The sequence below is a fragment of the Stappia sp. MMSF_3263 genome (assembly GCF_030733745.1).
GTDB lineage: Bacteria > Pseudomonadota > Alphaproteobacteria > Rhizobiales > Stappiaceae > Stappia.
In genome coordinates this window covers 56,438-114,108 of sequence record NZ_JASHIK010000006.1, presented here as the reverse complement: position 1 = coordinate 114,108, position 57,671 = coordinate 56,438, and the positions used below count along the sequence as shown (strand labels likewise).

General features: G+C 57.6%; 48 protein-coding genes, 2 tRNA genes and 2 pseudogenes (2 of these 52 running past the window's edge). 36 read left to right on the top strand and 16 right to left on the bottom strand.

What is annotated here, in order from left to right; genetic code table 11:
• From RBB46_RS09105 to RBB46_RS09085, 5 genes are all read left to right on the top strand, one after another.
• Positions 1–265: the end of a sugar ABC transporter substrate-binding protein gene (locus tag RBB46_RS09105; protein WP_152505180.1), read on the top strand. 761 nt of this gene lie to the left of the window's left edge; 265 of the gene's 1,026 nt are visible here — the last part of the coding sequence; the start codon falls outside the window, past its left edge; it ends in the stop codon at positions 263–265.
• Positions 266–333: 68 nt separating this feature from the next.
• Positions 334–2,463 (top strand): SMP-30/gluconolactonase/LRE family protein, encoded by a 2,130-nt coding sequence (locus RBB46_RS09100; RefSeq protein WP_152505181.1) that lies wholly within the window; start codon positions 334–336, stop codon positions 2,461–2,463.
• The gene (locus RBB46_RS09095; protein WP_306028662.1) at positions 2,456–3,535 is read left to right on the top strand and encodes a strictosidine synthase; all 1,080 of its coding nucleotides are present in this window, start codon (positions 2,456–2,458) and stop codon (positions 3,533–3,535) included. Before RBB46_RS09100 ends, RBB46_RS09095 begins: the two co-directional genes overlap by 8 nt.
• Positions 3,536–3,545: 10 nt before the next feature.
• The gene (locus tag RBB46_RS09090; RefSeq protein ID WP_152505183.1) at positions 3,546–5,048 is read left to right on the top strand and encodes a sugar ABC transporter ATP-binding protein; all 1,503 of its coding nucleotides are present in this window, start codon (positions 3,546–3,548) and stop codon (positions 5,046–5,048) included.
• Positions 5,048–6,028, top strand: coding sequence for a 3-hydroxyacyl-CoA dehydrogenase family protein (locus RBB46_RS09085; protein ID WP_306028661.1), 981 nt, complete (start codon positions 5,048–5,050; stop codon positions 6,026–6,028). Before RBB46_RS09090 ends, RBB46_RS09085 begins: the two co-directional genes overlap by 1 nt.
• Before the next feature lie 215 nt (positions 6,029–6,243).
• Here the strand turns inward: RBB46_RS09085 and RBB46_RS09080 are convergent, their stop codons facing one another.
• From RBB46_RS09080 to RBB46_RS09060, 5 genes are all read right to left on the bottom strand, one after another.
• Positions 6,244–7,734: an aldehyde dehydrogenase gene (locus RBB46_RS09080; RefSeq protein ID WP_306028660.1), complete on the bottom strand. Its 1,491-nt coding sequence runs from the start codon at positions 7,732–7,734 to the stop codon at positions 6,244–6,246.
• Between the two features lie 121 nt (positions 7,735–7,855).
• A complete protein-coding gene (locus tag RBB46_RS09075; protein ID WP_306028658.1) occupies positions 7,856–9,166 on the bottom strand; it encodes a TRAP transporter large permease in 1,311 nt (436 codons plus the stop codon).
• Positions 9,163–9,687 carry a TRAP transporter small permease gene (locus RBB46_RS09070; protein WP_306028657.1) on the bottom strand — a complete coding sequence of 175 codons (525 nt, stop codon included), beginning with the start codon at positions 9,685–9,687 and terminating at the stop codon, positions 9,163–9,165. The genes RBB46_RS09075 and RBB46_RS09070 overlap by 4 nt, the downstream gene beginning before the upstream one ends.
• Positions 9,688–9,751: 64 nt before the next feature.
• The gene (gene dctP / locus RBB46_RS09065; protein WP_306028656.1) at positions 9,752–10,729 is read right to left on the bottom strand and encodes a TRAP transporter substrate-binding protein DctP; all 978 of its coding nucleotides are present in this window, start codon (positions 10,727–10,729) and stop codon (positions 9,752–9,754) included.
• A 116-nt stretch (positions 10,730–10,845) separates the two neighbouring features.
• Positions 10,846–11,919, bottom strand: coding sequence for a zinc-binding dehydrogenase (locus tag RBB46_RS09060; RefSeq protein WP_306028655.1), 1,074 nt, complete (start codon positions 11,917–11,919; stop codon positions 10,846–10,848).
• A 513-nt stretch (positions 11,920–12,432) separates the two neighbouring features.
• On the opposite strand from RBB46_RS09060, the gene RBB46_RS09055 reads away from it, so the two are divergent.
• Complete coding sequence (locus RBB46_RS09055) at positions 12,433–13,443, top strand: LysR family transcriptional regulator (RefSeq protein WP_306028654.1); 1,011 nt, start codon at positions 12,433–12,435, stop codon at positions 13,441–13,443.
• A gap of 174 nt (positions 13,444–13,617) precedes the next feature.
• Here the strand turns inward: RBB46_RS09055 and RBB46_RS09050 are convergent, their stop codons facing one another.
• From RBB46_RS09050 to pcaD, 5 genes are all read right to left on the bottom strand, one after another.
• Positions 13,618–14,676, bottom strand: coding sequence for a 3-carboxy-cis,cis-muconate cycloisomerase (locus tag RBB46_RS09050; protein WP_306028653.1), 1,059 nt, complete (start codon positions 14,674–14,676; stop codon positions 13,618–13,620).
• Positions 14,677–14,747: 71 nt separating this feature from the next.
• Entirely contained in the window at positions 14,748–15,347 is a 600-nt protein-coding gene (gene pcaG / locus RBB46_RS09045) for a protocatechuate 3,4-dioxygenase subunit alpha (RefSeq protein WP_306028652.1), read from the bottom strand.
• Between the two features lie 2 nt (positions 15,348–15,349).
• Positions 15,350–16,093, bottom strand: coding sequence for a protocatechuate 3,4-dioxygenase subunit beta (gene pcaH, locus RBB46_RS09040; protein WP_306028651.1), 744 nt, complete (start codon positions 16,091–16,093; stop codon positions 15,350–15,352).
• A complete protein-coding gene (gene pcaC, locus RBB46_RS09035; protein ID WP_306028650.1) occupies positions 16,090–16,470 on the bottom strand; it encodes a 4-carboxymuconolactone decarboxylase in 381 nt (126 codons plus the stop codon). Before pcaC ends, pcaH begins: the two co-directional genes overlap by 4 nt.
• Positions 16,467–17,249 (bottom strand): 3-oxoadipate enol-lactonase, encoded by a 783-nt coding sequence (pcaD, locus tag RBB46_RS09030; protein WP_306028649.1) that lies wholly within the window; start codon positions 17,247–17,249, stop codon positions 16,467–16,469. Before pcaD ends, pcaC begins: the two co-directional genes overlap by 4 nt.
• A gap of 75 nt (positions 17,250–17,324) precedes the next feature.
• On the opposite strand from pcaD, the gene RBB46_RS09025 reads away from it, so the two are divergent.
• The 12 genes from RBB46_RS09025 to RBB46_RS08970 all read left to right on the top strand — a co-directional run bounded on the left by RBB46_RS09025 (position 17,325) and on the right by RBB46_RS08970 (position 32,794).
• Complete coding sequence (locus RBB46_RS09025; RefSeq protein ID WP_306028648.1) at positions 17,325–18,236, top strand: LysR substrate-binding domain-containing protein; 912 nt, start codon at positions 17,325–17,327, stop codon at positions 18,234–18,236.
• 394 nt (positions 18,237–18,630) lie between these two features.
• Positions 18,631–20,109 (top strand): aldehyde dehydrogenase family protein, encoded by a 1,479-nt coding sequence (locus RBB46_RS09020; RefSeq protein ID WP_306028647.1) that lies wholly within the window; start codon positions 18,631–18,633, stop codon positions 20,107–20,109.
• A gap of 163 nt (positions 20,110–20,272) precedes the next feature.
• The gene (nadC, locus tag RBB46_RS09015) at positions 20,273–21,124 is read left to right on the top strand and encodes a carboxylating nicotinate-nucleotide diphosphorylase (protein WP_306028646.1); all 852 of its coding nucleotides are present in this window, start codon (positions 20,273–20,275) and stop codon (positions 21,122–21,124) included.
• Between the two features lie 140 nt (positions 21,125–21,264).
• Positions 21,265–23,310, top strand: a complete 2,046-nt coding sequence (locus tag RBB46_RS09010; protein WP_306028645.1) for a hydantoinase/oxoprolinase family protein — start codon at positions 21,265–21,267, stop codon at positions 23,308–23,310.
• Positions 23,311–23,321: 11 nt separating this feature from the next.
• Complete coding sequence (locus tag RBB46_RS09005) at positions 23,322–25,385, top strand: hydantoinase B/oxoprolinase family protein (RefSeq protein ID WP_306028644.1); 2,064 nt, start codon at positions 23,322–23,324, stop codon at positions 25,383–25,385.
• A 71-nt stretch (positions 25,386–25,456) separates the two neighbouring features.
• A complete protein-coding gene (locus RBB46_RS09000) occupies positions 25,457–25,960 on the top strand; it encodes a TRAP transporter small permease (protein ID WP_152505202.1) in 504 nt (167 codons plus the stop codon).
• A 26-nt stretch (positions 25,961–25,986) separates the two neighbouring features.
• Entirely contained in the window at positions 25,987–27,267 is a 1,281-nt protein-coding gene (locus RBB46_RS08995) for a TRAP transporter large permease (RefSeq protein WP_286202302.1), read from the top strand.
• A gap of 39 nt (positions 27,268–27,306) precedes the next feature.
• Positions 27,307–28,413, top strand: coding sequence for a TRAP transporter substrate-binding protein DctP (gene dctP / locus RBB46_RS08990; protein ID WP_306028643.1), 1,107 nt, complete (start codon positions 27,307–27,309; stop codon positions 28,411–28,413).
• 163 nt (positions 28,414–28,576) lie between these two features.
• The gene (locus RBB46_RS08985) at positions 28,577–29,254 is read left to right on the top strand and encodes an arylmalonate decarboxylase (protein WP_306028642.1); all 678 of its coding nucleotides are present in this window, start codon (positions 28,577–28,579) and stop codon (positions 29,252–29,254) included.
• A gap of 25 nt (positions 29,255–29,279) precedes the next feature.
• A complete protein-coding gene (locus RBB46_RS08980) occupies positions 29,280–31,049 on the top strand; it encodes a thiamine pyrophosphate-binding protein (RefSeq protein WP_306028641.1) in 1,770 nt (589 codons plus the stop codon).
• A gap of 2 nt (positions 31,050–31,051) precedes the next feature.
• Positions 31,052–32,089 (top strand): 2-hydroxyacid dehydrogenase, encoded by a 1,038-nt coding sequence (locus tag RBB46_RS08975; protein ID WP_306028640.1) that lies wholly within the window; start codon positions 31,052–31,054, stop codon positions 32,087–32,089.
• Between the two features lie 186 nt (positions 32,090–32,275).
• Positions 32,276–32,794: a MarR family winged helix-turn-helix transcriptional regulator gene (locus RBB46_RS08970; protein ID WP_306028639.1), complete on the top strand. Its 519-nt coding sequence runs from the start codon at positions 32,276–32,278 to the stop codon at positions 32,792–32,794.
• 32 nt (positions 32,795–32,826) lie between these two features.
• On the opposite strand, the pseudogene RBB46_RS08965 reads toward RBB46_RS08970, so the two are convergent.
• Positions 32,827–33,165 (bottom strand): annotated as a pseudogene (locus tag RBB46_RS08965) (IS3 family transposase); the annotation flags it as partial.
• A 98-nt stretch (positions 33,166–33,263) separates the two neighbouring features.
• On the opposite strand from RBB46_RS08965, the gene RBB46_RS08960 reads away from it, so the two are divergent.
• From RBB46_RS08960 to RBB46_RS08915, 10 genes are all read left to right on the top strand, one after another.
• On the top strand, positions 33,264–34,253 hold the full coding sequence (locus RBB46_RS08960) for a TAXI family TRAP transporter solute-binding subunit (protein WP_306028638.1): 990 nt from the start codon (positions 33,264–33,266) through the stop codon (positions 34,251–34,253).
• 211 nt (positions 34,254–34,464) lie between these two features.
• The gene (locus RBB46_RS08955) at positions 34,465–36,294 is read left to right on the top strand and encodes a TRAP transporter fused permease subunit (protein WP_306028637.1); all 1,830 of its coding nucleotides are present in this window, start codon (positions 34,465–34,467) and stop codon (positions 36,292–36,294) included.
• A gap of 145 nt (positions 36,295–36,439) precedes the next feature.
• The gene (locus RBB46_RS08950; RefSeq protein ID WP_306028636.1) at positions 36,440–36,994 is read left to right on the top strand and encodes a hypothetical protein; all 555 of its coding nucleotides are present in this window, start codon (positions 36,440–36,442) and stop codon (positions 36,992–36,994) included.
• 347 nt (positions 36,995–37,341) lie between these two features.
• Positions 37,342–38,622 carry a Rieske 2Fe-2S domain-containing protein gene (locus RBB46_RS08945; protein ID WP_306028635.1) on the top strand — a complete coding sequence of 427 codons (1,281 nt, stop codon included), beginning with the start codon at positions 37,342–37,344 and terminating at the stop codon, positions 38,620–38,622.
• A gap of 149 nt (positions 38,623–38,771) precedes the next feature.
• Entirely contained in the window at positions 38,772–39,944 is a 1,173-nt protein-coding gene (locus RBB46_RS08940; protein WP_306028634.1) for an alpha-hydroxy acid oxidase, read from the top strand.
• 112 nt (positions 39,945–40,056) lie between these two features.
• On the top strand, positions 40,057–40,995 hold the full coding sequence (locus tag RBB46_RS08935) for a PDR/VanB family oxidoreductase (RefSeq protein ID WP_306028633.1): 939 nt from the start codon (positions 40,057–40,059) through the stop codon (positions 40,993–40,995).
• Positions 40,985–42,172, top strand: a complete 1,188-nt coding sequence (locus RBB46_RS08930; RefSeq protein WP_306028632.1) for a Gfo/Idh/MocA family protein — start codon at positions 40,985–40,987, stop codon at positions 42,170–42,172. Before RBB46_RS08935 ends, RBB46_RS08930 begins: the two co-directional genes overlap by 11 nt.
• On the top strand, positions 42,169–43,161 hold the full coding sequence (locus RBB46_RS08925) for an ABC transporter substrate-binding protein (RefSeq protein ID WP_173013797.1): 993 nt from the start codon (positions 42,169–42,171) through the stop codon (positions 43,159–43,161). The genes RBB46_RS08930 and RBB46_RS08925 overlap by 4 nt, the downstream gene beginning before the upstream one ends.
• Before the next feature lie 13 nt (positions 43,162–43,174).
• Positions 43,175–43,618, top strand: coding sequence for a hypothetical protein (locus RBB46_RS08920; RefSeq protein ID WP_152505213.1), 444 nt, complete (start codon positions 43,175–43,177; stop codon positions 43,616–43,618).
• 27 nt (positions 43,619–43,645) lie between these two features.
• Positions 43,646–44,572 carry a DMT family transporter gene (locus RBB46_RS08915; protein ID WP_306028631.1) on the top strand — a complete coding sequence of 309 codons (927 nt, stop codon included), beginning with the start codon at positions 43,646–43,648 and terminating at the stop codon, positions 44,570–44,572.
• Positions 44,573–44,617: 45 nt separating this feature from the next.
• Here the strand turns inward: RBB46_RS08915 and RBB46_RS08910 are convergent, their stop codons facing one another.
• Positions 44,618–45,004, bottom strand: coding sequence for a MarR family winged helix-turn-helix transcriptional regulator (locus RBB46_RS08910; protein ID WP_209009887.1), 387 nt, complete (start codon positions 45,002–45,004; stop codon positions 44,618–44,620).
• Between the two features lie 171 nt (positions 45,005–45,175).
• Here RBB46_RS08910 and RBB46_RS08905 point away from each other — a divergent pair, with 171 nt between their 5' ends.
• From RBB46_RS08905 to RBB46_RS08895, 3 genes are read left to right on the top strand one after another with little or no spacing between them, the layout of a single operon-like run.
• Positions 45,176–45,541: a Rieske (2Fe-2S) protein gene (locus RBB46_RS08905; protein ID WP_152505215.1), complete on the top strand. Its 366-nt coding sequence runs from the start codon at positions 45,176–45,178 to the stop codon at positions 45,539–45,541.
• Positions 45,528–45,827: a hypothetical protein gene (locus tag RBB46_RS08900; protein WP_152505216.1), complete on the top strand. Its 300-nt coding sequence runs from the start codon at positions 45,528–45,530 to the stop codon at positions 45,825–45,827. The genes RBB46_RS08905 and RBB46_RS08900 overlap by 14 nt, the downstream gene beginning before the upstream one ends.
• 42 nt (positions 45,828–45,869) lie before the next feature.
• Positions 45,870–47,075 (top strand): amidohydrolase family protein, encoded by a 1,206-nt coding sequence (locus RBB46_RS08895; protein ID WP_306028630.1) that lies wholly within the window; start codon positions 45,870–45,872, stop codon positions 47,073–47,075.
• Between the two features lie 291 nt (positions 47,076–47,366).
• Here the strand turns inward: RBB46_RS08895 and RBB46_RS08890 are convergent, their stop codons facing one another.
• Entirely contained in the window at positions 47,367–48,158 is a 792-nt protein-coding gene (locus tag RBB46_RS08890; RefSeq protein ID WP_306028752.1) for an IclR family transcriptional regulator, read from the bottom strand.
• A gap of 573 nt (positions 48,159–48,731) precedes the next feature.
• Positions 48,732–49,556, bottom strand: a complete 825-nt coding sequence (locus tag RBB46_RS08885; protein ID WP_306028629.1) for a universal stress protein — start codon at positions 49,554–49,556, stop codon at positions 48,732–48,734.
• A 352-nt stretch (positions 49,557–49,908) separates the two neighbouring features.
• Between RBB46_RS08885 and RBB46_RS08880 the strand changes: the two are divergent.
• Positions 49,909–50,443, top strand: a pseudogene (locus RBB46_RS08880) (methylase); the annotation flags it as partial.
• 655 nt (positions 50,444–51,098) lie between these two features.
• On the opposite strand, the gene RBB46_RS08875 reads toward RBB46_RS08880, so the two are convergent.
• Positions 51,099–51,175, bottom strand: a tRNA-Arg gene (locus tag RBB46_RS08875).
• A 489-nt stretch (positions 51,176–51,664) separates the two neighbouring features.
• On the opposite strand from RBB46_RS08875, the gene RBB46_RS08870 reads away from it, so the two are divergent.
• Positions 51,665–54,904, top strand: coding sequence for an EAL domain-containing protein (locus RBB46_RS08870; RefSeq protein WP_306028628.1), 3,240 nt, complete (start codon positions 51,665–51,667; stop codon positions 54,902–54,904).
• Between the two features lie 121 nt (positions 54,905–55,025).
• Here RBB46_RS08870 and RBB46_RS08865 read toward each other — a convergent pair.
• A tRNA-Gly gene (locus tag RBB46_RS08865) sits at positions 55,026–55,100 on the bottom strand.
• 263 nt (positions 55,101–55,363) lie between these two features.
• Here RBB46_RS08865 and RBB46_RS08860 point away from each other — a divergent pair.
• The 3 genes from RBB46_RS08860 to RBB46_RS08850 all read left to right on the top strand — a co-directional run.
• The gene (locus tag RBB46_RS08860; protein ID WP_306028627.1) at positions 55,364–55,867 is read left to right on the top strand and encodes a prolyl-tRNA synthetase associated domain-containing protein; all 504 of its coding nucleotides are present in this window, start codon (positions 55,364–55,366) and stop codon (positions 55,865–55,867) included.
• A gap of 198 nt (positions 55,868–56,065) precedes the next feature.
• Entirely contained in the window at positions 56,066–57,118 is a 1,053-nt protein-coding gene (trxA, locus tag RBB46_RS08855; RefSeq protein ID WP_306028626.1) for a thioredoxin, read from the top strand.
• 183 nt (positions 57,119–57,301) lie between these two features.
• Positions 57,302–57,671 carry the 5' portion of an LON peptidase substrate-binding domain-containing protein gene (locus RBB46_RS08850; protein ID WP_306028625.1) on the top strand. The gene runs 311 nt beyond the window's last position, so 370 of the gene's 681 nt are visible here — the first part of the coding sequence; it begins with the start codon at positions 57,302–57,304; its stop codon lies off the right edge, out of view.

Genomic DNA, 57,671 nt, shown 5'->3' with positions numbered 1-57,671 from the left:
CCAAATCAAACTTGTCTCGACTGGCGGCGGAAACAAGGATCTCGGCTGCACCAATGTCGAAAGCGGGGCGTTCTCGTCGTATGTGAAGGTCGATACGCGCGATCAGGCCAAGGTGCTTGCCTCCGCGATCCAGATGTTGTTGCAGACGCAGCCGGAACCCGGCACGCAGCCCTTTGCCGTCTATACGGAGAACCAGATCCTGACACCGGATACGGTAGCTCCGACGTCCTGCTGGACCGTTGACCAGATCAAACTCGGCAACTGATCTCCAGGCACGGGCGATCGACCTATCTGGCGACGATCGTCCGAAGCCAAAACCCCCGGAGTATACGTATGAGTGCGCGCGAAGCCTATTTGCGCTGGCGATATCGCTTGTTTCCCGACCACGTCATGGGCGAGATCCTGTCGAAGAACTGGATCGACAATGCGATCCCGTTCATGTTCCTTGCCATCGCCGTCGCCGTCTTTTCCTTCATCATCCCGAACTTCCTGGCGATAGGAAGCCTCGGCACGATGGGCGAACTCCTGGCGGAATATCTGTTCGTCGCCATCGGTATGACGCTGGTTCTGAAAGCCGGCGGCATCGATCTCAGCGTCGGATCGGTCTTCGCCCTGTGCAATTTCTGCGCGCTTTATCTGGTCAATGCCCTGGGAATGCCGCTGATCGTCGTCATCCCGGCCGTTCTGGCACTTGGCGGTCTCGTCGGGGCGTTGAACGGAGTCCTCGTCGGATTCCTCGGGCTTCGCGCGTTTCTGACCACCTTGGTCACGCTCATCCTCGTACGCGCCATAGTGGAGCTGCTGTCCCTGAACTACGGTGTCGATGCCTCTTACTCGGAAACGCCGGTGCCAATGTGGGACTATCTGGGCTCAGCCCGGATCCTGGGAATGCCGCTCTCGCTGTTCGTTGCCGTCATTGTGGCGATCCTGACCCATATATTGATGACTCGCATGCGGTTCGGCTGGCATCTGAGCGCTGTCGGCGGGTCGCGCCGTTCCGCCTACAATATCGGCCTGCCGGTCAAGTGGATCGTGGCCCAGACCTACATCCTGTCGGGGGTCTTCACAGCGGCAGCCGCCTTGTTCTATGCCTCGCGACTCGGCAGCATAGGCGGCTCCGTCGGCGTCGGGCTGGAGATTGTTATCCTGACTGCCGCGGTCCTCGGAGGTAACAGTCTGGGCGGCGGGCGCGGGTCGGTCGCGAAGGCGATTATCGGAACCGTCATAGTGGTCATGGTCACCAATGCCTTGGTGCGCATGGGCTTGCGCACCGGCGCCGGCGACCTCGTGTTGGGTCTCATTCTGCTCGTGGCCGTGGCCATAGACGTGAAGTGGATGAAGAACCGCCTCAAGATCCTCAATCGCGCTTATGTCTCACCCACCTATTTTGCCCTGCCGCCGTGCCCGCCCACCGCCGAAGGGTCCGGTTCGCCCTATGAGGTCAACAACAAGCTCGCCTCTGCGCAACCGATCGGCAAGGGGGAGCTCGACGGGCCCGAGGACATCATCCTCGACGAGGACGACAATCTTTACTGCGGCAGCCGGCATGGCGACATCATCCGGTTCTTTGCGCCCGACTACCAACGACATGAGGTCTACGTACATATCGGCGGCCATCCGTTGGGAATGGCGTTCAACCGGGACCGGGAACTTGTCGTCTGTGTCGGCGGGATGGGGCTCTACAAGGTTACGAAGGATCGCAAGCCCGTAAAGCTCTCGGACGAGACGAACCGGTCCATGTTTTCGATCATCGACGACTCGCGCATGCGGCTCGCCGACGATCTCGACATCGCGCCGGACGGCCGGATCTTCTTTTCGGAAGCCACGATCCGCTACGAGATTCACGACTGGGTGCTCGACGCACTGGAATCGCGGGGCAATGGCCGCATCATTTGCTACGACCCGCGTGACGGGTCATCGCGCACTATTTTGCCCAAGCTGCAGTTTCCAAACGGAATCACGATGGCGGGTGACGGCGAATCCTTCCTCTTCGCGGAGACCTGGGGCTGTCGGATCAGCCGATACTGGTTCGACGGCCCCCGCAAGGGACAAAGAGAAGTCGTGATACCGGATCTTCCAGGTTACCCCGACAATATCAACAAGGCCTCCGACGGCACCTTCTGGTGCGCCATCATCGGCATGAGATCGCCCACCTTCGACCTCGCCCAGCGAATGCCGCAGCTCCGCCGGCGCATGGTCTACCGCGTGGCAAGCGACGAATGGATGTATCCGAACATGAATTCAGGATGCGTCTTCAAATTCGATCTGACCGGTCAGGTGCTCGACGTGCTCTGGGATCGCGACGGCATCAAGCATCCTTCGATCACGTCGATCCGGGAGCACAAGGGACGTCTGTTCCTGGGAGGGCTCTTCAACGACCGGATCGGTGTCTACGACATTCCCGGAGCCGACATGGAATGGACAGGCATCAGCCATTACTGGGGAGGCAAGTCCGGTGAGTAACCTCTTTGCCCGTATGTTCGACCGCTTCCGCGGCAGCGGCAGCGCCGCCATCACCCTGCCACCGATGGACGGGGCATTGCGTCCCAACACCCGCATCGATGAAGCCGAGGAAATGGCCGCCGTGACGGCTCCGGACAATATCGCGTTAGGAGCGGATGGCATCCTGCTGTCGTCCGGCGCCCGGTTGCTGGGCCTGAGCCCATCGAAAACCATCGATACTCTCTGGACGGCGTCAAGCGACATCGTGTGTCTGGCGGCTCATCCGTCGGGCATGCTGGCCCTGGGGCTTGACGAGGGGCGTCTCGTCATCCGGGGCGGAGCGCATGAAGGACGCGAGTTCACCAAACTGGGAGATCTGCCCATCGTGTCCCCTTCCGCCCTTGCCTTTGCCGATGACAATACCCTGTTCGTCTGTCTGGGCAGCCAGGATCACGGAATGAGCGACTGGAAGGTCGATCTGATGACACACGGCGCCAGCGGGTCTGTCTGGAAAATCGACCTTGGCAGTGGCGCAGCGGCCTGTATGGCGCAAGAACTCGCTTTCCCATATGGCGTCCACGTGACCGAAAACGGCAATATCGTCGTTTCGGAAAGCTGGCGTCATCGCCTGCTGCGGATCTCTCCGGATGGGAAAATCGGGGTCGTTGTCGATGAACTGCCGGGGTATCCGGCACGCATGGCACACGAGCGCGAGGGCGGAGACTTTTGGCTTTCAATCTTTGCTCCGCGCACGCAACTTATCGAATTCGTCCTGCGCGAAGACGAATACCGTCGTCGCATGGTGGATACGATCGACCCTGAATACTGGATCGCGCCCTCCCTGCATCACCCGCAGTCCTATCTCGAGCCCATGCAGGGCGGCAGCCTCAAGCAGCTCGGGGAACTCAAGCCCTGGGCGCCATCGCGATCGCTGGGGATTGCGGTGCGTCTGGATGGCAACGGGCATCCCGTCGAGAGCCTGCACTCCCGAGCGGACGGAGTGCGTCACGGCGTCACCAGTTGCCTCCCCACCGGCGATGGCCTGCTGATGACGTGCAGGGGTGGCGATATCGTCGTGCGAGCGAAGATATAGGGAGAGGATCATGGAGACATCCAAACTGATCGAAATGCGGTCCGTGACCAAGGAGTATCGCGGGGTTGCAGCGGTCCGAAACGTCGATTTCACGCTCATGCCCGGTGAGGTTCACGCCCTCTTGGGCGAGAACGGGGCGGGCAAGTCCACATTGACGAAGATGATGGCGGGGGTCACCCAACTGACCGAGGGCATGATGCTGCTCGACGGCCGGCCGGTTACCTTTATGACGCCCGGCGAAGCCTTGTCGCATGGTGTGGCCATGGTGTTTCAGGAAACCAGCCTCGTTCCCAGCATGACGGTCGCCCAGAACCTCTTCCTGGGCGAGGAGAAACTCTTCAACCGTCTTCGCGGCATCTACATCAGCGCCCAGCAGTTCATGCAATCGCTGAACTTCCAGGTGAACCCCTGGGCCGATGTCGGGACGCTCGGCGCCGCCCAGAAGCAGATGGTGGAGATCGCAAGGGCGGTGCGGCAGAACGCCCGGGTGATCATTTTCGACGAGCCCACGGCCACGCTCACGCCCGAGGAAAAGCGGCATTTCTTTGCGCTGGTCAAGGACCTCAGGCAGCGGGGTGTCGCGGTGATCTTTATCAGTCACGCCCTCGAGGAGGCGCTGAGCATCGCCGATCGGATCACCGTTCTCAGGGATGGTGAACTGGTGGTGAGCGATACCGTCGACAAGTTCGACCGGGAAAAGATCGTTCAGGCCATGGTGGGCCGCACCTTGTCGGACGATCTTTATCACAGCCACGGGGAAGACAAGATCCGCCGGCCGGGCCGGAAAATCCTGTCGGTGCAGAACCTCTCCATGTCGCGGGTCGTCAAGAACACGTCGTTTTCGATCTATGGCGGCCAGGTGACCGGCATATTCGGCCTGATCGGCTCCGGGCGCACCGAAGCCGCCAAGGTGATCTCCGGCATCTACAAGCGCGACTTCTTTCATGGCGGCGAGGTCAGGCTCGAGAACAAGCCCATTCGCTACCGGACCCCGCGCCCGGCCGTACAGGATGGAATCGTCTATGTGACCGAAGATCGAAAGGTCGAGGGGTTCTATGAAAGCATGTCGATCGCCGACAACATTCATCGTGCTGCACAGGCTGCCAATGTCAGTTCGAGCCTCTTCCTCAACTATTCCGAGATCAAGGAGATGGCCGCCGAATGGACGCGGAAACTCAACATCAGGGCCATCAATTCCAATGCGCGCGTCATCGAGCTGTCTGGAGGTAATCAGCAGAAGGTCGTGATCGCGCGGTCGCTGGTTCAGAAGCCGAAGGTGATCTTCTTCGATGAGCCGACGCGCGGTGTCGACGTGGGGGCGATCTCGGAAATCCACCATCTGATCAATACGCTGGCAGAAGAAGGAATCGCCGTCGTGGTAATCTCGTCTTACCTACCTGAAATCATGAATATATCCGACCGCATCCTCGTTTGCCGGGCCGGGCGTATCGTCGAAGAATTCACACCCGAAGATGCCACAGAGGAACGCATCATGTATGCGGCGGTGCACTGATGGCCGGGAGGATTGCTTCTGCGCCGCCTTCGGGTGGTCGCGTCTGCGTTGTCGGTGCGGGTTTCATGGGGTGCGTGATCGCAACGCTTTATGCGCGCCACGGCTATGACGTGGTCATCTGCGACAGTCAGGCAGCCATGCTCGAAAGTTATGCCGAACGTGCGCGGCCCATCGCTGCGAGCTTTTCCGATGACAGCACCGAAGTCGAGGCGATGGTGAACCGCGTCGCCACCGTGTCTTCCCTGAAGGATGCGGTTGCCGGCGCCTTTATGGTGCATGAGGCGGTGCAGGAGGTGCTGGAGACGAAGCAGGCTGTCTTCGAGGAACTGGATCGGCTGTGTCCGCCGGATGTTGTCCTGGCCTCGAACACGTCCTCGTTTCTCATTTCCGACATCGCCGAACGTGTCTCCAGTCGTGAGCGTGTTCTCGGAATTCACTATATCACGCCAGGCCACATCATCCCGGTGATCGAGATCATCCACAGCAGCTTCACGCCGCCCGAGCTGATCGACTGGGCGCGCGCGTTTATCCATTCCATCGATCATGTGGGGGTGGCCTGTCCCGAACGGCCCGGCTTTCTGATCAACAAGATCCAGTTCGCGATGCTGACCGAAATCTACCGGCTAGTCGACGAGGGTCTTGCCAGCCGCGACGATATCGACGCTGCCGTGCGCCTGAGCCTCGGGCCCCGGCTTGCCCTTTGGGGGCCGCTGTTGACGGAGGATCTGATCGTTTCGAAGAAAACCGCTCTGGCGGTGACGGATTCTCTTTACGAGCAGACGGGTGACGAAAACTACAAGGGGCGAAAAGCGCTTCGGGACCTAGTGGAACGGGGCGATCTCGGCCTGATGACGGGGCGGGGTTGGTATGCATTCGAGGGTGATCGGAGCGAGACCATCATGGAACGAGACCGGCAGCTTACGGCACTTCTCGACTGGCTGCGCGAAGCCAACGCCGTCGACCGCCTCAAGGTAGAGTAGCGCCTGGTTTCCGGCTCCTCCCATGGGCTGGAGACGCCTAGAGCGTTTTCCGATCATATTGAACCATTTGATGGCTCCAAATGGTTCATTCGGCAAGGCGTGTCGCGAAGCGCGATGCGGTGCATCGTGCAAGCGGCACAACGCTACGCACGATCCAACTACGTCAGGGACCAATTTTGTCTCGGTCAAATGGCTCAATATGATCGGAAAACGACCTAACGCATGACGAATGGATTGCTAATCTCAGTACTATAGGAAAGCCAGACCGATTTGGTTTCAAGATAGGGATCGATGGCCTCAATCCCGTTCTCGCGGCCAAGACCCGACGTTTTTACGCCGCCAAACGGCATGAGGAAACTGGCGGCACGATATGTATTTACCCAAACAGTTCCCGCCTGCAGACGTTTGGGCGCGACGGTCGCGCGTTTAATACTGCTTGTCCAAACGCCGGCCGCCAGACCATAGGCGGTGTCATTCGCCAATTGATAAGCTTCTTCGTCATTCTTGAACGGGATGACCGACACCACAGGACCAAATACTTCCTCCTGTGCAATACGCATCTTGTTGTCCACATCGGCGAAAACCGTCGGCTCGACGAACCAACCGTTCCCGCATTCCGGACGCTCGGCTGGAGCGCCGCCCAAGACGCATCTCGCACCTTCGGATTTGGCAATATCGATGTAGGAGAGAATCCGTTCGTATTGTGGCTTTGTCGTCACCGGACCGACTTGGGTTGTCAGGTCCATTGGATCGCCCATCCTCGTTTTTTTTGCCAGCCCTACAAATCTTTCCAGATAATCGTCATAGATGCTTTCATGTACGAGCAGGCGAGAACCCGCGATGCAGGTTTGTCCCGTGGCCGCGAAAATTCCCGCGATTCCACCCGCGACAGCCGCCTCCAGATCCGCATCGGGAAAGACAATCTGCGCTGATTTTCCGCCCAGCTCCAACGTTAGTCTTTTGAAGGCCGGAGCGGCATTCTGCATTATCTTCTGGCCTGCCAGTTCGCCACCCGTGAACGCGACCTTGGAAATTTTCGGATGCGAGGTCAACGGATCTCCGACATCCTGCCCAAACCCCGTAACGATATTGATCACCCCCTCCGGGAAGCCCGCCTCTTTAACCAGGGCGGCGAATTCAAGTGCCGAAGCCGACGTGTGCTCTGATGGTTTGATCACTAGCGTGCAGCCTGCGGCCAAAGCCGGAGCCAGCTTCCACATCATCAGCATGAGCGGCGAATTCCACGGTACGATTGCCGCAACGACGCCCACCGGCTCGCGAAGCGTGTATGCAAACATATCCGGCTTATCGATCGGAACCACCGCTCCGTTGATCTTGTCGGCCAGCCCACCATAAAAATACAGCCACTGGGGAATATAGCGGATCTGACCGCCTACCTCGGCCAAAAGCTTTCCGTTGTCGCGCACTTCCACCGCTGAAAGACGATCGGCGTCGCGTTCGATGAGACCGGCGAGTTTTCTCATCAGTGCTCCGCGCTCGGTCGGTGACATTTTACCCCAAGCCCCGGCGTAGAGCGCACGATGCGCAGCTTCGATGGCATCGTTGACATCGCGTTCATCGCAGCGCGGAATTTCCGCCCACGGTTCTCCGGAATACGGATTATAGCTCAGAAATGTTTCTTTTGACGCGCTGTCACGCCAGCCATTACTAATAAATACTTGATATTTCTTAAGTTCGCTTTTCATTTTTCTCTCTCAGCATATCCGTCATGTTTTGCAAGAAAGCTAAACCGGCATGACGATTTCACCGTCGCCTCAACCGCTCAGCATGTCGCGGTTCAAATCCCGGCATTCATTCCGGAGCCGATCAGAGCATTGACGGCAAAAGTGTCGTCAACTCCGGAACCAGCGCAAGAAGCACCATGCCGATCACGAACAACCCGACAAAAGGCCAGGCCGCAGCGAACACCGATGACATGGATCCCTCGTTCCAGGCGCTCTTGAGGGCGAAAAGGGTGTAACCGAATGGCGGGGTTATGCCACCGACCGTGATGTTGACCAAAAACAGGAGCCAGAACCAGATCGGATCATATTCGAACCTGTCGATGATCGGCAGGTAGATCGGGATCACGATAAGCATCAGCGCGATCTGGTCGATAAACATGCACAGTATAAATGGCAGGAGCATCAGCATGAAGAGCATGACCCACGACGATACCTGCAATTCGACGATCCACTGCGTCAGGGCCGAAGCCCCTCCCGAAAATGCAAGCAGTTGGCTGAACAGCTTGGAACTTGCCATGATGATGAGGATCATGGCCGAGATCTTGGCTGACTCTCCTACCGCCTCCACGATCATTCGAATGCTGAGGTTCCGGTAAATGGCAGCGGTCATCAGCGAGCCCAACACCCCCATTGCTCCCGCTTCGGTCGGCGTGGCGACGCCCATCAGGATCAGCCCCATCACCAGTGCGATAATAATTGTAAACGGCAGAAGTTTTATCAGCGCCGTCGCCGCCTCAAGGAGACTGGGTCGGCTTTTAGCATCCTCATCCGCAGGGGCGAGGGTCGGATTGCGCCAAATTCTGATGAACACGTAGGCCGCAAATAGCGAAGAGAAAACCAGCCCCGGAATAATCCCGGCAATAAGGAGACCCGCGATGGACACGCCGGCCAGGGTGCCGATTATGATGACCAGCACACTGGGCGGTATCAGCGGCGCGAGGCTGGCTCCCGCGAGGATCGTGCCGATAGAAAGACGCGCGTCATACCCCCTGGAAACCATGCCCGGCAACAAAGAGCGACCGAGCATTGCCGCAACGCCCATGGCGGCCCCTGACAATGTGCTGAAGACTGTGGCGAGCACTATGGACAAAATAAACTGCCGGCCGCGGACGCGCCCAACCAGCGTATCGATCGACTGGAAAAGAACCTCGACGGCTCGGCTCCTGAAAAGCAACTCGCCCATAAGAATGAATAACGGGATTGTCACCAGGGAGGAACTGGTCGCCGTTTCGAAGAAACTACCCGAGAACATGCCGAAACCAGCCGGTCCCAGCAGCAGCATCGAAGCCCCGAGATTGACAACGAGAAAAGCCACGAAGACCGGCATGCCGCTGCCCATCGCCAGCAATAGCAGTCCCACGCCAACCAGAACAGCTGGAATTCCCTCGATCATTGGAACTGCCCCTTTGAGCCTTGAAAGCTTTGCCCGAACGCCATGCGCAGAAAACTCAGGCCGGTATTCAACATGCCCAGGAAAACAAATGAGAATAAGATCCATTTTGGAAACTGGATTGTTGTGAGCGTGACGGTCCCCCGCATGTACAATCGTTGGGTTTCACCAAAGAAAATATACGCTGTCCAAAGACAAACCCCGGCACCGACGAGAAAACCGAACCGTCGCAATATCCGGGCTTTGCGTTCGTCGAGCACGTCAAGAAAAATAGAAACCGAAACGTTCCCATGGATTCGGGTGACATGGGGAATGACAAGAAAAACGGAAATCAGCAGAAGAAAAGAGACTGAATCGCTTGCCCATTTTGTTGGTGCGCCTAGGAAATACCGCATCACGACTTCATAGGCAAAAATAGCAACGATAACAGCAAGTGCCATAGATCCGAGTTGGTAGCCGATACTGATAATAACGTCGTGAAGGCGCAAAAGCGTCCTGAACGAACGGTGGAACAAAGCCCTCATCCATGACTCCGTTGTTGGCGAGAAAGATGGTTGCCCCCGGAGGGGCAACCATCTGCATCTGCGGTCAGTCTGAGATATTGGCTTTGCTTGCCATGGTCCGAATTTCGGCAATCGCTTCGGGGTTGACGGTACTCGCCAACTCCGTCACGCCGTTGAACCAGGCGCTTTTGAGCGTGGCCGCAAATTCGGGCTGGAAATCGGTGGCTTCCATTCCTTCGGCGATCAGCGTCTCCATTTCGGTCGTCGCAAGACCATCGAAAATTGTCGAGCTTTCTTTCTCATAGGCCAGTGCTGCAGCCTCGATCTCAGCCTGGGTTGTTTCATCTAGGCTGTTCCATGTATCGAGATTCATCAAAAGCATATGGCTGACTTGGCCAAAGGTCGGCCGCACGAAATAATCGGCAACCTCGAACCAGCGATAGTTCACCGCACCGACGGTCGGCCATGCGGCGCCATCGACTACCCCACGTTCGAGCGCAGGGTAGATTTCCGGCCCAGGCAGAACAACCGGAGAGCCGCCGAGTTTCTCGATCACGGGATGATAAAGTGGAGTTCCCCGGATGCGACGGCCATTCAGTGCGTCTTCGCCCAGAGGCTCTTTCAGGAGCATGTGGAAGCCGTTGCGATCATAGAACACGGCGATCAGTTTCAGTCCGACTTTCTGGTATTCTTGGTCGGCGAAATCCCAAATGCCGGAGTCATGAAGTTCTTCGCTGGAACCGCTTAATGCGTCTAAAGACATACCAACGGCAATATCGTTGTAGTGATATCCTCCATTTGTATAGAGCAAATTGAATACACCTTGCGCGACCGGATTGAACTGTTCGAAAGGCGGTACCGTTTCGGGACCGAACCTGGATAAGTTCAGATTTTCGGTGGTCTCGTTCTCGAGATACTCCATAAATGGCATCAAAACCTCACCGACGGCGGCATAGCTCTGATCCCAGCTTGAAAGGATTTTCAGATCGGCCGCCATCGCATGGTTCGTCGCGACATGTGGCAGTACAATTGACGCGACAAGGCCGTATATTATGTTTTTCATCTGCTCTCCTCCTGTTTTATTTTCAGCACATGGCTGATGGATACTTTGTCCGTCCCCAAACCGACCGAATAGAATTCCTGAATTCGGTTGGTTCTCTTTCCGATCCATTCGGTTCCCTAGAAAACGATCACTCCTTTTCCAGACGCTTGTTTGTCCAAAAGCTCATAAGCTTTTCCGGCCTGATCGAGCGTCCAGCGATTGGAGAAAATTGCCTCGACGTCGACGCCGCGATCCACCGAGAACGTTCCGCATTCCTCCATGATGTTCGTTGAGAAGGTGAAAGACCCGACCACATTGATCTGCCTGAAAATCACGTCGGCGGAAAAATCGACTGACGCCGACCTGCCCAGCCCGACAAACACAGCGGTTCCCCACAGCCGAAGGCACTTTATTGCATCGGTTATCGCCTGCTGCGCCCCCGATGTTTCGACCGAGAAATGTGCGCCTTTGCCGTGTGTCAGATCCCTGATCGCCTCGACCGCATTTGTATCCGCAGGGTTAATCGTTTCGGCGGCGCCAAAGCGATTGGCCATCTCGAGACGTTCTGCGTTAACGTCGAGTGCGATAACCCGTGCGCCCATTGCGGCAGCGAACTGGGTGCCGGATAATCCGACCGGACCCTGGCCGAATATTGCAACCGTATGGCTCGAATTCGGCTGGACCTTGCGAAGAGCTGAATAAGAAGTGCCCGAGCCGCATGCGATCGCCGCACCGGCTTCGAACGAAAGGCTGTCCGGGAGCGTAACCAGCGTATGAGCTGCGCATTTCATGTATTTGGCATGCGCGCCATGTGCGGTCCAACCATAGATATCGGGAACCATGGTCTCGCAGATTTGAGGCCATCCCGTCCGGCATTGGTCGCATATGTGACAGCCGGAATAGTGATGTATCATGACGCGCTGGCCGAGGCGGGCGACACGCTCGCTCACTCCCGGACCGACCGCAACCACAACACCGGAAGGTTCATGGCCTCCGATCATCGGCCCGTTGTCGCGCATGGTCTCATAAGGTTTTCCCTTGGCCAGCTCACGAAATGCCTGATCGTCTGACGGTGCCCGATAGGCGTGCAGATCGCTCCCGCACAGACCTGACGCCTTAACTTCGATCACGACCTCTCCCGGCCCTGGAGTCGGATCATCGAATGTCATGATCTCGACCTTGCGATCTCCGGGAAACGTTACGCCTCGCATGTTATTCTCCCCTTTGCGCCATGCTTGAATTGGCAATTCCGCAGACGTGCGCATCCGCTTGGCGCGTCGTTTTCCTGCATTTTCTAGCGAGCATTCATTTGGCCGGCCGGCCTGGTCTCCGCGAGCCAGTCACACAGCCCTTGAAGTCAAGCCAGCTGCGCAACTGCTTCCGCCCGCCGGGAATTTTCTTCCAAAGCCATGCATGGTCACCTTGGGTCTCTCCTTCACGTCCAACCCCTGTAACTGGTAAGGCTCAGAGCCAGTCGCCTGAGCCGAACAGCGGGTTTCTTTGCTTTTTTCTCGATATGACGTGCCTGGCGGCGCGCCTTGATCTGCGAAATCGTGGTGTACCGCGACGATGATTGTCCAATATGAATTTGGCGATGATTTATATTGTTTAGGTTATGTATTGAGTGATAAGAATAAGCTGTTGTCCGGTGTCGCCCTGCTGTCAGATAAAGCGTTTTCGCAGCGTCGATTTCGATAGCGTGCAGGTTGAGGGGAAGAGCTGGTATGTCTAAGTCGCTTTTGCAAAACGTAGATTTGCAGTTGTCAAACAGCTTTCTGCGTTCAAGGAATTTGACACTCCACAAACTCAACGTTTTCTGCAAGGTCGCTCAACTCAACAGTGTAACGCGCGCGGCAGAGCAACTTAATATTGCTCAGCCTGCGGTGACGGCACATCTGCGCGGTCTGGAGGAAAGTGTTGGCGCTCAGTTGGTGCAGAAAGTCGGTCGTAACATAGAGCTGACCCAGGCCGGAAAGCGGATATATACCTGGGCATCCGAGATCTTGCATCGCAGCTCTGAGATGTTTCTCGATCTTGTGGACATCAACAATGGCGGTCTGGAGAGAACGAAGATCGCAGCGTCGATGGTCGCGGGGACTTATAAGCTACCGGATATAATACTCGAAAATCATAGATCAAACCCATCGCACAAGGTTTCTGTGTCGGTCCTGACACCCTATTTGGCGACTGAGGCGGTCTTGAACGGCGAATGCGATTTTGGGGTGACGCTGATCAATCCAAACAAGGACACGTCCAAGCTTGAAATTGAGTTGCTTTGGAGAGAGCCTCTCTACCTGGTCGCGGCTATCGAAAGCGACCTGGTCCAAGACGTGGCCGGGCTTCAAGAGCTTTCGTCCTTACCTCTCGTAACGCCTCCCCGAGGTCAGATTGCCCGAGAACTAATCGATGAAGCGCTTCGGACAGTGGGACTGTTCAGAACGAATAGCGTAATGGCATTCGGTCATCCGGAACCGATTCTGAAGGCTATTCGAGCTGACGTAGGAGTGGGTTTCGTTTTCGAGAGCGCGCTCCCGCTTGACATGAACCAATACGGGCTGCGCTTCGTGAAAACTCCCGAAATCAGTTTATCAATGCCACTCTATCTTGTTTACAACAGCCAGGCCGTATTCACTGAAGCGCAAATTCAATTGATGGAGCGGATCAGAGCTGCGTTTGCCAGGAACTCGAGCGCCGCGTTGCAAAATCCCGTTGAGGCAACCAGCCCGTCATCGTGATCGAAGTCGGAAAACGCCGGCTTCCAGCGCTCCAGACTTCGGTCTCAGCGCATCGACCAAAGGACTCCGCGCTGATGTGAGGGAAAAGGGACCTCAGGTCAACTCGTCTGACAGTCCCGATGCTGGCTGAGCTGTAAACGTCTCATTCAGTCGAGAAAACCCCGGAAACTCAGCTCAGCTTTGCACGGATCCGATATGATCAATACTTTCGCAGATGGTATGGGCGACAGCAATGGCCCTTGCGGTTGCCATCAGCATCTGCGGCAACACCATCCACTCAAGCGTCCAGGCCTTGCCCGATCGTTCCTGCTCATGCACCACCGAATGGTGCATGGCTGAGACCTGCACAGCGTTGAACTGAGCCAACGTCACCAGCAACTCTGCGCCGACAGGGTTTTTCTTATGCGGCATTGCTGAGGAGCCTCCTCCTCCAGACAGCGTTATTTCTTCGATGCCCTGCTGCGTCATCAATGCCACGTCCTGGCCGAATTTACCGAGCGTACCGGAGACAAGCGACAGGTAGCCTGCATATTCCGCCACCCCGTCGCGTGTCGCGTGCCATGCTTTATCAGTCGGGGCTAGCCTGAGTGCGGCGGCAATCTCCGCAACTACTCTATCGGCTTTTTGACCCAGTGCTTTCCGATCGCCGGAAGCGCCTCCGATCTGAACCTTCTCCACGCGGGGCCGCAGTTCGGACAGCCGCGCCAAGTGGTCGTTCAACGGCAATCTCCACGTTTGAACCCGATCGCGTACCTTGATCTTGGTGGCCGCCTGCATCCTGGTACGCCCCATAAGAGGCTCGTCGCCAAAACGTTTCTCCACGTCCTCGAAACTGCGATAAAGCGCTACCAGGCGCTGAGATAATAGGTCGGATGCTTCGCGCAGCGTCAGTGCCAGCGCGGTGTCCATCACATCTTGTGAGGTCGCGCCCTTGTGCACCACGTTATCCGGGGCGACGGCTTTCAGCTGATCTACAAGCCGCGGGACCGGAACCCCGTCTTGACTCATGCCCCTGGCAATGTCGTCCAGGTCAATTTCCGCTGTTTCGATTGCCTCCGCCGCCGTCTCGGCCGTATCCGCATCAAACAACCCGACCTTTGCGCAAGCGCGCGACCACGCTGCCTCGAATGCCAGCATATGTCTAATCTGGCGTTCCGGCGACAATATCCTGGCCATCTCCGCATCGCCAAAAAGACCGGAAAGCCAAGGGTGGTCGAAAACAGATAAGCTCACAAAAGAGGCCCTGAATAAAAGGGGCGATCCATGCCGCCCCCTCAAAACAAACGGAATTATCGCACGATGCTCTAGATATCGAGAAAGACGGTTTCTCCCTCGCCCTGGAGGCGAATGTCGAAGCGGTATTTGCCCTCGCCGGTTTTCTTTGCGACGAGCGTTTCCACGCGATGGCGCTGTTCGATCCGGTTTAGCAGCGGGTCTTTCGAATTGTCCTCATCCTCTAAGTAAAGCCGAGTGTTGAGGCCGATGTTGATCCCGCGGGACACCACCCAAAGAGAGATATGCGGCGCACTTTCGACACCGCCACGGCCTTTGTAACGACCGGGTTTGACCGTGCGCAGCGTGAACTCACCAGAGTCCGCATCCGCGGCAAAACGGCAATGGCCGGTAAAGGCGGGATCGGCTCCTTCGGTGCCCGGGAAAATACCTCCCGCGTCGCACTGCCAGCTTTCGATCAGTGCGTCCCGCATTGCCCAACCCGTGCCGTCGTAGACCGAGCCTACGATCTCAATGATATCGCCCTTGACGTCGCCCTGTATGGGGGTGGTGCCGATCTCTTCGTCATAATAGCCGGCATTGCCCGCATAGGTCGGCATCAAGCCGATATGAACATAAGGTCCAGCCGTTTGGGACGGAGTTTCGATCAAGATGTCGAGTTTCTGTACCATTATCACATGCCCTCCAGTCTATTCTCAAACATGGTTTGGCGGCGACCGCGCAACACGATGTCAAATTTATAGGCGAGGAAATCGAGCGGCCGGGATTTCGAGAAGTCGAGCGGTGCGACGAGACGGTCAAGCTGACTGCGATCCTTGATCGTAGCGGCAATCGGACAATGATTGATGAGCGGATCGCCCTCGAAATACATCTGGGTGATCAGGCGTTGGCCGAAGCTGTTGCCATAAATCGATATGTGGATATGCATCGGACGCCAGTCATTGCCGCCGTTCGGCCAAGGGTAAGCTCCCGGACGCACAGTAAGGAATTCGTAATAGCCGTTTTCGTCTGTGACGGTCCGGCCGCAGCCACCGAAATTTGGATCGAGCGGAGCAAAGTAAGTGTCTTTCTTGTGGCGGTAACGCCCGCCCGCGTTGGCCTGCCAGATCTCGATCAGCGTATTGCGTACGGGCCGGCCCATCTCGTCCAGCACGCGACCGTGCATCAGGATACGCTCCCCCACAGCCGGAGCTGCACCCTTGGTCCAGTTCAGAACCAGATTGTTGTCCAATGGACCCAGCTTGCTGTGACCGAAGGTCGGGCCCGTCTCTTCCGACGGCGAACTTTCCATCGACAGAAGCGGCAGGTTGGGCGAGCGTGTCACGCTCGTTTTGTAACCGACATCGTAAGGGTTGGGATGGATTGCACGATTGCGCGGGATCAATGGTCCTTGATCCCGGTTCGATAGGTCAGTCATTCTCTCTCCTCCATTTCCGCAAAGGTTTCCTTGGCAAGTTTCAGGGCATGGTTTGCTTTTGGAACTCCCGCATAGATAGCCACATGTTGCAGCGCTTCCGCGACATCGTCTTTCGACGCGCCCGTGCGCGCGGTGGCCCGGATATGCATCGGAATCTCTTCGAAATTGCCCGTCGCCGCCAGAAGTGCGATGGTCAGCATGGACCGCTCTCGGCGCGAGATTCTATCCGAGGACCACACTGCACCCCAGGCACCCTCGGTGATGAGGGTTTGAAACGGCAGGTCGAATTCAGTCTTCTTTGCCTCGGCGCGATCCACGTGGGCATCGCCCAAAACCTCGCGCCGGGTCTTCATGCCCTGATCGAATTTCTTGTTCATGCGCTAATCCTTTCCACAAACTTCGTCAGCGCCTCGGCAAAAGCGCCGGGCGCTTCAATCGCGGGCAAATGCCCGGTGTCCTCGAACATCTCCAAACGGGCGCAAGGAAGGTTGACGGCCAGCGCTTCGACCGCTTCAGGTGGGGTTGCCAGATCGTACTTGCCGCCGAGTACCAGCGTGGGCTGTGTGATTTCGCCCAGACGATCGGTAATGTCCGTGCCGGCAATCGCGGCACAGGTGGCGATGTACCCTTCTTGGCATGTGCGTGCCAGAAGCGTGCGCCACAAGAGCGCTTTGTTGTCCGCAAGCATTTTGGGTCCAAACCACCGCGGCAGAATTCCCTCGGCCATCGCTGCCATGCCGTGTTCGCGCACACCCGCGATGCGCGTGTGCCAGCCCTCGGCGGCACCCAGCATCGATGCGGTGTTGGACAAGACCAGGCCGTCCACGCGCTCGGGAGCCATTAACGCGATGTGTTGTGCGATCAGCCCCCCGACCGAGCAACCGACGATGACCGCGCGATCCATGGCCGCCTGATCCATCGCGGCCAAAACATCGCTGGCCAGTTCGGGAATGCCATAGCCGGGAGGGGCGGTTTCGGACAGCCCGTGACCGCGCTTGTCCATGCGCAAACAGGCCCAATCGGTCGGCAGGGCTGCTACCACCGCGTCCCACATCCGCAGATCCGTACCGAGCGAGTTGACGAAAACCAGCCGACTGCCCTCACCGGAACGGTGATCGGTGTGCATTGTTCCCCAGTCGCGCGTCAGTGCTTGCATCGGTCTCTCCCGAGCAATCCTTCACATAATTTTTAAGTTCCGAAAAATACAAAATCGTGCCAAAAGTATAACCAAATGAATATACCAGCCGGTTTGAAACTGCGCCATATCGAGGCGTTTCTAGCGGTCGCACGGAGCGGCACGATTTCAGCCGCTGCGCGGGTGCGCAATGTCTCGCAGCCCGCATTGTCCAAAACCGTCAACGAGCTCGAAACCATTTTGGGGACAGCGCTATTCGAACGGACCGGAAGGCGCGCGGTCCTGACGCCGTCGGGCGAGGGCTTTCGCGCGCATGCATTGGCCGCGCTGCAGAGTCTTGAGGCGGGGGTGCGCGATCTTTCGGGAAAAGTTCCGGTCGGATTGGTTAAAGTCGGGGTGTTGCCCACCGTTGCGGGGGGATTTTTCCCATCGGTTGCGCTGGATTATCATCGCACGCACCGGGATGCGCGGGTTGGAATCATCACCGGCCCCAACCGCTATTTGCTGGAGATGCTGCGATCGGGGGGGATTGACTTCATGGTTGGGCGAATGCCGTCAGCCAAGAACATGCCGGGCCTGACCTTCGAACATCTTTATGACGAGCCGGTACTCCTCGTGGCGCGGGCCGATCATCCCGCGCTGGCAATGCCCGCGCCAAAGGCGCTGACCACTTTTCCGCTGATAGCCCCGAACCCCGGAGCGATCATCCGACAGATCGTGGATCAGTATCTGGTCGCGCAGGGACTGAGCGGCCTTGTTCCGGCATTCGAGACGGTAGCCCTTCCCGTGGCGCTGTCTCTGGTCGAACAATCCGACATGCTGTGGTTTATCTCGCGCGGGGTCGTTGAGCGCGAATTGCGGCGAGGCACGCTAGCGGCAATCGAACTCAGGTCGGACTATATGGCTGGTTCGGTAGGGATTACGCGCAGGTTCACCTTCAACGAAGACAGCCCCGCCGATTTATTGGCGAGGCTGTTGCACAAGCGTGCCGAGGAAATGGTCGGCTGAGGGGTCTCGGGCCACTTTGGGAGCGATTTCGTTCCCTGGTCAAATCGGGTGCCATTTTCGAGGGGTCCTTCTCTCCGAGTTTCAGGTCGAACATGGTGCTGCTCGTGGCGCGCGCCGGACATTTCCGGCAAATGCCCCCGAGCGATGGCGCCGCCATGCCTGGCCCTTGGAAACAGAACTCGGCCAGGATCGGCTGCGTCCAGCTGATCGGTCGGTGCGGTACCGCCGGTGCGGCGTTCGGCATCGGATTGGCAGCGGTAGACGAGCCCCAGACGCAAAGGTCATTGAACATTTGTCCCATCTGCGGCGCCTCCGGTTGGCGACAGATGCGTTCTCCGATTGACAGTAATTAGAGCTCTAAGATAACAGGTGTGCATGCAGGAGGACAAATCTGATGGACACCTTGAACCTTGACGCGAACCTGAAGCTCTCGAAACAGGCCGATCTTTATTACGGTGGCGCATGGGTTCCACCGGTCGAAGGCAGCTACGAACAAACGCTGAATCCGGGAACCGGCCAGCCGATTGGCATGGTCGCCACCGCGAGTCGTGCCGATGTCGATAGAGCGGTGGCGGAAGCGCTCAAAGGGTTCCATGAATGGCGTGATGTTTTGCCCCTGGAGCGGGCACGGATACTGAAGGAAATTGCTGCCCTTCTCCGTAAGCATGGAGACGAACTCGCACTGATCGACGCCGCGAATTGCGGGAATCCCTATACGGAAATGCGCGGGGATGCCGCGATTGCGGCGGCTCAAATGGACTTTTTTGCAGGCCTCGTGACCGAGATGAAAGGCGACACGATTCCGATGGGGCCGGACCGCGTCAACATGACATCGCGCCAGCCGCTCGGCGTGGTCGCACGTATCCTTGCCTTCAATCATCCTTTCATGTTCTGCGGCGGTAAGATGGCTGCGCCCCTTGCGGCGGGCAATGCCGTAATCATCAAGCCGCCGGTGCAAGCGCCTCTCTCGGCTCTTCGCCTCGCCGAAATCGTTGAAGGGTTGTTGCCGAAGGGCACCTTCAGCGTTTTGCCTGGCGGTGTTGAAGCCGGTGCGGGTTTGGCCGAGCATCCAGGCGTGGCCAAGGTAACGCTGATTGGTTCGGTGCCGGCCGGGCGCGCGGTGATGCGCAGTGCGAGCGCCACAGTTAAACCTGTCCTGCTGGAATTGGGCGGCAAGAATGCCTTGATCGCCTATCCGGACAGCGATCCCAAGAAGATCGCCGATGCGATCGTTGCCGGAATGAACTTTGGCTGGTGCGGACAGTCATGCGGTTCGACCAGCAGAGCCTTTGTTCATGAAGACATTCACGACGAGGTCGTTTCTCTCCTGGCTAAAGCAGTCGAGCGTTACAAGCCGGGCGTCCCGACCGATCCGACGACAACCATGGGAGCTATTGTCAGCCGAACTCAATTCGATCGCGTGCTGAGCTTCATCGAGTCGGCCGTGAGCGAGGGCGCGCGTACGGTGACGGGCGGGCACGCGGTGACCGATGGCGCTTTGGCCGAGGGCTGTTTCATCGCGCCGACGATCTTCGCCGATGTGACACCGGACATGAGGATCGCTCGCGAAGAAATATTTGGTCCTGTACTGGCTATTCGGAAGTGGAGCGACGAAGACGAAATGCTGAGAGAGGTCAATGCGCTCGAGCTTGGCCTGACCTGCGCAATATGGACACGCGATCTCGCTACCGCGCATCGAACCGCTGCACGCGTCGAGGCAGGCTTTGTCTGGGTCAACGAGGTCGGCCGCCATTTCCTGGGGGCTCCCTTCGGTGGGGTGAAGCAATCCGGTATCGGACGGGAAGAAGGGATCGGAGAGCTGATTTCCTTCACTCACGAAAAGAACATCCACATCAATTTGCAGGGCCAATAAATTTGCGGCCGGGTGGCGTCCCGGCACGGCGCCACTCCATGGGTTTGCCGTCGATTGTATTCATTTGACAGCAGCCGGCGAGGGCATCCGCGATCCTGCAGGCAGGCGCCCCTCGTTGTGAGACCGGCGAGTGCGCGTTGACAACCGAGAAGGAGCAAACACAGTGAACAGCTTTGCTAGGGTCCCGGACATCATATTGGAGCCTATGGTCCGAAACGCCATCATGGAGGATCTAGGAGGCGCCGGCGACGTTACGACGCGTGCCGTTCTTCCGGAAACCACGCGTTATCGGGCCGAACTGAAAGCCAGGCAGGCCGCGGTTGTTTCCGGTATGCAAGTTGCAGCCCTGACGTTTCGTCTGATCGATCCCACCTTGAAGATTGAAACGGTCGTTGCGGACGGTTCCGCTTGCAAGGCCGGCGATACGCTTTTGAAAGTCGAGGGACTGGCGTCGTCGATTCTCGCTGCCGAGCGTGTGGCGCTGAACTTCGCGGGCCGACTTTCAGGGACGGCAACGCTTACAGCTGCATACGCGCAGGCTCTCGAAGGGACCGGAGCCAGAATAACGTGCACCCGAAAAACGACGCCAGGCATGAAGCTTGTCGAGAAGCTCGCTGTTCTTCACGGTGGAGGCCATAATCACCGGTTCTCATTATCGGACGCCATCCTGATCAAGGATAATCACATCGCCGCGGCCGGAGGAATCAGGCCGGTTCTGGAAGCGGTCAAGCGTTCTGCGGGGCATATGGTCGTTGTCGAGATCGAAATCGACGGGCTTGGGCAATTGGATGAAGTGTTAGAGGCAAGAGGCGCCGATGTCATTCTGTTTGACAACATGTCGACCCAGGACATGGCAGAGGCCGTGCGCCGGATAGACGGTCGGATGAAGACCGAAGCGAGCGGCAATGTACGCATCGACCGGCTGCAAGAGATCGCTGCAACGGGAGTTGATTACATATCATCGGGAGCGTTGACCCATTCGGCTGGCACGGTCGATTTCGGACTGGATTTCTGATCTCACAGACAAAAAAGCGCGTAGCGGCGAAAATTCGCCGCTTTTTTTTCGTCCAGCGCCCGGACCGTCAGTTGACTTGATTTACGTAATATGTGATTGAGTTATTTAATAAGTAATTCGCCTGAGTTTGGGAGGACGATGTGAGCGAAGACTGTTTCCAGCTCGGAATCGATATCGGTGGTACCTTTACGGACCTCAGCCTGTTGTCTCATGACGGCAGCGCATCGCACTCTCACAAGGTCGCAAGCACGCCGAGTTCTCCGTCGAAAGCCGTGGCACGCGGCATCAGCGAATTGATGGCTTCGATCGGCCGGCCGGCGGATGCGATCACCTATTTCGTGCACGGCCAGACGATCGCGCTGAACGCGGTCCTGGAGCGGCGCGGCGCGCGAGGTGCGCTGATCGTCAGCCAGGGAAATCGAGATATCCTGGAAATTGCCAGGCTGCGAAAGCCTGACATCTTTAATCTGAAGGCCACGCTGCCGGATGCCATAGTCGCGCGGCAGGACGTGTTTGAGATCCCGGCGCGTGGGGATGACGAGGACTTCTCGGTTGCCGATGACGCGATAGAGGCGACGATCTCGAGCCTGCCCGCCGAGATAGAAAGCGTCGCGATCTGCCTTTTGGGGTCTTACAGAGGTCCGGCGGTCGAAAAGAAGATCGCCGATCGGCTACGTGAGGTGCGGCCTGAGCTTTACATTTCGTGCTCATCCGACCTTTGGCCGGAAATCCGTGAATTCGAGCGGGCAAGTGTAGCCTCGCTGAATGCATACGTTCAGCCGATCATGAGCCGCTATGTTGATGACCTGTCTATCGACACGCAGCGGGTGGGGCTCGATACCGCCTTGCAGATCACTCAGTCGAATGGCGGCATTCTCAGCGCGTCCAGCGCCAAGGTAAAACCCGTGAACACCATGCTGTCCGGACCTGCGTCAGGCGTGGTCGGAGCAGCCTATGTCGCAGCGCTGAGCGGCATTTGCGACGCGGTGACGCTGGACATCGGCGGCACCAGCGCCGATTTTTCAATCATTCGAGACCGGGAGCCGGTCTACTCCACCGATGCGGCGGTCGGCGATTTTCCAATCGTCATGCCAACGGTCGATGTTTTCGCAGTGGGAGCCGGGGGCGGCTCCATCGCATGGTTCGATCCGTTTGGAATCCTTAAATTGGGTCCGCAAAGTGCAGGCGCCGATCCGGGGCCAGCCTGTTACGACCGTGGCGGCACCGAGACGACAGTCACCGACGCTTACTTGGTTGCCGGCTACATTGACCCCGACAAATTCGCTGCGGGGAACCTGCCATTGAAGCGTGAGAACGCTTTGGCGGCGGTGGGTCGCATTGCCAGCCGACTGGACTGCTCTGTCGAAGCTGCATCCGAGGCCATTCTGCGTCTGGCTACCGCCACGATGACCAGCGCAATTCTTCCGATGATGACCAAGCGGGGTTTGGATCCACGCGATTTCACGTTGATCTCTTTTGGCGGTGCCGGGCCGACGCATGCCTGCCTTTTGGCCGAAGAGGTCGGCATAAAACAAATTCTCGTGCCGCGATCGCCAGGCACCATGTGCGCTCTGGGAGCGACTATTGCTGACTATCAATATAACTTCATCCGAAGTTTGAGGCGTCCGCTGGCGGAACTGGATTCCGGGGTCTTGCGCGAGGTTTATCGCCAGCTAGAGCAGGAGGGACGCAACAGCCTCGCTTCGGAAAGCCCGATAATCGAACGTGTCGAAGTCTTGCGTTCTGCAAACATGCGGTATCGCGGCCAATCTTTCGATGTCGACGTCACGTTGCCGGCAACGCTGGAGGTGGACGCCCTGACGCCAGAGCTGCTGGCGCAGAATTTTCACGATACCTACGAGACGCTGTATCACAACAGCGATCCCGGGTCGGCGGTTGAACTTGTGTCATTGCGGGTCAAGGTCGTCGGGCGGAGGTGGAAACCCATGCTGCCACCGGCAAGAGAACGGACCAACTCCGCCAAACTGGAGCCCACCGGCCAAAGACCGATCTTTCATGGCGGGCGGCCTCATGTCGCTTCCGTTTTCAGTCGCGACGACATACGCGATGGAGACCGTGTCGAAGGACCTGCCGTAATCGAGCAGGCTGACACGACCACCATTGTCACGCCGGGTTTTGCGGCGCGTTGCGATGGCGCCGGCAACCTTCTCATCCATGCTACGTAGAGGATAACACAATGAAAGAAAAAACGTTTTCTCTGCGCACCGATTCAGCCCAACTTGATATCTTCGTCCAGCGGTTCCGATCAATCGCCGAAGAAATGGGATATTCGCTTCAACGGACCGGGCACACGGCGTTTGTAAATGAAACCGCTGATCTAGGTGTTGCTCTGGTAACCCGCGATGGCGAGATTTTCGGTTATCCTCACAGCATTGGCATCACGATGTTTGCCAATCTGAACTTCAAGAAGACGATCGACAGCATCGGCAGTTTCGAACCGGGCGATATCGTCGTCTGCAACGATCCATACGCGAGCGGCGGCCTGTCTTCACATCTGCCCGACATCAGCGTTTTGGCTCCAATCTATGCTGGCACAAAGCTGAAGTGCTTTGCCTATGCCTACGTCCATTCGACCGATGTGGGAGGGCGTGTTGCCGGGAGCCTTTCGCCGTCGAGTTACGAGATCTATCAGGAAGGGATCCGGATCCCTCCATCCCATCTCTACAAGGCAGGCAAGCTGAACGAAGAACTCTTGCACCTGATCCTGTGCAATTGCCGGGTTCCGAACGACAACTGGGGCGATCTGAAGGCGATGGTTACCGCGCTTCGTGTCGCCCAGCACCGGATGACTGAATGCTTCGAGAAATACAGCGTCGACGGCGTTGTGCTCGCGATGGAAGATGTGCTGAATTACAGCGAAATGCGAGCCCGTGCGGTAATTGAAGGTATTCCCGACGGTACGTACCGTTTTTCAGACTATCTGGATGACGATGTCATCTCAGAAATTCCGATCAAATTCTGTGTCGCGTTAACCGTAGCCGGCGACGAGATCACAATAGATTTTACCGGCAGCGATACCCAGTTAAGAACCGCCTTCAATATCTATTCGGACGGGAAGGCGCATCCTTGGTTGGTGTATACGATAATGTTCGTATTGCTGACGATCGATCGCGACATTCCCGTCAACGCAGGTCTGATGCGATCGGTGAACGTGATTGCTCAGCCCGGGTCGGTTGTGAACTGTCAGGCACCTGCAGCGGTCGGGCTGCGAACGACTACCGGGGTGCGGGTGCAGGACGCCATTCGCGGCGCGCTGGCGCAGGCCTTGCCGAAAGTCATTCCGGCGGCGGGTGCGGGCTACATCGCGCCGATCGTCTTCACCGAGCCGAATTTGGCCGAAGGCGGCCTGAAGGTGAATGTGCTGGAGCCGCTGGTTGGTGGCACAGGCGCACACGAGGATGGCGATGGGTTGAACGCGCGCGATGTGGTGGACATCGCAAATTTGCGCAACAGTCCCCTCGAGGTGGTCGAAAGCACTTCGGGCGTTCGTATTCTGAACTATGCGCTGCGGCCGGATTCAGGCGGCGCGGGCAAATATCGCGGCGGCATGGGCATCATCTTTGATTTCGAGGTTCTCCAGCATGACTGTCTCGTAACCGCTCGCGGGCAGGAGCGGCATCGGTTCAGCCCATGGGGTTTATTGGGCGGCTGCTGCGGCGAAATGGCCGGCGTATTCATCCGGCGAGCTGGAACAAAGGATTTCCAGCCTCTTGCCAAGATCGACTCGCTCAACGTGAATTGCGGTGACGTTATTCGGGTCCTTACGCCTGGCGGCGGCGGGTACGGGTCTCCGCAAGACCGCGATCCGGCCAAGGTTTTACATGACGTACGGAACGGGCTGGTCTCCGAGAAGGCGGCCAGGGAAACATACAAGGTCGTCATCGAGGACGGGGCGCTCGACCTGGCTGGGACTGAACGGCTGAGGAACGAGCCGGGTTCTCGGGAGGCTCCAGCCATTTTCAGTTTCGGGCCGGAACGCGAGGCGTATGAAGCTGTCTGGAGCGAAGAAGCATGGTCGCGCCTGATAACCAACATCTTCACCCTTCCGATCCCTCTGCGCGCTTCTATTCGTGGCCGTGTCTGGGCAGCCGCGCGTCGGCGTGCGGAAGAGACCGGCAAATCGCTGAGCGCAGCCGATATCGACGATTGCTGGTTGGAAACCGTCCCGGCAGGTCTGCTCAACGAGCGCGCCGCAGCTACCGGTTTCAGCAATTGTGAAGTAAAGGTGCCGGCAGAGTGACTGGGACAAATTCTCAATCGTTGTTCGGACGCGCCCTGCAATGTGTGAGCTGGCTTAGCGAGCTCGCAGTCATGATTTCCGGTGTCGTAATGGCGCTGATGGTGGCGCATGTCGTTCTAGACGTAAGCTTGCGCTATGTAATCGGCGTTCCGCTGGCGGGCACGACCGAGATCGTGTCGCGCTATTACATGGTTACGCTGATCTTTTTGCCGATCGCTTTTGTTCAGATCACTGACCAGCACATCAGCGCAAGCCTGATCAGCGATATGTTGTCAACAAGATCGCGCTTTTTGCTCGACTGTCTGACTTCGCTATTGATGGCGGTCTTCGCGATGTTGCTTGCTTGGTGCGCGGGGGCCGAAGCATTGCGCGCAACCGAAATCACCGAACAGATCCAGACACCATCCTATTTTTTGCCGACTTGGCCCGCGCGCTGGATTCCGGTTCTGGCGTTATCGCTGGTCGTTATCGTCTCGGTCCTGAACCTTGTGATGCAGATGGTTCGGTTCATCACCTACGGATCCGCGAAGGCGACCGTTTCTGGGGCCGACAAAGCGAAAGTACTGTCCCAATGACTCCACTGGCCATCGGATTTTGGGGTATGGGGATCGCGCTTGTGCTTGTTGCGCTGCGGGTGCCGATCGGGCTGGCTTTGGGGATTGTGGCATTCGTCGGGATAGCCGCTGTGTCGAGCTGGAGCGCGGCTTTCAGCATTCTCAGCCTGATACCTTACGAAACGGCCGCCAGTTGGGAACTTTCGGCAATCCCGATGTTTCTTCTCATGGGAGCGCTTGCCTTCCGGTCGGGGCTGACAAGCGCTCTTTTCGACGCGGCCAGACTTTGGCTGGGCTGGTTACCCGGCGGGCTTGCCGTGGCCACGAACTTCGCCTGTGCAGGGTTCGCCGCCGCCTCGGGCTCCAGCCTGGCGACGACCCTTACCATGGGCCGAATTGCCTTACCCGAGATGAAGAAAGCCGGATATGACATGGGTCTTGCGACCGGCGTTGTCGCCTCTGCAGGGACCTTAGGATCATTGATCCCGCCCAGCGTCATGATGATCCTGATTGGGGTTTTTGCGCAGACTTCGATACTCAAGCTCTTTGCAGCCGGTATTGCGCCGGGTCTTCTGTCCGCGCTCGCCTTTGCCCTGATGGTTATTCTGCGGGCCAAGCTTCAACCTGATACCGCGCCGCGTATGGTCGAAAAACCGACTCTGCGCGAGAAACTAACCGTCACCGCAGCGATTTGGCCGCTTCCGGTACTGGTCCTCGGCGTGATCGGTGGCATCTACAGCGGCGTCGTCACGGCGACCGAAGCGGGAGCGTTCGGCGCCGCACTGACATTTGTCATTGCGCTACTGAACGGCGCGCTGTCTTGGCCGGTTGTTAAATCCAGTTTCTGGGATGCGCTGGTTGGGACCGCCACCCTGTTCTTCATTGTGCTTGGAGCCGTGCTTCTAACCCGGTTTTTGGCATTTTCCGGGTTGCCGATGTTTCTGGCGCAAATCATGACCGACGCGAATGTCTCGCCGCTCGGGATCATTCTGATCGCCGGCGCCTGTTATCTCGTGCTCGGCATGTTCCTGGACCCACTGGGCCTGCTGTTTCTCACGCTCCCGATAATGCTGCCGATGTTCAAGTCTGTTGGTCTCGACATGACCTTGATGGGCATCTTGATCGTTAAATTTGTAGAGATCGGGCTGATGTCGCCACCGGTCGGGTTGAACGTCTTTGCGGTCAAATCGCTGGTGGGGCCGGATGTGCCGCTGAGTATGATTTATCGCGGAGTTCTGTGGTTCTTGGTCGTTGACCTTCTGGTCATAGGCCTGCTGATCGCATTTCCGGACATAACGCTTTTGTTGCCGAGGCTGATGGGGCTTTGAAAACAGTCGAACAGTAAGTCCAAAATGGGAGGAGGAAGTATGAAGAATAGAGTGATAAAAACTGCCGCAGTCGCAGCTTTTCTCGGGTTGACCTGCAGCGCAAATGCAGATGAACTCAGGTACAACACATTCATGCCGCCGCTGGCCATTGAAGCCGTGCAGGCGCAAGAATTCTTCGATGAACTCGCGGCTGCCACGGACGGTGCCCTCGAAACGCAGGTTTTCGTCGGAGGCCAGATGTTGGGTGGCCAAGCCAGCCTGGGCGGAATTCGCGCCGGCGTCATGGACGCCGGATTTATCGTGCCTACGCTGAATTCCAGCGAAATCCCACATGTTGCAATGCTGCCGGAGCTTCTGCCGTTTGCGGCCAACTTCTGGGCTGCCGCAGGCGCGACCAACGAAACGATGTTGCTGAACTGCGACGAATGCATCGCCGATCTTGAAAAGCAAAACGCGGTCTGGTTGGGAGGGCATGCAGCTTCGCCATGGTATCTGATGTGCGCGCAACCGATTTCTAGCTCGGACGATATTGCCGGGAAGAAAATTCGTGTGACGGGTGGATTTGCTGTGCGCCTCATAAATGCCCTGGGAGCTGTACCTGTGTCGCTGCCGGCGAGTGAAGTCGGGCCTGCTTTGCAGCAGGGCCAGGTCGACTGCGCGGTAGGTAATCTCGCCTGGCTTCAAACGCTGGGTTTGATCGACTCCGTGCGCGGTATCGTCGATCAACCGATCGGAAGCTATCACGGCCTGGGTGAATTCATCTTCAACCGTGATGCTGTTGCAAATCTGGACGAAGCGAACCGCTCGGCGCTGATTTCGGCAATCCCCGGACGGATTGCGAAGATCAGCAAGACCTACGCCGACCAGGAGGCTGCTGCGCGCATGGAGGCCGACGAAAAGGGCGTGGTCTTCTGGAAACCTGATGACGCGTTCAACGAAGCGATGGAAGATTTTCGCGCCAGCGAGCTTGAGGCGGTAGCGAACGACATCGTCAAATTGGGTGGGTCGTCTGACGCCAAGGCGATTGTTCAGCAACATATCGAGACATTGCAGCGCTGGGACGGCCTCGTTCAGGGCGTCGAGGGCGATGTCGATGCATTCACCGCACTGCTGGAAAGAGAAGTCTTCTCCAAGGTCAAGCAATAAATGGCATTGGGTTCGGTGACATCCGTCGTGTCACCGAGCCCGGACAACCCTTGAACCATCTGTACAAATGATGAGCGATAATCGCGATCTCGTAGCGCCGCCCCGGTTGAACAGTCTTGCGTGTGGGTTCCGTTTTGGCGGGCGCGCGCGTTTCGGAGTGATCTTGCCGTCCGGCAACATTGTGGCTGAGGGAGATTTGGCCGCATTGTTACCGCGGGATATCTCTTTGCATGTGACGCGCCTGCGACTGACCGGCAGTTCGCGCGAACAACTAAACGCCATGGCAGAAGATGTCGAAACTGCGGCTTCGCTTGTGGGCGATGTCGATCCTGCGGTCGTCGGATTTCATTGTACTGCTGTTTCCACGCTGAGCGAGCAACTGGAGAGAGATATTCTGGCGCGCGCGTGTTCAGCCTCCGGCAGACGGGTCGTCGCTACGTCTGAAGCGATCGTAAGCGCTCTAAATGCACTGACGGCGCGAACGCTGGTCTTGATTACCCCCTATGTCGACCACATCGTCAAAAGCGAAGTCGCATTTCTCAATCGGCATGGATTTGACGTCATCGATGCCCATGGTCTCGGAATAGACCATCCAAGGGATATGGCCGCCTTGCCGCCGGAAGACTGGCTTGCGTTAACGAAAGAACATTACGCCCAAAAAACCGATGCATATTTTGTCAGCTGCACGGCGATCCGTTCGCTCGAGGTCGTCAGCCTCCTCGAGGAGCAGCTTGGCAAACCCGTGATCACAAGCAATCAGGTTATGGCTTGGCATCTGCTGAGAACAGCCGGGTTCAACGATCAACCACATGGTTTCGGCCATCTGCTGAGCCACCACTGAAACCTCAATAACATGGACTTATCGCATGACTGATCAAAGACCTTCGGGAGTTGAACGGCCGGTTGCCTCTGACAGCGACGGAGTTTGGGGGAGCGACGTTTTTGCGGAGATGCTTAGGGGTCTTCGCGTTAAATACGTCACCCTTAATCCAGGATCGAGCTTTCGTGGGCTACATGACAGCCTGGTGAACCACCTGGGCAACGAAGACCCACAGATGTTGCTTTGCCTGCATGAGGAACATGCAGTGGCAATCGCGCACGGATATGCCAAGGTTACAGGTGAACCTCTTGCTGTGATCCTGCACAGCAATGTCGGGCTGATGCATGGAACGATGGCAATTTTCAACGCCTGGTGCGACCGCGTGCCTGTGTTGATCTACGGTGCGACCGGACCTGTGGATGCGGCGTTGCGCCGTCCATGGATCGACTGGTTGCATACCTGCCGCGACCAAGCTTCAATGATACGCAACTATGTGAAATGGGATGACCAGCCTGCTTCGATGGAGGCAGCGATCGAATCCATGCTGAGGGCAAATCTGATTGCCCGGGCGGAACCGCACGGCCCGACTTATGTAAATTTTGATGTGTCGATCCAGGAAAAACAGCATGCCGAAGCGCCGGCATTGCCCGACTTTTCGCGTTACCGGTCGCCACTGCCGGCGGACCCTTCCGCTGAGGGGGTGGCGCGTGCCGCCGAGTTGCTGAAAAACGCCAAAAATCCGGTTGTCCTGGCGGGGCGGGTGTCGCGCGATCCGGCTGACTGGGCACGGCGTGTGGCATTGGTCGAAGCTTTGGGAGCGAAGGTTCTGACCGACATCCGGATCGGCGCTTCTTTCCCGACGAACCATCCTCTGCACCGTGGCAAACCTGCATTCTTTATCGACGATGCGGCGGGCGAAGTTCTGCGGGAAGCCGATGTGATCCTCAGCCTCGACTGGCTTGACGTTGCCGGAACGCTCAAGCTGGCAGGCAAGGTTGAAGCCAAGATTATCCAGGCCTCTCTCGATTATCAGTTGCACAATGGCTGGGGCATGGAGCATCAGGGGCTGTCGGCACTCGATCTCCACCTGGCCAGTTCGCCGGATCGCGCGATGCATGCCATTGCGGATTTGCTGGGTGTTGGCGCTGGCGACGAGCCCGAAAACCTGCCGGTGAAACCCGCCCTGAATGCTCCCGCTCCGGAAGCGCAGCTGGATATCATGACGCTGGCCGGGGCACTTGGCGAAGGGCTGGACGGAATTTGCGCCAGCATGGTGCGCTTGCCGCTCGGTTGGGCGGGCGAGGCGTGGCATTTCCGCCACCCACTCGATTTCCTTGGCTCCGATGGCGGTGCCGGGATCGGCTCCGGTCCGGGTATGCTGATCGGTGCCGCGCTGGCATTGAAAGGCAGCGAGCGTATACCGGTCGCGGTTCTCGGGGATGGCGACTTCATGATGGCGGCCTCGGCGTTCTGGACCGCGGCGCACTATGGAGCACCGTTTCTGGCGGTGGTGTCGAACAACCGCTCTTTCTACAATGACGAGGTTCACCAGGAGCGTGTTGCCGTCGCTCGCAACCGTCCGGTGGAGAACAAGTGGATCGGTCAGCGTATCGGCGATCCGGACATCGACATCGCAGGCGTTGCTCGTGCACAGGGATGCGAGGGGATCGGGCCTGTCTTTACCGCGGGCGAACTGGTCGAAGCGGTCAAGAAAGGCATCGAGTTGGTTCGTGAAGGTAAGAGCGTTGTGATCGATGCGCGCGTTCAGCCTGGTTACAACCCCAACATGGTTGCTGGCCTGACCCGGAGCGAATGAAGATGAAACCCAAGATCTATATAGCACAGGATCCTGTGCTCGCGGACGTACTCGAAAGCGCTTCGACCAAGCTTTCCGATCTTGGCTGGGATGTGGTGCGGGGGCCGGCAATAGTTCCAGGTGTGCCTTTACGCCTGTCTGCAGAGCAGCGGCAGACACTATTGTCGGACGTGGATATCATCGTGGCCAGCTCCCGCTCTCGGCTCAGCGAAGAAGATCTCGATGCGTCTTCGCGCTTGCGGGCGCTGGTGTTTCCCACGATCGGGGTCGACGCGGTCGATCTCGAGGCCTGCGGAATGCGCGGGCTAATCGTGGGGAACGGAGCGACCCCCGAGAATTTTCTCGCGATGTCCGAGGCAACCGTGATGCTGATGCTCGTGCTTCTCTACAAGCTGCACACATCTGAGCGTCTCTTGCATGAAAACGCCAAACGTCCGCAGCAGATGTATGCCCGTATGCTGCGCGGCAGGACTGTCGGGTTAGTTGGTTCGGGCCGGATCGGCGGCGGGGTGATCGACCGCCTCCGGGCATTCGAACCGGCTGAGATCTTGGTTCACGATCCCTTCCTGACGCCGGAGACCGCACCTGAAGGCGTATGTCTGGTCGATCGCGACGCGTTACTGGTGCAGTCCGACGTGATCAGCCTGCATGTGCCTCTCAATGCACAAACTCGCGGAATGATCGGGGAGGCCGAACTGCGGAAAATGAAACGTGACGCGATCCTGGTGAACACATCCCGTGGCGGACTGATCGACGAAGACGCTTTGGTCGAGGTCATGTCCGAAGGCCATCTTTCGGGAGTTGGCCTCGATGTGACTGAGACCGAACCGCTACCGGCGGATCACCCGCTGCGCGGGCTTGATCGTGTCGTCCTTACGCCGCACATCCTGGGTCATACGATCGATCTTTATTCGATCATGCCGGAGGTTCTGGTGGAAAACGCCACCCGCCTCATGGATGGCGATCTGCCGAAATACACCCGCAATCTCGAAGTCGAACCTGTTTGGAGAGAGCGGTTGGCGAACATGCAGGAGGGTTGACGTGAACTGGCCGGACTTCGCTTGATGCTTAATGAGAGTCCGCTCCATGTAAACTGCAAACCCCGAGGCGATCTCCCTGCGAAAAAGAGCACCCGGCTGTGCAGCGATGCAGTTTGTTGTGCTGTAAGTGGCTGCGGTGCTTTTCAGGGACTTGGCAATAGCTCGTCGTGCTGATCTTATGAGGCCATGAGCGAACAAATTGAGTATAGCGCGGCAGATGAGGCGGGCGTTGAACGTATAGCGAGGCTGGTGCGCCTGGCTGCGCGCGGTTTCAACCGTTCTCTACAGATCCGCCTTCAAACCCAAAATGTTACCTTTGGACAGTGGATATTCCTCCGCATTCTCTGGCAAGAGGATGGGCTGTCTCAACGCGAACTGAGCGATAGAGCGCATCTCACGGAACCGACCGCACATACCGCACTTATTCGCATGGAGGAATTGGGCTACATTGTTCGGCGCAATGTCGAGGGCAATAAGCGTCGTCTGCATGCGTTCCTGACCGCGAAAGGTTGGGAACTTCGTGAACTGCTTGAACCGCTCGCGCTCGAAGCCAATGATATCGCCCTTTCCAGCCTCACCAAGGACGAGCAAACCACGTTGCGAAAAGCGCTGACTGTCATGATCCGAAATCTTGAGGAAGATGAACGACGTGCCGCATCGCGTGGGGTTCGGATGCCGCCAACCAAGGGCCACGCTTCCTCTTAGCTATCGTAGGCCAGTGAGCCGACAGCATTGTCGAACGGGCGGTTCATACGGTCGAGCGGGTTTGGCGCGGATTTGTCCGGAAACGTCGTTTTGAGCCGCTTGCCCCGAATTTTCCCCTGAAGCCCAATGGCCTTCATAAGCCTGGCCACGTGCAACGGGCGATATTGAAGCCCTCCCGCTGCAATTGCCGCCGGATCTTACGCCTACCATAGACGCGGAAGTTTTCCTCGAAGACACGGCGCCTCGATCTTCAGAGCGATACCGCGGCGGGGGTGGACCGAAAGCCGCTCCGCGCCCTGTCGCTTGGCGACATTCTCGTGACGAGCCGATGGGGCAATCGGCAGAACTCTGCAAATCAGCTCCACCCAAAAACCCTGATCTTAGTTGACTAAGAAGCGGCAATCCATTATTCCTATATAACATAGATATCTAACATTAGATGTCTATGAGGATGGAGAGGGAGGAACCTGTGAAAAAGAGTTTTAAAGCCGTTATTGCTGCCATCGGAATGTGTGCAATTGCAGGCAGCGCAGTTGCGGAAAGCGTCACCGTCACACTTTCGGGAGGAAACCCGTCCGGTCTTTGGTCTCTGCTTGGTGCTGGCATTGACCGAGCAGTTAAGGCTGACGATCCCAGTGGTGTCGTTACATACCAAGCAACCGGAGGCGGGTTTGCAAACATTGCTTTGCTGGGCGCAGGTCGGACGGACTTAGGTTTGGCCCACGACGCCGAGATCAAGTTGGCGCTCGCCGGAGAAGAACCGTTCAAGGCACCCATCAACAATCTTCAGGCCATCGGGTATATGTACAATTGGGCGCCGATGCATTTTTTCCTTAGAAAATCCATTGCCGATGAATACGGGATCGACAGTATTGACGATCTCGCGAAATCAGGTGCGGCTATACGCGTTGCGAACAACAATGCGGGCAACATCGTGGCCAATATCACGACGTTCATGCTCGAAGAAGCCGGCTATGATGAGGCTACTATCGAAGCGAACGGCGGGGTTCTGGTTCGGGGCGGCTCTGCTCAGCAAGCGGACCTGATAACCGACGGTCGGACCGACATGGTTATTAACGGTATCTTTGTAGGACATTCGTCGTTCCGAAAAGTTGACAAAAGTAATGAAGTCGTACTTCTGAGTGTTCCTCAGGAAATCATTGAGAAGACGAACGAAAAATTTGGAACGGGAATCTATACAATTCCCGGCGAAAGTTACGCCAACCAATCTGATGACGTTGTTACGGTCGCACTGGGTGCAATGGTGATCACGACCGAGAGCCTGCCCGAAGAAACCGGCTATATGCTCGCAAAAGATATCGCAGAAAATATCGATGAAATTCGCGGCGTGCACAACGCGATGAAGCAGTTGACGCCAGAACTGCTTGTTTCTCAGACCACACTTCCGTTCCATGCCGGTGCAAAGCGCGCTTACATGGAATTGGGTCTTATTAAGTAACACCTTTCAGATAATGCAGCCGGCCCGCAAAAACAGCGCGCCGGCTGCATACTGCTGCCAAGTGCACTGCTGCGGACTTTGCATGTGTAAACACAGGCAAGGCACGTTCAGTATGGGCAATTTACTTTCAAACAAACAATCGTGAAACGGTATAGGCATGGACTTCCCTTCGCTGACTGAAACTGGCCGCCGTAGAAAACTCGCACCTACCATGAGTACCGTTGTCAAGGTACTGTCGGCGGCCTTCGCCATATGGGTGGTTCATTCAAATCTGTTCATTATCGCTGACCCGCTTATTCAGGGTATTCTCTTTATTTCGGGGATATTCACCATTCTTTTTCTGGCGATTGGAGCGACCTCCAGAGCGCCGGATCGGATTCCTTTCTACGACTGGATTCTGGCGGCTCTCAGTCTTGCTTGCGGCGTCTATTTCTTCATGAATTCGGGAGCGATAGCGAACCGAATAAGTATTCTGGATGAGTTCACGATCGATCAGTTGTTCTTCGGTTCCTCGCTCCTGTTTCTGACGCTCGAAGCGACCCGGCGTACTACCGGCTTGGGGCTCACCGGGGTTGTCTTGCTCTTTCTGTTCTACAATCTTTTTGGCTATCTGCTGCCACCTCCCTTCGGTCATCGGGTTAGCGAGTTTACGTATCTGCTCGATATCCTCGTTTTCACGACCGACGGCTTGTTTGGCGTCCCGATTCAGGTGGTGGCCAGCTACGTTTTCCTTTTCGTGATGTTCGGAACATTTCTTTCAAAGGCAGGAGGCGGCGATTTCTTCTTTAACCTTGCGGCTCTGGTCACCGGGCGCGCAAGAGGAGGGCCTGCCAAGATCGCGATCATCTCGTCTGGATTATATGGAACGATGTCCGGCAGCCCCACTTCCGATGTCGTCGCAACCGGTTCGATCACTATCCCTGTGATGAAACGGCTTGGATATCGCGCCCGATTTGCAGGAGCGGTGGAGGTTGCGGCATCCACCGGTGGTAGCGCGATGCCCCCGATCATGGGGTCGGCGGCCTTCATCATGGCCGAGTACTCGGGTATTTCCTATAACTCGATCGTGCTCGCGGCCCTGGTACCAGCTCTGCTTTATTATACCGGCGTTTTCGCCCAGGTGCACTTGCGCTCGGTCAAATACGACCTGCGCCCGTCGGAAGACGAGGTTCCAACCGCTGCGGAAACGTTCAAAACCGGCTGGGTCTTTTTGCTGCCTATCATCGGTATTATCGTTGCGCTGATACTCGGTTATTCGCCGACGCTTACGGCTGGTGTCGGCGTCCTTGTCACGATTGTCGCTTCATTTATCCTGAAAGAAACGCGGCTTTCGCCTTGGCAAATCGTGGAAGGTCTTGGAACAACCACTCTGCAGATTTTGCCGGTTGCCGGTGCATGTGCTGCTGCGGGCCTGGTGATTGGCGGATTGTCCATGACCGGCCTTGGGATGAAATCAGCGAATGTGATTCTAACCGTTAGCGATGCGCAGCCAATACTGACGCTCGTGATTGCCGCAGCCGTCACGATCGTTCTCGGTCTGGGGATGCCGACCCCGAGCGCCTATATTCTGGCGGCCGTGCTCGTGGGACCGGCGCTATCCAAGCTCGGTTTCCCGATCCTTCCGAGCCAAATGTTCTTGCTCTACTATGCGATCTTGTCTGCGCTAACTCCTCCGATCGCCGTTGCAGCCATTGCCGCGTCTGCGATCGCCGACGAGGATCCTTTCAAGATTGCTTTCTCGGCCGTAAGGCTTGCAATCGTTGGATTTTTGTTACCTTTCGCCTTCGTCTGGAATCCGGGAATACTTCTGGAGCTCGGGCCTTTGGCAAACACTCTCGCAGTGGTCGGTGCGTTCTTTGGCGCGCTCGCCGTCGCAGCCTCGATAGAGGGATTGATCAAGACCGAACTGCTCACCTGGGAAAGAGTCCTCCTAACGGTTGCGGCGGTGGGGGCTGTAAGCCCTTATCCTGTCGTATCCGGCTTGTGCATCTTGCTGATTGCCGGGTTGATCGTGCGACAGTTCGTGTTTCTGCGAGGGTGAGAAACGTCGAAAATCCTTAGTCCCGGTCGACGTGCGAATGGAATATGGAAAACATTCACTCGACCGGACGGCACCTGCGTTTTGAAGAATTACGATCAGTTCGACCGCTTGATTGGACTTGCTGATACCAACGGGTAGTCTACACATGTCAAAAATTCAGGCAGGTCAACCGGCACCGGTAGGCAACGGGTCGGGCTTGATACTTACAATTACAGCTCTGCCGGAAGATCTGGCGCGCGTAACGCAAGCTATTCATGATTTAACCGTCGATATCGTTTCTGCGGACAGGAACGCGGAAAGCAGCGGGCAAATGCGAAGCGCCCATGGTGGCGAAGTTTTATTTTCCTTGAGATTCGACGTCGCCCAGCTCAAATCAGATGGTCGGGATTTGCCCGGCTACATCGGTCGAGAACTCCGACACCAACTGAGCAATTCTTCCGCAAAGATTCGCTGCGACGCTGTCGTCAGCGAGCCGATTGAGGATGTGCAAAAGCAACCGCTTTTTTGGAAACGCTGGGTGGTCAGTATGCTGGGTGTCTATCCGTTGCTGATCATAATATACCACGCGTTAAAGCCGCTAACCGAAAACGTATCTGCACCGATTTCTTTGTTTTTGGTGGCATTCGTTCTGACAGGTTTGAATACGCGTTACGTAATGCCGTTTCTCATGAGAAAAATGCATTCGTGGTTGGAACTCTAGCAAGATTTTTCTCAAAAGGCGCAAATAGATCGTGCATCGGCCATGAACCTTTCACGCTTAGGTCAGTTGCCGGAACCTCCCATAAAAGCATCGCACGATGCTCTGAATTCATAGAGTTTTCATCTCCAACAACAGCCGTTGTGCGGCCTTCGCGTTGGACGAGGGGAGGCCGGATTTCACGGCAGCGGGACACTCCGAAGTCAGGGTTTCGGGATCCTGCAATAGCAGGCGAAAAAATTCTGCCCTCCAGTTGACAGCTTAAACTTAGAAAGCTAAGAATACTGGAGAAGCCATAAGCCGCCCGATGGTGTTTTTTGACGTGGCGGTCCGTGGAGGAGGGAGATCAAATGCTTACACCCGAAGAGAATGAACTGCTGACCCGTGTGACCGGCGACGCCCCGATGGCGCGGCTGATGCGTCAGCATTGGACTCCTGTTTGCCTGATCGAAGAGGTGGAAGAGCCGGACGGCAAGCCGCTTCGCGTTGAAGTTCTCGGCGAAAGCTATGTGGCATTTCGCGATTCAAAGGGGCGCCTGGGCCTGTTGGATGAGCTTTGCCCGCACCGCAAGGCTTCGCTGGTCTTTGGCCGAAATGAGGAATGCGGGCTTCGCTGCCTCTATCATGGCTGGAAAATGGACGTTGACGGCAACGTTGTCGCTATGTCGTCGGAGCCGGAAGGCAGTCCTCTGATGGACAAGGTGAAGCACCGTTCCTACCCCGTTCGCGAGTGGGGCGGTTTCGTCTGGGCTTGGCTTGGCGACAAAGACGAAATGCCGGAGTTCCAACCGCCGGCATTTGCGCCGCGCGCGGATTCTCCGATCGCAATCCTAAAGATCCGAATCCCCGCGAATTGGGCGCAGATCCACGAAGGCCAGATCGACAGCGCGCACTCGTCTTCGCTGCATTCATCTGACATGGTTCCAGCCAAAGTCGAAGGCGCGGCGGCGGACGAAAAGTCATGGTATCGGCCCTCGACCGACAAATCGCCTCGCATGCAAACGGAAACGACAAGTTATGGGTTTCACTATGCCGCGATCCGTACTCCCATCAAGAACGCGGCTACGCACAATTACATTCGGGTTACCGAATTCGTTGCGCCCTACTACTCGCTGATACCGCCCAACAACAATTACAGGGTGGCCGCGGTGATCGTGCCAATCAATGATGAGGAAACCGCTTTCCACTTCATTGCTTGGGATGGGCCGAACGTCCCGACAACGGAAGAGTGGCGCCGGTTCACGCATGCGGTGCCGGGTGTGGATGTCGATGACAAATGGCGTTGCCTGCGCACCTTGGACAACGATTTCCTTCAGGATCGTGATGCGATGAAGGAAGGCAATTTTACTGGTATCAAGGGCATTCCCAACCAGGATATTGCGATGTGGGTGTCGATGGGCGCGCGCGTCCAGCGCCACACCGATGTCCTCGGTGCGTCGGACCTGGCCATTGTCGAATTCCGCCGCCTGATGGCGGATGCGGCTAAAAAAGTAGCCGAAGGTGGCCAGGCAATCGGAACGGATTCCGAGATCCCGCAGGTTTTGATCAACTCCCACGAGGGGGTCTACCCGAAAGAAACCGACTGGCGAACACTTCTCAACACTTCGGGAAAAACTGTCGCTGCAGAATAGGTTCCGCTGAAACTTCCTCCCGGATCCGCCTGAGGCCGCATGTGGTCTTGGGCGGATCTTTCGTGAGCGGAGGGGGGGCGATGTGTCGTCGCCGCAAGGGTGTGATCTCGGGGTGTCGCGGGCTGTGGCGAAGCAAATCGGCAAGTAAGATGAGCCAACCCATCAACATTGACGACTTGCGCCGATTGGCCCGCATTCGCTTGCCTCGGGTCGTGTTCGATTTTCTTGATGGCGGGGCTGAAGACGAAGTTACTCTGCAGAGAAACAGGCAGGCATATGAGGATATTCAGTTAAGACCCAGAATTCTTAACGGTGGCATGGTCGATCTCTCGGTCAATCTATTTGGCCAGAAATTCTCTGCACCTTTCATTATTGGCCCGACGGGTTTGAACGGGATCTATTGGCCGAAAGGGGATTTGCATCTGGCAAGTGCCGCCCAAGGCGCGGGTGTCGGTTTCGCGGTTTCCACGGCGTCCAACACATCAATGGAAGCGATTGCGCAACAAACGGATAGTCCTCTTTGGTTCCAGCTTTATCCGTGGGGAAAACCGGGGTTTTCCGAGGCGCTCATAGAGCGTGCCGCCAAAGCCGGCTATGCGGCGCTGATCGTCACGGTCGACTCTTTGGTTGGGGGGAAACGCGAGCGTGATTTACGGCACGGTTTCTCACATGAAATCAAAATGAGCGCTCCCATAATCCTGGACGGGCTGATGCATCCTAGATGGCTGGGTTCGGTTTGGCTTGGCAGAAACAGGCCACGATTACAGAATCTTGTGGCGTTCCTGGGGGAGGGGGTAAGCGACGCAGCGCTGGCGGATTTCACCCGTTCCCAACGGAATCCTCATTTTTCCTGGGACGATGTCCGCCGTATTCGCAAACAATGGAACGGACCGCTGCTGATCAAAGGCATAATGTGCGGAGAGGACGCGTTACGCGCCCGCAAGGAGGGCGCTGACGGGGTCATCGTGTCAAATCACGGGGGCCGCCAACTCGATGGTGCGCCCGCGACCATCGAAGTCATTGAGGACATTGCCGGACAGCTAGACCGCGATGCAACCGTTCTGCTGGACGGCGGCATTCGGCGGGGCAGCGATATCGTAAAGGCGCTTGCTTTGGGGGCACACGGCGTACTTCTCGGCCGGGCGACATTATACGGCCTGGCGGCCGGTGGCCGCGATGGGGCGGCGCAAGCCCTGTCGATACTGGAGGACGAAGTGCGCAGAACACTGATTTTCATTGGTTGCAAATCGGTTCAACAGCTCGGACAGCATCATATCGCGGGTAGAAGAAACGCCGCGGCACTGCCTGGACGGAATACCTAGATAACTCGTTAGGCCACGGAAAACACGTAACGTTTCAGCAGATCGCCAAGCGGTTGACTTCACCAACTTAGCTATCTAATAAGTTCTATTGCGATCCGACTGGGAGGAATTCATGCAGCAAATGAGAATGCGCGTTGCAAGCAGACGCGTTTTGACACCGAGCATCGTGGAATTCACGCTGGTTCCGGTCGGCGACTGTAAGCTTCCCAGTTTCGATCCCGGCGCGCATATCACAGTCGAAACGCCGTCAGGTGCCATGCGCCGTTACTCGCTCGTGAACGACGGTTTCGAGCCGACTGAATACGTCGTTGCCATCAAACGTGAGCCTCAATCTCGAGGCGGGTCCGCATCGATGCATGACGATGCGCATGTTGGTTCCGAGCTGAATATTGAAGCGCCGGAGAACGATTTCCCGCTGACGGATGTTCAGAAGTATCTGCTGATAGCAGGCGGCATCGGTATTACGCCGATTTATTCCATGGCGCGCTATCTCGACAAAAAAGGCAAGGCGCTACGCATCATATACGTCAGTCGAAGCGCTGAGGAGGCTGCCTATCTTGCGGAGCTCAACGAAGCCTTCGAGGGCAGGATCATAGTTCATCACGACAACGGTGATCCTGACGCGGTTTATGATTTCTGGGACGATCTGATCACGCCAAGAGCGACACATGTCTTTTGCTGTGGTCCAAAGCCTTTGATGGACGAGATCAAGGCGGTTTCCGGCCATTGGCCGGAGGGGCGGATCCATTTTGAGGACTTCAAACCGGTCGATGTGGTGCGTCAGGACGACGTCGCCTTCGAGGTGGAACTGAAAAAGAGCGGGGAAACAGTCACCGTTCCTGAAGATCGCTCAATCTTGGAAGCGCTTCGGGATGCCGGCTATGCGACGAGCAGTTCATGTGAAAGCGGAACATGCGGAACGTGCAAGACCCGTCTCCTGGCGGGGGAAGCCGACCATCGCGACATGGTTTTGATGGACGAGGAAAAAGACGATTACATCATGATCTGTGTGTCGCGGGCGAAATCGGGGAGGCTGGTTCTTGACCTGTGATCCGGTTCGCCTCGGCGTCGCCGGCCTTGGGCGTGCGTTCATGCTCATGGTGCCGACGTTCGATGTCGATCCCCGTGTAAAGCTCATCGCCGCCGCCGCGCCCAGAGAGCAAAGCCGTGCCGCCTTCGAAACAGAATATGGCGGCAAGAGCTATGAGACCGTTGAAGAGCTATGCGCCGATCCGTCTGTCGAAGCGATTTACATCGCCACCCCTCATCAGATGCATGTGGACCATGTCTTGGCGGCGGCGAGTGCCGGTAAGCATGTTCTTGTCGAAAAGCCGTTGGCGATCTCCATGGCAGATGCCGAAAAGATGATAACTGCCACTCGCCAGGCAGGTGTGCATTTGATCGTTGGTCCCAGTCACAGTTTCGACCCTCCTGTTGAGCTTGCCGCGCGGCTGATCGAAAGCGGCGAATTTGGTCGACTGCGTATGATCCAGGCGCTGAACTATACCGATTTTCTCTATCGGCCGCGACGACCTGAAGAACTGCGCACGGACGAGGGGGGAGGCGTTCTCTTCAGTCAGGCAATCCACCAGATCGATGTGGTCCGGAGACTGGCTGGCGGGATAGCCGAAAAGATCTATGCAATGACTGGAGCTTGGGATTCCAAGCGACCGACCGAAGGCGCGTTCAGCGCGCTCATGACCTTCGAGACAGGCTGCATCGCCAATTTGACCTATTCAGGTTATGCCCATTTCGACAGCGATATCTGGATGAATAATGTCGGTGAGTTGGGGCAACCCAAGACCCCCGGATCATATGGAGGGGCGCGCCGAGCCCTGATGGACCTTACGCCGGAAGACGAGGTTCGCCTTAAGACGACCCGAACTTTTGGCAATGGAACGACGATTCAAGCCAAACACAACGAACATTTCGGTCCGGTGATCGCCCTTTGCGATCGAGCGGATCTTAAGCTGATGCCGGACGGTATCGAGGTCTTTGGCGATACCAGGCGTAGCTTCATTGAGGCGCAATTCGGTCCTGCGCCGCGCAGAACGGTCATTGATGCGCTGGTCGCGGCCGTTCGAGAGGATGTCCCCCCCGTCCAGAGCGGGGAGTGGGGATTGGCGAGCCTCGAGGTTTGCCATGCAATCCTGCGCTCCGCCAGATCCGGCCAGCCGGTCGAACTTCAGCATCAACGCAACACAAAACATCGAAAGCCGACAGGATGAGCAATCTGAAACTTTCTCTTGCAATGGGAAACTATGACCGGACGCGTGCGATCGTGGATGGCCGAGTGCAGATCGACGGGGTCGACCCCATTCCGATGCTGTTGTCGCCGGAGGAGATGTTCTTCCGGGCCTTCCGGCATCATGCGTTCGATATCAGCGAGCTTTCGCTGTCGTCCTATTCGATCTCCGTTGCCAGGGGCGATCCGCATTATGTTGCGATCCCTGTTTTCCTGAGCCGTGCCTTCCGGCATACGTCGGTTTATATCCGGACGGACAAGGGTATAGAAAAGCCCGGTGACCTGAAGGGGAAGCGCATTGGCATTGCCGAATACCAGCTTTCCGCCAATGTGTGGGTGCGTGGTATTCTCGAAGAAGAACACGGCGTGAAGCCGTCCGATATCATCTGGGTGCGAGGCGGGATGGACACGCCCGGCCGGCCTGAGAAGATCAAGGTTCAGTTGCCGGACGATATCGTGATGGAGGAGGCGCCGGAGGGCAGCACCTTGAACGGCATGCTCGCGGCGGGCGAGATCGACGGTTTCGTCGGGCCGCGATGGCCTCGTTGCTTCTCCGAAGGTCATCCACATGTCGGGCGCTTGTTTTCCGACAGTATCTCCGCGGCTGAAGCCTATTTCCAACGTACTCGGATCTTCCCGATCATGCATGTTCTGGGAGTACGGCGAAGCTTGGCGGAGGAATATCCATTCCTGCCGGCTGCCTTGCTCAAGGCTTTCACCCAGTCAAAGCGGCTGGCGGAAGACGCGCTTTCGGACACCTCCGCGACCAAAGTTACGATGCCGTTCGTCGAGGATAACCTGAACCGCGTTCACACCCTGATGGGGAACGATCCCTGGAGTTACGGCGTTGCCGAGAACTCCCATGTCCTGAACCGGTTTCTCGATTATCACGCAAGCCAAGGGCTTTCGCCACGCCGGGTCGAGATCGAGGAGCTGTTTCATCCTTCGACGTTGGAAGCTTACAGCCTTTAGCGGGAGTTTCAAAATGGAAGAGTATTTGCCTGGAGATATCGTTGAGGTCGAAACGCCCAATGGTTTGGCCTACATTCAGCTAACGCACATCCATCCAAGCTATCCTCCGGTGGTCAAGTTTCTCAAGGGTCCGTACGAGAGCCGGCCCGAGAATGTCGCCGTTCTGACAGCCGAAAATGCACCCTTGGCGATGGTTCCATTGTCGGCGGTTCTGAAGAAGCTTGAATTGAAACATTCTCGCGTGGGCAATGCCGAAATCCCGCATAGCGAACGTAAATTTCCGATCTTTAGAATGCCCATTCGAGGAAAGAAGGGTGAAATCATCTACTGGTGGTTCTGGGATGGACGGGGTTTGACGTTTTCATCGGATCTCATGGAAGCTCAGGAGAACCTGCCGTTGCGTGAGATCATGTCGTCCGAGCGTTTCATGGAGCAACTTGTCACAAATGCCAGGTAACTCCGAAACCCGGTCCGACTATAGCCGATGACGGCTGGTTTCGGCGGCTTGCTGGCCGCGTTCGGGGCGTTTTGTTATGCGCTAAGTTCCGTTGCCATCGCCAAGAGCTCACAGTCCGTTCAGGGCCGGGGAAACGACGTGTTTCTGTCGGTTCTGATGACGGCCCTGGTTTCAGGCCTGCTTTGGCTGGCGATAGGGTCGCCGTTTCCAGCCTATGGAGAAGCGGCGCTCATCGGGGTTGGCTATTTTGTTCTTGCCGGCTTGCTGGGAAATGTGCTGGGCCGGCTAACTCTTTTCCGGTCGGTTGAGCTGGCCGGGGCGGTTGAGACAGGGTTCATTCGGAGACTGATCCCTGTGTTCGCTGCGATCTTTGCGTTTCTGCTGCTCGGCGAAATCATCACATCGACAATCGTGATTGCCTTTCTCCTTGTCACAGGAGGCGTTCTGATCATGATGGCGAACACTTCTTCAAGACCGACTGCCGTCAGGTCCGTACCAGAGCGCACGACCAAGGAAAAAACCGAAGGGCGTGTAATGGCGTTTAGCTCTGCAGCAGGTTACGGAGGATCATTCGTCGCTCGAAAACTGGCAATGCAGACGCTTCCGGACCCGCTTGCAGGCGTTTTTATCGGAGCGGTGACCGGATTGGTTTGCTTTGGCGCCTCCGCGGGCTTTCGTTTCCGCAATTGGTCCACATTCATGTTGCGCATACATAAGCCAACCGGCTGGCAATTGCTTGCGGGCAGCTCGATGACACTGGGTCAGGTGGCATTGTTCTTTTCGTTGATGTTCACCAATGTAACGGTGGTCGCGATAATTTCTTCGGTCGAGATGTTCTTCGCAGCCTGGCTGGCCGGTCACGTTTTCAAAACCGAGAACCGGCCGGGTTCCAGATTCTACTTTGCTTCGATACTGGCCGGAGCCGGCGTGATAATATTGGCTGTCGCCCCGTAATATATTTTGCGTTCCTGAATTGCCTGTGGATCGGGGCAACGACAATCACGAGGAGAGGTTGTCGATCAGTTTGTCCATTGCTTTGAAAAGCTGGGCAAGCTCCTCTTCTTCGAAGCCCTTCGATGCGTGATCGGCCGCAACCCTTGCGGATTTCATGACCTGGTCGATTTTCTCCCGGCCTTGATCCGAAAGGCGAACGACAACGACACGTCTATCTTTCGCACTTCGTTCGCGCAGCAAGAGATCTCTCTTGTCAAGTTCATCCAGAACGCGCGTCGAAGAAGCCTTTTCGATGCCCAGGATCGCAGAAAGCTCGGATTGGGTAAGGCAAGTTTCTTCCCGCAGAACTCTGAGATGAATGTACTGCGCCATGCTCAGTTTCGAATCGATCAGCTGCTTCTGCAACAGCTTGCCATAGAGATGATAGGCCAAACGAAGCGATGCTCCGAGGCCGCGTTTGCGGGAGGGGGACTGAACCTGGTCGATGTCGCGGAGCCTTAACTTAGAGTTCTTATATTATTGACAATGGTAGCATGCGTCTTATAGTAAGACAATCTTACTATTTTTGGTGAGGCAGCCTGGCAATAAACGGAGGAGCTCTTAATGCCGGAAAAACTGTTGTGTGCATCGTCGGACCTCAACGACACGACCGCCAAGATCTGCGAGATCGAAGGTGTCGAGATCGGCGTTATCCGCCACAAAGGAAATGTCGTCGCATATAAAAACGTGTGCCCGCATCAGGGTGGCCCCGTCTGCGAAGGGCTCAAAATGCCCAAGGTATGTGTCGAGTTTGACGACCAGCAACGCGCTCTCAGGCAGAACTTCGACGATAGCGAGATGCACTTCGTATGCCCCTGGCACGGCTGGGAGTTCAAAATGGAAACAGGGGAAGCGGTAGGCGATCCGAAAATTCGCCTTAAGCGCTACAAAGTGACCGAACGGGATGGAGGTATCTATGTCGAGATTTGAAAAAGTAACACCGGAAACCCCGGCGCTGAACGTATCGGTCAACGAAGTCCTGGGCGCGCTTCGCGCGCTTGAAACCAGTCAACTGAGCTCCGCGCAGTTGCAGGCGCTATTTGCGGAAATCGTGACCGCGTTTGCGAAAATGCGGGAAAATGACAAGGAATTCTCTGCGTTCCCGGAAAACAACGACGTTTCGGCGACGGATGTTGCGGTTGCCGCGACAGGAATTCTCGAGGCTGCCGATGTGGCGGTATTCGAGCTGGGTATGTGGCAGACGCTGAAACAATAAATTTTATGGGAGTGAGATAATATGTCTCTTACATCGAATACCATGAGCTTCGGTTCGGATAGCGACCCCGCGATCAAGGAGTTCAATACAACCAAACTTTTGAAAAATGCGAGAAAGCAAGCAGAGGACCGGAATTACAAAGATTTTTTCATTTGTGACGTGGATAGCCACCACTATGAAACGGAAGCTCTTCCCGAGATCCTGCAGTACATGGACGACCCTGTCATGCGGCACCTTGGTCTGTCCGCGGGAAATGTGGGGCGTGCAGGCCTGATCCCGCAAGCGATCGGCTCTCAGGACATGGCGGGGCGCGTGACACGCTATGCCGGGCGTAACAAGGAAATTGTTCCCGAGAAGCCGCATCGCGACATTACCCTCGCGCGACGTTGGATGGATGCGATGGGGGTCGATATGGCCTGCCTGTTTCCAACACCGATGTTGCTGCTTGCGACCCACCCGCAGGTCGAAGTCGAGGTTGCGATGGCCCGCGCCTATAACCGCTGGCTTTGTGAGCGTATCCTGGAGGAAGATAAACGCATCGTCTCGATGGTCTACCTTCCAATGAACGAACCGCATGAAGCTGAAAAGATCATTGACGAGTTCGCCGAGCGGAAAGGAGTCGTAGGATTTCTGTCAACCGGTTATTTGAAACGCCCGGTGCATGACAACGCGAATATGCGTATCTATGCCAAGCTGGAAGAGCACGGTATGCCGCTCGGTTTTCATGCGGCCTATCATTGGGCGGATACATCTCTCGCTCAGCTCAACAAGTTCATCTCGGTTCATGCTCTTGGGTTCAGTTTTTGTAATATTATTCACATGACGAACTGGGTGTTGAATGGTATGCCTGAGCGCTTTCCTAAGCTGAACACCATGTGGATTGAGAGCGGGCTTGCATGGATTCCTTTCCTTATGCAGAGATTGGACAATGAATACATGATGCGCACATCGGATGCGCCGCTCCTCAAGAAGAAGCCAAGCGATTACATGCGTGAGATGTTCTATTCCTCACAACCCATCGAACTCGTGGACAACAAAGAGGCCCTCGAGGTCACATTCAAGATGATGAATGCGGAAACACAATTGCTGTATTCCTCTGACTATCCGCATTGGGATATGGATTTGCCCAGCACCATCTATGACATTCCCTTTCTGGATGAGGCGGCAAAACGCAATATTCTGGGTGGAAACGCGCAAAAGTTGTTTAACCTGGATCCGGTCATGTCCGAGTGGAAGCAAAACGCGTAAAAGAACAAGCGTATCCTGCGTTCGAAGGAACGCAGACAAGATGCTCTTACATATTAGGATCGACGGACGTTCAACCGAGTCCGGTCGGATGTCCGTCGATCTGGTAAGAACGCTGTGTGGTTTCGAATGCTGCGGAACAGCACCGATGAACCGCGCGGAAACCTAGGCCTGTGACCTGTCTCCTTGAATGGCCGTTTGCCAGGGCTAAAGGGGCAGGTTACGATCAGGGACCCTTGCGGAAAGAGGTCGGGCTCCGATGTGGCCGTTCTATCGGCGCGCAAGCCTAAAAAATCAGCTCTCTAACTTGGCGCCAAGTTTCTTTGATACCGTAGCAGCGGTCTTGCGCAATTTTGCGGCGACGGAACTGTCGGTTTCGGTAGAGATCGTTTTGGTGACGCCGACTACCGTCAGGGCAGCGGTAATCGAGTTTTCCCGATCAAAAACAGGACAACTCAGCGAGGAAATTGACGGAACGACTAAACCGACAGCCTCGGAAATGCCTCGCTCGCGCGTTTTTTTCAGCAATTCGTCAATTTTTTTCCGCGTCCCAAGGCCTGCTTTCTCCAGGGAAACCATGTTTTGACGAAGCTCGGCTTCAATCATGGGTTCGATCTTTTCAGGCTCGGAGTATGCGGCAAATATTCGACCGTTGGAGGAGGTCAGGAGCGGCAGCACAGAGCCTACATTTACAGATATACTGACAGGTGCGTTACTGGGCACCCATCGTACGAGAGTCGGCCCGAAATTGCCCCATACGGACAAAGAGGTGGTTTCACCCGTTTCGTCTCTAAGTTCGATCATGTGAGGATGGGCGATCTCCAACACGTTCAGGCGTCGGATCGATGCCAGGCCAAGATCGAGCGCCAAAGGGCCAAGATCGTACAGTCCCGTGTTTTCATCCTGGACGATCAGACCGGTTGCGACAAAGCTGGCGAGATAGCGATGCGCTTTTGCCGGCACCATTTCAGCGGCCTTGGACAATGCTGTTAAAGATATAGCATCGTTTCTTTGAATTAAAACTTCCAGAAGTCTTGATCCAACGACTACAGACTCGATTCTCTGTCGACCCGCTATCTTCTGCACCAAATACTTCTCCTTTTCACACCGATGCCACAAGTCGAACATGTACAGATATAAGCTACTGGCCGAGGCCGGGAAAATTTACGATATGATTTAAGCAACTTTTCCCTTCCGGCGGGATTCGATTTGGTTGAAGTAAACCACGGTAGGCAGCTGACCGCCATAGTGCAGGGTTATCGCACGATGCTCTAAGCGTATGCCAATTCATAAGAGTGAACAAAGCTGGAGCCTGCCGCGCACCGGCAAATCAAGTAAAGCCGGGCGCCGGATTTCCATGGGCCTTCGAAACACCGAGCCCATCCAGCCGATCAAACCTTCTGCCCTGGGGCTTGGGAGTGCCGGCGTTCGGCCGTTGGCAGCTTGACATCTGGCTCATAAGACACATCGGCTACTGCTGGCTGCAGGATGAGCATCGTTTTAATATGCTAAATGAGGTTACTGGACAAAAGAGCCCGAAGTGTCGCGTATTTCCGGGATATCAAATACATGGTGTCTGGGTTGTCGGGCTTTGGTCCCACCGGCATCGTGGTGCAGACTGCGAGACGGATCTGGCACATGCCTGCGAAATCAATCGGGTTAGTGCGACATGAATACCGGTACCTTGGTTGACCGTATCAGTTCATGGGTCACGCCGCCAAACAGATCTTGTGAGAACTTGCTGTGCTCATAGGCACCCATCACAACCAATTTAGCGCCAATTTCGGCGGCTGTTTTTTGGATCGTTTTTGCAACGCTGTTGGTAGGTTTGGGGCACGCTATTTTTTCAACGTTAACGCCGTGCCGTTCCAAGTGGGTAAAAATGTCCGTTCCTTCAGGAAAGCTCGGCAATATGTCACCCACCGTCAGCAATGAGACCTTTCGGGGCCTTTCTTCAAGGATATTCATTGCGTCATTCAATGCTCTGGCGGCGGCTCGCTTGCCATCCCAGGCGACAAGCGTATGACTGCCCAACTGTTCTGCTTCGAATTGATCGGGAACAACAAGAACAGGCCTGCCGCTCTGCAGCGCCAACAGATCCGGGCTAACGGCGCGAAATTCGTCTGTCGGCAACTTGGGTTGACACCCTGTTACGACAAAGTCGAAGTTTCGGGCAATTTCAGGCAACGAGAGATTGCCAACTGTTTCGGGCATGAGGAATTGAGCCCGATCTGTCAGGCCTAACGAATTGGTAACGTCTTCGAATAGCTCGCGTGACGATTCAATTTTGGCATTTCTCACCACGCCCAGTTTCTTGACCAGATCTTCTGTCAGTCCCAATACCTGGTCGAAAAAAGAAATATCGCTTCCGTACACTCCAGTTAACCATGCATTGTGCTTGGCGGCGATTTTTGAGGCGTGACGAAGACTGCTTGGGAAGCCGGAGGTGCCTGAATGTACAAGCAAGATATTCTTGATAGTCATGTTTGCCTCACGATTTCAGAACGCTTAAGGCGCAGTAGCAGAGAATAACATAGATGTCTATGATTATTGAATTGATATGAGCGATCGCAACCGGGAGGGAATATATCTCACCTGCTGATCTGGCATGCTTCGATGCGCCCGGTATGCGATTGGGTTCAACGGGTTCAGCCCTACCTGCTTTGACAATTACTCTTCAAGCTCGCCACAGTCGGCCGCATGGCTCGGATCCCATGTTGGCGATGCGTCACGCCCGGAGCGTGAGAGGGAGAGTGCGACCGGACGGATATGAGTCGGTGCGGTTGAGAGAATACTGCACGGCTCGATCCCGTCCCGCTCTCCCAAGGTCTTCCCAATGAACATAACTTTCCCTTCCGCAGTGGCGCCTTCTGCCGCTCCGTTTCCGTCGTTCCGCGATCTTCGTGGCGGCGCAGTTCCTTCCATCGCATATCGACCGAGGCGAACGCATCGGCACCGCCCCGCTCCGTTCTGCGATGGAAATCGCCTTCGATGCCTCCGACGCCAGCGGCGCCTGGGACTGGAAGATGGCCTACGAGACTTGCGAGGGGGCAACCGTTCTCTTCCTGCGCAAATACGGAAAGGCGCTTTTCCGTAAAGCCGGGTCTCAGGATTTACGGCTTTCCACCCTCACCAGGATTGCGGATCTCCTGCCAACGCAAACGGGTGGATCGGAGGAAAGCCAGACCTTTCAGCAATTCTCGACGCCTATTCCGCTTGGCCTTGCGGTTCTGACGGCAGCGGCGGTCGGGCCGGACGATCTGGTGCTCGAACCTTCGGCAGGCACCGGCCTTCTCGCCATCCTTGCCGAGATCGACGGTGGATCCATGGTCCTGAACGAACTTGCCGAGACACGCGCAAACCTGCTCGCTCGACAAGAACGCGGGGCGCCCTTACCGTCAACGCGCGGCGCACGAGCTGGCCGCCTACAACCGCCTCAGGCTGCTTGATGCCCTGCGCGAATTACTGGAGCTCGGCGGAACCATCCTCCGGCCAGTTGGCGCATAGATGATGGGGGCCGATGATGAGCGTACCATGCACTGTGCGACATAGACCTTGAAACCCTCGCCTGTCTCACCGACAATTCCGCACCGCGGGCCGCCTGCCGTTGTGGCCCGATCAGCCTCAGATATCTCCGGAAGTTGGTAATCTAACGCGGCTTGCTGGGACATTGTACATTCTCACCATTGTCGACCATCGCAATTGACCGTCCGCACTCAGAAACGGGATGCTGTCACCCGTTGAGTTTGAACGGCAGCAGGAAATGAACTCCGAAGGCGTCTAGAAAACGCGGGGCTATTCAGATATCGCTTCATCGTCTGTTTCCTTCAATTGGGAACAGACTAACCTCAAAACGAGGATTTTTCAGGGGAGCAGGTCAAAAGCTACGTGTCATTGATCAGCATGTGACCGTCGAATCGGTTGATCATGCCTCGACCGGAGCTTTCGTTTAGCGAAAACCGTTTCAAAAACCGTTTCAAATCTTCCAATTGAAACGGTGCAGTGTACGTAACTCATTGAAAAGATTGGTGACCCCGACAGGATTCGAACCTGTGACCCTCAGATTAGGAATCTGATGCTCTATCCTGCTGAGCTACGGGACCATTGACGGTGCCGGTCGTGGCCGGCCTGCATGTCGTCCGCGCTTGATAGCAAACTGGCGCGAAAAATCAATTTCATTAGGACGGGTGCGCGGATGGCTGTTCGCGGGACGCGATGTTGACAAGATCGCGTCCCGCCACGAACCTTCCGCTACGGCGATATGAGGGAAATTCAGTCTGGAGATATCATTTCACGGACGTTTCCACCGTATTGAAGCTTTCCGAATCCATGCAAGCCTGTAACCTTTCGGACACCCAAGTATGCCTTCCTGTTTTCGATGACTGCAGTGGCGTATCCGGTTGTTGTAGACTGGGAGAACCGGAAGCCGGACATGGCCGCAAGCCCGGGCGATGGATGGACAAGGGTGGCGGGCAACGTGCGAACCAGGCGGGTTCGGAAGCCGTACGAATGACAGGATCAAGCTGGAGACGGCTCTGCGCCTCGCCGGTTCGTGGCCGGCGGCCGAGACCGTATCCCCACGGGGCGAGATGATGGATCGGCTGGACGCCACTCCCGCGAACGGGACCGGCATTCTGGAAAGCAACCGCACGCTCATCGCAGCGCTCGACTGTCTTCCTCAGCCTGCCTGGATCTTCGACAGGTCGGGCCGCTACGTCTTCCAGAACCGGATCGATCGGGAGACCCATGGCGACGTGACCGGCCTGCTGCCGAGCGAGGCCGGCCTGGGGCCGGAGGAGGGCCGCGACTGGACGGCGATGCATTTGCGGGTCATCGCCGGCGAACGGGTCCATTACAGCCGCGAGATGGTGACCTCGCGTGGCCGCGTGGTGTCCGAGACATCGATCGAGCCGATCGTTCTGGACGGGTTGATTGTCGGGGGCGTCGGCGTTTCCGTCGACCAGACCGAACGCAGCGACGCGGTCCGCCGGCTCAACGATATCCATCAGCGTCTCCAGGATTTCGTCGCGGTGTCCTCCGACTGGGTGTGGGAGACCGACGCCGCCCACCGGTTCACCAGCGTGATGGGCGACGGCGGGCGGCTTGGGGTCGACTTCAGCGACTGGCTCGGCCGGACACGCTGGGAGGTTACCGGGGCGGATCCGGCCGTCGATCCGTTGTGGCGCAGCTATGCGGACACCGTCGAGCGGCGGCAACCGATCGTCAATTTCGTGTTTCTCACGGCCCGCGCCGATGGCGATCCGATGTGGGCGGAGGTCAACGGTCGCCCGCGCTATGGCCCCGACGGTTTGTTCCTCGGCTACCGGGGGGTCACCCGCGACATCACCAGGCGGGAGCGCCTGGCCCAGCAGCTCCGGCGCTCGGACATTGTCATCCAGGCGACCAACAACGCGGTCGTGGTCTGCGACCGGGACGGCCGGGTGCAATGGGTCAACCCGGCTTTCGTGCGTCTGACGGGCTACAGCCCGCAAGAGGTGGCCGGCCGCAGGCCGGGCGATCTCCTGGAATGCCCGGAGACCGATCCGCGCACGTCCGAAGAGGTGCGCGAGGCGGTTGGCGCCGGGCGCGCGATCCGCACCCAGATCCTCAACCAGTCCCGGGACGGCCGGCGCTACTGGCTGGATGTGGACATCCGGCCGTTCCACCGGGCGGACGGCACGCTCGAAGGCTTTGTCAGCGTGCAGAGCGATGTCACCGAACTGATCGAGACGCAGGCGCGCACCCGGGCGCTGGTGGAGAATGTCGCGGCCGGCATCGTTCGTCATGACGCGAGCGGAGCCATCGTCAGCGCCAATCCGGAAGCCTGCCGGCTGCTCGGCCTGAGCGAGGAGCAGATGATCGGGCAGGCGATGACCGATCCGCGCTGGGGCACGATTTTTCCCGACGGCCGTCCGCGGCTCGGGGAGGAGATGCCCTCCTCGATCGTCTTGCGCACCGGCAAGGCGATCCGCAACGAGATCGTCGGCATCCGCCTGCCGGAGGGAAACACGCGCTGGCTGCGGGTCAACGCGCAGTTCGTGTCCTCGCCGTTTTCCGAGGACCACGAGGTCATCGCAAGTTTCGTCGATGTGACGCAGGACGAGGAGCAGCGCCGGGCACTGGAGGATGCAAGGGCCCTGCTGCATGACATCATCGAGACGATCCCCGACGCGATCGCCGCCTACGACCGCGACGACCGGCTGATCCTGTTCAACCGTGCCTACAAGGATTTCTATGCCCGCTCCACCGGCGTCATCTGCGCGGGTGCGCGGTTCGAGGACATCCTGCGCCATGGTGTGTCCGTCGGTCAGTACGCGGGTGCCGGGCAAACGCCGCAGGAGCAGGAAGCCTGGGTGCAGGAGCGGCTCGCCATCCACCGGGATCCGCCTTCCAGTCCCAGTATCCAGTTCCTGTCGGACGGGCGCTGGCTGCAGGTCAACGAGCGGCGGTCGCAGAGCGGTGTCATCGTCGGTGCCCGAACCGACATTACGGCCTTGAAACAGGCGGAGCTGGCGATCCGCCGCACGGCTGAGACGGACGGGCTGACGCAGCTTGCCAATCGCTCGGTGATGCTGCGCGAGCTCGATGCGGCGCTTCTTGGCGAGCGTGTGCCCGATCGCTTCGGCGCTTTCATCATCATCGATCTCGACCATTTCAAGACGGTCAATGATACGCTCGGTCACGATGCGGGGGACAAGTTGCTGACGACGGTCTCGCGCCGCCTGCTGCGACAGGTGCGGCGCAGCGATGTCGTTGCCAGGCTTGGAGGCGACGAGTTCGCCGTGCTGCTGACCGGCCTTGGCGACGAACTGTCGGTGGAACGGATGGTGCAGAAGCTGCACAAGGCCCTGACCGCGCGCGTCCATCTCGGGGGCCGGATGATCCGTCCCGGCATCTCGATGGGCATCACGATGTTTCCCACGGATGGCGAGACGGCGACCGATCTGGTCAAGAACGCCGATATCGCGCTGTACCAGTCCAAGGCGCGCGGGCGCAACTGCTGGACCATGTTCAATCCGCAGCTGCGCCGACGGCTGGAGCGTCGCCACGAGATCGGCGATGCGTTGCGCGCCGCGATTGCCGCGGATGAAATCGCGGTCGCCTTCCAGCCCTTGCTGGAAATCACCGGCAAGCACGTGGTCGGTTTCGAGGTCCTGGCCCGCTGGCAGCATCGGGGCGAAGCGGTCAGTCCGGTCGAATTCGTCGGCATTGCCGAGGATATCGGGCTTGGGGGCCTGCTTGGCCGGGCCATCATGGAACGCGCGTTCTCCGCGCTGGCCCGCTCGCTTGCCGAGGGCCGCGATCCCGGCCATATCGCCATCAACCTGGCCACGTCGCAGCTGAAGGACGCGCAGTTTCCGCAGCAGGTTGCCGAAGCACTGGACCGCCACGGGCTGTCGAGCGACCGGCTCGAGTTCGAGGTGACCGAAAACGTGCTGCTCGACCGGGCGGCCGAGCGGGTCGCCGAGACGCTGACCCAGCTCCGGCGAATGGGTATCAGCCTGTCGCTCGACGATTTCGGCACGGGCTACGCGTCGCTCACCCACCTGAAGCGCTTCCCGGTGTCACGGCTGAAGATCGACCAGTCCTTCGTTCGAAACATCGGTATTGCCGATGACGATGCCGCGATCGTGCAGACGATTGTCAGCCTGGCGCACAGCCTGGGCATGACGGCTGTCGCCGAAGGGGTCGAGACCGAGGAGCAGATGCGGGTTCTGGAATCGTTCGGCTGCGACATCGCACAGGGCTACCTGATCGGGCGTCCCTCGCCGCAACTCGCGTGGGCGCCGCAAGCGCCCCTGTCGTCGATGGAGACAGGCCGCCCGGTCTGAGCCGCCGAACATGGGGATGTCCGGAAGACGGGGCCGGAATACAGGTCCGCGCCATGCGCACCGCACCGCCGGCGGTATGCCCGCCGGGTCCGGCAATATCTTGTTTTGAAAGGAGATGATCTGGAGCGGGCGATGGGATTCGAACCCACGACCCCAACCTTGGCAAGGTTGTGCTCTACCCCTGAGCTACGCCCGCGTCCACTGGTGGCAGCCGGTCGGGACCGGCGCCTGAGGTGGGCTGTATATGGACCAAGGCGATGCGGATTGCAACAGTGTTTTTTGCCTTTGCCGGAAAGCTCGCCGGCTGTGGATCAGCGGTGGATTTCTCCCCGCGCAACGCGGCTTTCGGGGCCTTGGCTTGTGCCCCCGCCATTGCCTCGGCTAGGGTCCGCATCCGATGCGTTTTCATCGCCTTGACGGCTTCGGCCGGCGAGGCGGCAGACAGACCAGGACCGCCGAATGCCCGCCAGCCGCGAAGATCTTTTCGCCTTTCTCTCCGCGTCCGGGATCGCGGTTTCCACACGCGACCATCCGGCCGTCTTCACCGTCGCCGAATCGACGCGGATTCATGACGAGATCCCGGGCGGCCACACCAAGAACCTCTTCCTGAAGGACAAGAAGGGGGCGATCTTTCTCGTCGTGGCGCTGCACGATGCGCAGATCGACCTGAAGACCATTCACCAGAAGATCGGCGCGCAGGGAAGGGTCTCCTTCGGCAAGCCGGACCTCTTGATGGAGGTGCTCGGTGTGGAGCCCGGTTCGGTGACGCCCTTCGCGCTGATCAACGACCGGCAAGGACAGCGGGTGACCGCCGTTTTTGACGCGGCGATGATGGAGGTCGACCCGCTCAACTTCCATCCGCTGGAGAACACGGCAACGACAACCGTCGCAAGCGAGGGGCTGATCGCCTTCGCCCGGGCATGCGGGCACGAGCCGCTGGTCGTGGCGGTTTCGGGGACCTGATCCTGCAGAGCGCGCGCGAGGTTTGAATTTTACCGCCCTTGCGCCCATGTTAGGCGCGAATTGACGCGCCGTGACTGCGCGGCGGACGAACCGCAGACCGGCCCGCGCGCTTCCGGCGCCGGGACCGGCCGCAAGGCTTGAGAAACAGGCGCGGCACGCCCGGCAGGAAGGCGGCGCGCGCAATCGGGGACGATGACGATGAGCAATGACGGTTTCTCGGTCGGAGGCAGCTTTGGCGGGTCCTTCGGCGGTGCAGGATACGGCTCGGGACCGGCATCCGGGCAGTCGCAGGGTCAGGCAACCGGTCAGCCCGCCGCCCCGGCCGGACACCCCGCATCCGGTCTGGTTGATCCGCAGGGTCAGGCGGTGCCGGCCTCCGGTGCCGACGTGATCCGGGACGTGACCACCCAGACCTTCATGAGCGACGTCATCGAGGCGTCCCGGCAGCAGGTGGTCCTGGTTGATTTCTGGGCGCCGTGGTGCGGGCCTTGCAAGCAGCTGACGCCGATCCTGGAAAAGGTCGTGCGCGATGCGCGCGGCGCGGTGGTGCTGGCCAAGATGAACATCGACGAGCATCCGGAAGTCGCCGGCCAGCTCGGCATCCAGTCGATCCCCGCCGTCATTGCCTTCAAGAACGGTCAGCCGCTGGACGGCTTCATGGGAGCCCAGCAGGAGAGCCAGATCAAGGCCTTCATCGAACGTGTCGCCGGGCCGATCGGGCCGAGCGACGCGGAGCAGGTGCTGGGCGAGGCGGAGGCCGCGCGCGAGGCCGGCGATCTGGCCCGCGCCGCCCAGCTCTACGGCGCTGTGCTGTCGATGGAAGCAGAGAACGGGGCCGCGATCGGCGGGCTCGCCCAATGCTATGTGGCGGCCGATGCGCTCGACAAGGCGCGCGAGGTCCTCGATGCCGCGCCCGAGGCGGCGGCCAAGGATCCCGCGATCAGTGCCGCGAGGGCGGCGATCGACCTGGCCGAACAGGCCGGGGCGCTGGGCGATCTTGCGGAACTGGAGGCGCGCATCGCCGCCGATCCGGCCGATCATCAGGCGCGGTTCGACCTTGCCGTGGCGCTCGGCTCGGGCGCTGATCGCCAGCAGGCGGTGGATCACCTGATCGAGATCGTGCGCCGCGACCGGAGCTGGAACGAGGACGGGGCGCGCAAGCAGCTGCTGCAGTTCTTCGAGGCCTGGGGGGCAAAGGAGCCGGCGACCGGCTACGGCCGCCGCAAGCTCTCTTCCGTGCTGTTCAGCTAGGGACAAGGCCGCTTGCGGCTGCGGCAAGCGGCGCGGTTTCCTGCGCTGTGCCGCCGGCCGGGTGGTCGCCGGCCGGGTGGTCGCCGGCCGTCTCCTTTCCCATATAGACAGGACAAGGAGACGGGCAGGCGTGCCTTGACAGCTGCCGCCCGCCGCACAGACCGCCTGGAGAGTGATCCCGCGATGCTTGCCGGAAATGCCACCTATTCCGCCCCGGGCGACCTGCCGGCCACCGTGCCGCTGTTCCCGCTGACGGGTGCCGTTCTGCTGCCCAAGGCGCAGATGCCGCTCAACATTTTCGAACCGCGTTACGTGGCGATGATCGACGCGGCGTTGAAGGGCGACCGGGTGGTGGGGATGATCCAGCCGGACTTCAATATCGGGGGAACGGACGGGGACGACACGCCGCCGCTCGTCACGGTCGGTTGCCTGGGCCGTATCGTCGCCTATCAGGAGACGGGCGACGGCCGCTATCTGGTGACGCTTACCGGGATCGCCCGCTTCACCCTGGAAGAAGAACTGGAAACCGTCACCCCGTACCGGATCGGCCGGA

Bases quoted from the DNA above. Each gene is read 5' to 3' on its own strand.
- RBB46_RS09100 (WP_152505181.1), top strand. From the start codon at position 334: ATGAGTGCGCGCGAAGCCTATTTGCGCTGGCGATATCGCTTGTTTCCC.
- RBB46_RS09090 (WP_152505183.1), top strand. From the start codon at position 3,546: ATGGAGACATCCAAACTGATCGAAATGCGGTCCGTGACCAAGGAGTAT.
- RBB46_RS09085 (WP_306028661.1), top strand. From the start codon at position 5,048: ATGGCCGGGAGGATTGCTTCTGCGCCGCCTTCGGGTGGTCGCGTCTGC.
- RBB46_RS09080 (WP_306028660.1), bottom strand. From the start codon at position 7,734: ATGAAAAGCGAACTTAAGAAATATCAAGTATTTATTAGTAATGGCTGG.
- RBB46_RS09075 (WP_306028658.1), bottom strand. From the start codon at position 9,166: ATGATCGAGGGAATTCCAGCTGTTCTGGTTGGCGTGGGACTGCTATTG.
- RBB46_RS09070 (WP_306028657.1), bottom strand. From the start codon at position 9,687: ATGAGGGCTTTGTTCCACCGTTCGTTCAGGACGCTTTTGCGCCTTCAC.
- dctP (WP_306028656.1), bottom strand. From the start codon at position 10,729: ATGAAAAACATAATATACGGCCTTGTCGCGTCAATTGTACTGCCACAT.
- RBB46_RS09060 (WP_306028655.1), bottom strand. From the start codon at position 11,919: ATGCGAGGCGTAACGTTTCCCGGAGATCGCAAGGTCGAGATCATGACA.
- RBB46_RS09055 (WP_306028654.1), top strand. From the start codon at position 12,433: ATGTCTAAGTCGCTTTTGCAAAACGTAGATTTGCAGTTGTCAAACAGC.
- pcaG (WP_306028652.1), bottom strand. From the start codon at position 15,347: ATGGTACAGAAACTCGACATCTTGATCGAAACTCCGTCCCAAACGGCT.
- pcaH (WP_306028651.1), bottom strand. From the start codon at position 16,093: ATGACTGACCTATCGAACCGGGATCAAGGACCATTGATCCCGCGCAAT.
- pcaC (WP_306028650.1), bottom strand. From the start codon at position 16,470: ATGAACAAGAAATTCGATCAGGGCATGAAGACCCGGCGCGAGGTTTTG.
- pcaD (WP_306028649.1), bottom strand. From the start codon at position 17,249: ATGCAAGCACTGACGCGCGACTGGGGAACAATGCACACCGATCACCGT.
- RBB46_RS09025 (WP_306028648.1), top strand. From the start codon at position 17,325: ATGAATATACCAGCCGGTTTGAAACTGCGCCATATCGAGGCGTTTCTA.
- RBB46_RS09020 (WP_306028647.1), top strand. From the start codon at position 18,631: ATGGACACCTTGAACCTTGACGCGAACCTGAAGCTCTCGAAACAGGCC.
- RBB46_RS09005 (WP_306028644.1), top strand. From the start codon at position 23,322: ATGAAAGAAAAAACGTTTTCTCTGCGCACCGATTCAGCCCAACTTGAT.
- RBB46_RS09000 (WP_152505202.1), top strand. From the start codon at position 25,457: ATGATTTCCGGTGTCGTAATGGCGCTGATGGTGGCGCATGTCGTTCTA.
- RBB46_RS08995 (WP_286202302.1), top strand. From the start codon at position 25,987: ATGGGGATCGCGCTTGTGCTTGTTGCGCTGCGGGTGCCGATCGGGCTG.
- dctP (WP_306028643.1), top strand. From the start codon at position 27,307: ATGAAGAATAGAGTGATAAAAACTGCCGCAGTCGCAGCTTTTCTCGGG.
- RBB46_RS08980 (WP_306028641.1), top strand. From the start codon at position 29,280: ATGACTGATCAAAGACCTTCGGGAGTTGAACGGCCGGTTGCCTCTGAC.
- RBB46_RS08975 (WP_306028640.1), top strand. From the start codon at position 31,052: ATGAAACCCAAGATCTATATAGCACAGGATCCTGTGCTCGCGGACGTA.
- RBB46_RS08970 (WP_306028639.1), top strand. From the start codon at position 32,276: ATGAGCGAACAAATTGAGTATAGCGCGGCAGATGAGGCGGGCGTTGAA.
- RBB46_RS08955 (WP_306028637.1), top strand. From the start codon at position 34,465: ATGAGTACCGTTGTCAAGGTACTGTCGGCGGCCTTCGCCATATGGGTG.
- RBB46_RS08950 (WP_306028636.1), top strand. From the start codon at position 36,440: ATGTCAAAAATTCAGGCAGGTCAACCGGCACCGGTAGGCAACGGGTCG.
- RBB46_RS08945 (WP_306028635.1), top strand. From the start codon at position 37,342: ATGCTTACACCCGAAGAGAATGAACTGCTGACCCGTGTGACCGGCGAC.
- RBB46_RS08940 (WP_306028634.1), top strand. From the start codon at position 38,772: ATGAGCCAACCCATCAACATTGACGACTTGCGCCGATTGGCCCGCATT.
- RBB46_RS08935 (WP_306028633.1), top strand. From the start codon at position 40,057: ATGCAGCAAATGAGAATGCGCGTTGCAAGCAGACGCGTTTTGACACCG.
- RBB46_RS08925 (WP_173013797.1), top strand. From the start codon at position 42,169: ATGAGCAATCTGAAACTTTCTCTTGCAATGGGAAACTATGACCGGACG.
- RBB46_RS08920 (WP_152505213.1), top strand. From the start codon at position 43,175: ATGGAAGAGTATTTGCCTGGAGATATCGTTGAGGTCGAAACGCCCAAT.
- RBB46_RS08915 (WP_306028631.1), top strand. From the start codon at position 43,646: ATGACGGCTGGTTTCGGCGGCTTGCTGGCCGCGTTCGGGGCGTTTTGT.
- RBB46_RS08905 (WP_152505215.1), top strand. From the start codon at position 45,176: ATGCCGGAAAAACTGTTGTGTGCATCGTCGGACCTCAACGACACGACC.
- RBB46_RS08900 (WP_152505216.1), top strand. From the start codon at position 45,528: ATGTCGAGATTTGAAAAAGTAACACCGGAAACCCCGGCGCTGAACGTA.
- RBB46_RS08895 (WP_306028630.1), top strand. From the start codon at position 45,870: ATGAGCTTCGGTTCGGATAGCGACCCCGCGATCAAGGAGTTCAATACA.
- RBB46_RS08885 (WP_306028629.1), bottom strand. From the start codon at position 49,556: ATGACTATCAAGAATATCTTGCTTGTACATTCAGGCACCTCCGGCTTC.
- RBB46_RS08870 (WP_306028628.1), top strand. From the start codon at position 51,665: ATGGATCGGCTGGACGCCACTCCCGCGAACGGGACCGGCATTCTGGAA.
- RBB46_RS08860 (WP_306028627.1), top strand. From the start codon at position 55,364: ATGCCCGCCAGCCGCGAAGATCTTTTCGCCTTTCTCTCCGCGTCCGGG.
- trxA (WP_306028626.1), top strand. From the start codon at position 56,066: ATGAGCAATGACGGTTTCTCGGTCGGAGGCAGCTTTGGCGGGTCCTTC.